We start from the raw sequence: 57,671 nt of genomic DNA on the forward strand, positions 1-57,671 counted from the left end.
TTCTCCGAGAATTTGGTAAAAACTATGTAATTAATTTTGTTTAGCTACTTATATTAACAGGACTTACGCACAAAGGTTATTTGTTAAGAATGGGTGTAAGGGTGTGAGGGTAAGGGGTGTAAGGGTTTTGAACACCTACACCCCTATACCCCTTCACCCTCCCCCAAACCCTTGATTTTTCGTATCACTGCGTAAGTCCTAATTGTAAGTCCTAATTAAATATGATTCCTTTAGATCAATCTAGTTTTATTCGTGATTTTACTTTTTTCAAAATAAAATATAGAGATAATTTCCCTAGGCAAGTGAAGTATTGTAAAGCATTAAAGACAAAAATAATGAAATTATAAAAAAAAGATAATGAAATTATAAAAAAATAAAAAATCTCACGTAAAGTAGTTGATTTTCGATATAATTATTATTTAAGTATAATATTCGCTGAGTATTGAGAGCATTGCCGAAGAAAAGTTAGACATCAAAAAGGCTCTGACACATATACAGCAAGAGTTGATCTTATTCATCAATAAATTGATGTATATAGTTTTTAGGCATTTTTGAGAATTTAGTTAGTGTGTTTTCTTTTCCATAGCTAAGATTTGAGGCTATGTCTGGAGTAACAATGTTTAATGCCTCGTTAATCAGATAATCCTTGATTCAGGATTTGGACATCATAAATTTTCTCAAGTGATAATTTAGTGAAATTCCGGAATAAATCCTTCTTTTTTTGCCTTCAACACTAATATAAAATTACACCTTAACTCTTGGCTAGAGTATCAATTCAGTAATCAAAAACCCAAGCTATTAGTCATCTCATCCACATGATTAAATTGTCTCTGGCAGCTAATTAGGTAATAGCTATCTAGCTGCTTGATGGAAAGTCAAGGTGAATTTTTTCTTACTTTCAGTTTTACTTTGAGATGGGTAATTATTTATAGCGTTTCTCGATTGAGTGAGGTACAAGAAACCCATTCCTAGCCCCCTCTTCCGAAGTTCTGTTTGGCGGAAACAAACAGACTGCTCTTTCCCACGAAGAGGGGACTATGATAGACCTCATGTAATTAGGAAACGCTATAGATGAATTGGTGTTTTAACTTCCAGAAAAATTAGTAATTTCTTGTGTAGAAATTACTCAATCTTCTGCATTAGATTAATTAGCTGGAGTTGAAAGATGAATACTCAAGAATTATTAAATATTGCAGACAAAGTGGTTTATAAAGAATTTGGCAAGCACTTAACTGATTTACAAAGTGACTTGTTAAAAGCGGCTTGTGAGAATCAGACATACGAAGAGTTCGCTAATGTTTATGGCTACTGCCTTGATTATATAAAGAAGGATGTGGGGTGTGTTTTATGGCATTTACTATCTGAAGCATTAGGAGAGAAAGTTACAAAGAAGAACTTTCGACAAGCTTTAGAGCGATATCAAAAAGCTGAGAAAGTTGTGATTTATCACGAACCAGATAAAAAACAAGATTTGGGGATGTACCTAATGTTCTGGCTTTCTTGGGAAGCCGAGAAGAATTCGGCAACATTTGATAATCGATACCAGATTCTCGATGCTGAGTAATACAACTCTGTCTTGAAGTTAGGGAGTGGGGAGTAGGGCTAAAAACAGAATATTGATGATGAGGCGATCGCACCCAGCATCAATATATATTCACGACCAATTTGATTTGAAAGTTGTACTATAGAGATTCAGCATCAACTTGTGATTTTTTATGTCTGCTATGCCTCTTGTTTCCCCAGTTAACTCAAGCATCCCAGAAACAACAACTTTGCCGCCCTTACTCGGTGCTTCGGTGACGGAGTTAACTGCTTGGGTACAGCAGCAGGGACAACCTGCTTACAGAGGGAAGCAACTCCATGATTGGATCTATCACAAGGGAGTGCGATCTCTAGCTGATATTTCTGCGTTTCCGAAGCAATGGCGAGCAGATGTTGCAGATATCCCCATCGGACGTTCTCAGATTCACTACCGTTCTGTTGCAACAGATGACACTGTGAAGTATCTTTTGCAACTAGCTGATGGGCAAATCGTGGAAACCGTCGGGATTCCTACAGATAAGCGTTTAACTGTTTGCGTATCTACCCAGGTGGGTTGTCCAATGGCGTGTGATTTCTGCGCTACGGGGAAAGGTGGCTACAAACGTAATTTGGGCAGACACGAAATTGTTGATCAAGTATTAACAGTGCAAGAAGATTTTCAGCAACGGGTGAGTCATGTTGTCTTTATGGGCATGGGTGAACCGTTGTTAAACACTGAGAATGTTTTAGGCGCAATTAAATCTTTAAATCAAGATGTGGGGATTGGACAGCGATCGCTAACTTTATCTACTGTAGGAATCCGCGATCGCATCCGTGAGTTAGCCGAACACCATCTGCAAGTTACCCTAGCTGTGAGTCTCCACGCCCCCAACCAAGCACTGCGCGAACAACTTATTCCCAGTGCGCGTTCCTATCCCATCGAAGATTTAATGGCTGAATGTCGAGAATATGTGGAAATTACTGGCAGACGGGTAAGTTTTGAATACATCTTGCTGGCTGGGGTGAATGATTTACCAGAACACGCCTTACAACTAGCCAAGCGTCTACGGGGATTTCAATGTCATGTCAACTTGATTCCTTACAATCCCATTCAGGAAGTTGAGTATAAACGTCCTAAGAGCGATCGGATTCAAGCTTTTGTCACAGTTCTCCAACAGCAAAACATCGCTGTTAGCGTCCGCTATTCCCGTGGTTTAGAAGCTGATGCCGCCTGTGGACAATTGAGAATAAGTAATTCGTAATTAGTCAATATTAAGTAGGGTGTGTTACGGCTCTGCGAAGATTTGAGAGTTTGAGCGAGTACCAATGAGCCGTAACGCACCTCCTGACTGTGGTGGGTTAGGCGCGACTTTAACGGATAAGATATTCGTTAGCTAAAATTTGGGTAAAAGTGCTAGTCATGGTTGATCTGAAAGATGGTGTCAGCAGCTACTCATCTTGAGATACATACGAGGAAGTACCAGACTATTCTTGTACCTCATACTCTGTTATCCTCGTCTTAAGAGGTGTAAGTGCAGCATGAGTTGATATTAAAACAAATATTTTTTGCTGAACTGCCACGAATAAAGACTAAACTAAAAAGTCTTGCGCAGCAAAACTCCTAACTCATATCTAATGATTTAATCATGTCTAAGGTTCTCGTCTCCGATCCTATTGACCAGGCTGGTATTGACATTCTCTCGCAAGTTGCTACTGTTGATGTCAATACAGGCCTCAAACCAGCAGAACTAATAGAAATTATTGGTGAATACGACGCGTTAATGATTCGTTCGGGAACGCGGGTAACTCAAGAAATTATCGAAGCAGGTACTCAGCTGAAAATCATCGGTCGTGCCGGTGTTGGTGTAGATAATGTAGATGTGCCTGCTGCTACCCGCAGAGGCATTGTTGTAGTTAATTCCCCCGAAGGCAATACCATTGCTGCGGCGGAACACGCCCTAGCGATGATGTTGTCTTTATCTCGTCACATCCCTGATGCTAATGCTTCTGTAAAAAGCGGCGTGTGGGATCGTAAAACTTTTGTGGGATCAGAAGTATATAAGAAAACTATTGGTATCGTTGGCTTAGGTAAAATTGGCTCTCATGTGGCTGCTGTTGCCAAAGCTATGGGAATGAAACTACTAGCTTACGATCCTTTCATTTCTACAGAACGAGCAGAACAAATTGGCTGTCAGTTGGTGGATTTAGATTTGTTGATCCAGCAAGCAGACTACATCACCCTGCACATTCCCAAAACCCCAGAAACAACCCACCTCATTAATGCCGAAACCCTGGCAAAAATGAAACCCACAGCCCGGATTATCAACTGCGCTCGTGGTGGGATCATTGATGAAGCTGCCTTAGCCGCAGCCATTAAAGCTGGGACAATTTCGGGTGCAGCTTTGGATGTGTTCGAGTCTGAACCATTGGGTGAATCAGAATTGCGATCGCTTGGCAAAGAGATCATCCTTACTCCCCACTTAGGCGCATCCACAGCAGAAGCTCAAGTGAATGTAGCCATAGACGTAGCTGAACAAATCCGCGACGTACTTCTAGGACTACCCGCCCGTTCCGCCGTTAACATTCCCGGACTCGGCCCCGATGTCTTGGAAGAACTCAAACCCTATATGCAGCTTGCAGAAACCTTGGGGAAATTGGTAGGACAGTTAGCCGGGGGAAGAGTAGAGTTGCTCACCGTCCGCCTCCAAGGGGAACTTGCAACTAACAAGAGTCAGCCTCTAGTAATTGCAGCCCTCAAAGGCTTACTTTATCAAGCCCTCAGAGAACGGGTAAATTACGTCAACGCCAACATCGAAGCCAAAGAACGAGGAATTCGCGTCATCGAAACCCGCGACGCTTCCGCCCGTGATTACGCCGGCTCATTACGTTTAGAAGCCACAGGTACTTTAGGTACTCATTCTGTAACTGGTGCATTGTTAGGTGACAAGGAAATTCACCTGACGGATGTTGACGGTTTCCCCATTAACGTCCCACCTAGTAAATATATGGTGTTTACCTTACACCGTGATATGCCAGGAATTATTGGCAAACTAGGTTCTCTATTAGGAAGCTTTAATGTCAATATTGCCAGTATGCAGGTAGGTCGCAAAATCGTCCGTGGTGATGCAGTCATGGCTCTCAGCATTGATGATCCCTTACCAGACGGGATTTTAACTGAGATTACCAAAGTACCCGGTATCCGGGATGCGTATACAGTAACTTTATAAAGTGCTGAGTGCTGAGTAGGGAGTGCTGAGTAAGGAGTTTTGAGTACAGATGTGATTAATTTCGCCTGTAATCGGTGAAAAGAAAAGTTAGGAGTGAAAAGTTAGCAATCAACAAAATAACTCATTACTCATTACTCATTACTCATTACTCATTACTCAGCACTCAGCACTCAGCACTCATTACTCATTACTCAGCACTCAGCACCGGCTAAACGCCGCGCTACCGCTAACAGCACTCAGCACTCAGCACTGAAAAATGGCAAACACTTGGTGGGAACTACAGATTTTATGTGAACCAGCGTTAGAAGACTCTGTTTTTTGGCGATTGGAGGATTTTGGTTGTCGGGGTTCGGCTAGTGAAAGTAAGGGGACTGACTGCTTAGTCAAGGGTTACTTACCAATCTTTCAAGCAGAGTTACTAGATTTAGCTGCATTGGGGCTTTGGCTGCGCCAAGATGCCCTATGTGTAGGATTATCTAGTCCCACCTTGAATTGGCAGCTAATTGATGAAGAAGACTGGGCAACTAGTTGGAAACAATACTGGCATCCTCAAGAAATAGGCGATCGCTTTCTCATCAACCCCGCATGGCTACCATTACCAGAAAACTCAGACAGGTTAGTTATTCGTCTTGACCCAGGTGTAGCTTTTGGGACAGGTAATCACGCCACCACTCAATTGTGTTTGGAATCTCTAGAGATGCGTTTAAGTGAAGTCCCGCAGTCTTTTATGGGAACAGGTGGTAAACGAGAGCCTGTAATAGTTGCGGATATTGGTTGTGGTTCTGGTATCCTGTCAATCGGGGCAGTGCTATTAGGAGCAGAGAAAGCCTATGCGGTGGATACAGACCCCTTAGCAGTGCAATCAACTTTTAGCAATCGCGCACTCAATGAAGTTAGCCCGGAACGCATAGTACCAGCAGAAGGTAGCGTAGACATTTTAAAAAAACTAATTGAACGGCCAGTAGATGGTATCGTCTGCAATATTTTGGCTGATGTGATTATTCAACTAGTACCAGAAATTACCGAAATATGTAAATCTAGCACCTGGGCTATTTTCAGTGGGATTTTAATAGAACAATCAAACTCTGTAGCTGAGGCTTTAGAAAAACATGGTTGGGTCGTCGCTACTATGTGGAAACGCAAAGAGTGGTGTTGTTTAAATGTGCGCCGTTCTTAACTTTATTTAGTAACGTGATCAAAAAATCTTTAGTCGGTGTGAAATTCATCAAAAATAATATTTAGAGACGTGAATTTTCACGCCTCTAAACTTAACATTAGTTAAAGTAAACCTTGCAGACGTTGGACTAACTGCGGGGTTTGCAATACACCCTCAATGCGATCAACTGGTTGACCTTGCTTAAACAATACTAGTGTTGGTAGAGCATAAATTTCATACTGACTGGCCAGTTCTGTGTATTTTTCAGTGTCAATTTTGACAATACGCAAACGGTCTTTTAGTTGAGTATTTACTTGCTCTAAAATCGGCCCCATCATTTGACAGGGGCCACACCATTCAGCATAAAAATCTACTAAAACAGGTACATCAGAATCAGACAGCATCTCGTCAAAGCTGTTGAATTGTTTTTTAGTAGTCATGTGACACACACCAATTTTTTATTGATTGAATTCAATCTTAATGTCTGCTTTCTAGAAACGGTGTAACATTATTTTGTTTTTATTGTTGCGAAATAGATTGGAGATCGAGAACTGGTGACTAGGAAAGAGATTTTGGCTATCAAATGCTTTTTTGAATTTTGAATTCCTGATCAGTTCTAGGTACAAATCACCATAAAATAATTAGCGCGGTAATTAAAAATTTTGAGGAATAGTTCATGGCTGTTTTAAGTGAAAATTTAAAAGGGCAAGTAGCAGTTGTTACGGGGGCTTCAAGAGGAATTGGCCGAGCGATCGCACTAGAATTAGCCACCTATGGAGCAACTGTAGTCGTTAACTATGCTAGTTCCAGTGATGCTGCTGACAAGGTGGTATCAGAAATTACTGGTGCTGGAGGTGAAGCGATCGTGCTGCAAGCTGATGTTTCCCAAGCAGATCAGGTAGATGCCCTCATCAATGCTGTCATGGACAAGTTCAAGCGCATTGATATCTTAGTCAATAATGCTGGAATTACCCGCGATACCTTACTTTTGCGGATGAAGCCAGAAGATTGGCAAGCAGTAATTGACCTAAATTTGACTGGTGTATTTTTATGTACCCGTGCCGTTAGTAAAATCATGCTCAAGCAGCGTTCTGGGAGAATTATTAGTATTACCTCCGTGGCTGGACAAATGGGTAATCCAGGTCAGGCTAACTACAGCGCGGCTAAAGCAGGTGTGATTGGCTTTACTAAAACCGTTGCGAAAGAACTCTCTTCTCGTGGGATTACCGTTAACGCCGTTGCGCCCGGTTTCATTGCTACCGACATGACAAACGACCTCAAAGCCGATGAAATTCTTAAATACATCCCCCTAGGTCGCTACGGTCAACCAGAAGAAATTGCCGGGATGGTACGCTTCCTCGCAGCTGATCCCGCAGCCGCTTACATTACAGGACAGGTGTTTAACGTTGACGGTGGGATGGTGATGGCTTAGAGAGTGGTGAGTGAGTGGTGAGTGCTGTTAGCGGTAGCGGGGCGTTTAGCCCGTGCTGAGTGAGTATTGTTAGCGGGTCTCATAAATTCTACCCAGTCCCCAGTCCCCAGCCCTTCAATGAGTAGATTTGCAATGAGTGGATTTTAGATTATTCAATCCAAAATCTAAAATCCGTCTTGAAAAGTTTCCTACGGCGGGAAACCCGCCTACAGAACTTTCCGCAAAATCTAAAATTCCCAGTCCCTACTCAACACTCTCAAGGCTGCTGGCGTAGCCTTTGCCAAACTGTAAAGCCAAGCAGGAGGATGATACTGCTGCTAGTGGTCATCATTACAGCCAAGCTCATACCTTGGATTCTCATTGCTAGCAAGTTGCACAATAAAGTGATTAACCACAGAGTAAATGCAGCTCGACGTTGGGAGAATCCCCAAGCGAGTAAACGGTGATGTAGGTGGTCTTTACCGGGGGTACTGAGGGGATTTTTGCCTGCTAATAACCGGCGGATAAATACTTGCGTTGTATCTAGCACTGGCAACAACAAGAATAAAATTGAGGGGCCAAGAGCATATATGGTATTACGTTGTAGGTTACCTAAAATACTTGTTGCCGCCAACACATAACCAAAAAAGTATGCCCCAGCATCACCCATGATGATCCTTGAAGGATGGAAGTTATGGCGCAAAAAGCCTAAAGCTGCACCACCCAAAGCCGCTAAAACTAAGGTGGATGCTGCACGATTGGGAAATTGGGCGCAAACTCCTAGTAAACTCATGGCAGTAATAAAACTGATTCCTCCAGCCAAACCATCCATACCATCCATCAAGTTGACAGCGTTGGTAATACCGACAATCCACAGCACTGTCAACAACATTGAAAAAATGGAGTCAATTGGCGTACCTAGAGGAACATCAACGCTAATACCATTGGCAAAAAGTAACAATGCCGTGATAATTTGCGCCCACAAGCGCACAGAGGGGGGTAATCCGAACTGATCGTCAATAAAGCCGACCAAGACTAGAATTGAACCTCCCAGTAAAATAGTCAATACCTGAGCTAATACATTTTGTAGTTCAATGGGTCGTAAAAGTATAGCTAATACCAATGCGGCAATTACTCCCGCATAAATAGCTAAACCTCCTGCATTTGGCAATGGTTCTCGGTTGAGTCTTCGCGCATTTGGTTGGTCAGCCCAACCCACCCGCAAAGCAAATTTACGTACTGTGGGAATTAAACGCCAAGTTACCAACCAGGCCAATATAAACGTAAACACTACTGCCAACCAGCCGGTGCCGCTAGGGTTAGCAATGCCAATAGACCTAAGGGAGTTCTCGAAGTTCAGATTCATCTCCCGATTTAACCATCACTGCCAGTATCCTACATGAGCATCAAGTGTATATTAATCAATTTTTTTGATTTTCAGATGTGATTTCAGACGGTTGGGTACTTAGCACTCTGAACCAGTGAGTGCTAAATTGTCTAATGGAAACGCTAGAGAAAGGGAACATGGCAAAAATTATTTCGTTTAATGAAGATTCACGTCGGGCTTTAGAACGCGGTGTGAATGCCCTGGCCGATGCTGTAAAAATCACTTTGGGGCCAAAAGGTCGCAACGTGCTTTTAGAAAAAAAATTTGGTATACCCCAAATCGTTAATGATGGTATCACTGTCGCGAAGGAAATTGAATTAGAAGATCCTTTAGAAAATACTGGAGCTAGACTAATTCAGGAGGTAGCATCTAAAACTAAAGATGTAGCTGGAGACGGGACAACAACTGCTACAGTTTTGGTACAAGCCTTGATTAAAGAGGGGTTGAAGAACGTCGCCGCCGGTAGCAACCCAGTTAGCTTGAAGCGGGGGATCGACAAAACTACTGAAGCCCTAGTAGCAGAAATTGCCAGAGTAGCCAAGCCAGTAGAAGGTAGTGCGATCGCTCAAGTGGCAACTGTCTCGGCTGGTAACGACGAAGAAGTCGGCAAAATGATCGCCGAAGCAATGGCAATCGTCACCAAAGATGGTGTAATCACCGTTGAAGAATCTAAATCTCTCATCACTGAACTAGAAGTAGTGGAAGGGATGCAGATTGATAGAGGTTACATTTCCCCCTACTTCGTCACCAATAACGAACGGATGATAGTAGAGTACGAAAATGTGCGTATTCTGATCACCGACAAGAAAATCAGCAGCATCCAAGAATTAGTCCCTGTGTTGGAAAAAGTTGCCCGCTTGGGTCAACCCTTGCTGATCATTGCTGAAGATATAGAGGGAGATGCTTTAGCAACTTTGGTAGTTAACAAAGCACGGGGTGTATTGGCTGTAGCTGCAATTAAAGCACCTGGATTTGGTGAACGCCGCAAAGCCATGTTGCAAGACATTGCTATTCTCACCGATGGACAGATGATTTCCGAAGAAATCGGTCTCAACTTAGATACCGCTACCTTGGAAATGCTGGGAACTGCCCGCAAAATCACCATCGATAAAGAAAACACCACCATTGTTGCTGGTAGTTCTGCCAAGCCAGAAATACAAAAACGGATTACTCAAATTCGCAAGCAGTTAGAAGAAACTGATTCCGAATATGATCAAGAAAAACTCCAAGAACGCATCGCCAAGCTAGCTGGCGGCGTGGCAGTGATTAAAGTGGGTGCAGCTACGGAAACCGAACTCAGAGACCGCAAGCTGCGTATTGAGGACGCACTCAACGCTACTAAAGCGGCTGTAGAAGAAGGTATCGTTCCTGGTGGTGGTACAACCTTGATTCACTTGTCTACCAAGGTTGACGAAATTAAGAACAGCCTTGTGGGAGAAGAAAAAATTGGGGCTGATATTATCAAACGCGCCTTAGAAGCACCCTTATGTCAAATTGCTGACAATGCTGGTGCTGAAGGTGCTGTAATCGTCTCTAAGGTCAGAGACAGCGCATTCAACATGGGTTACAACGCTGCGACTGGGCAATTTGAAGACTTGATTGCGGCTGGTATTATTGACCCTGCGAAAGTAGTACGTTCAGCTTTGCAAAATGCTGCTTCTATTGCTGGTATGGTTTTAACCACTGAAGCGATTATTGTGGAAAAACCAGAGAAGAAAGCTGCTATGCCTCCTGATGCCGGCATGGGCGGCATGGGCGGTATGGGCGGCATGGGCGGCATGGGTGGCATGGGCGGCATGGGCGGCATGGGTATGTTCTAGGGAACAGGGAACAGGTGACAGGGTGTTTATTACTCTGTCACCTGTCACCTGTCACCTGTCCCAAAACATTAGGGGCAACTTCACCACGATCGCCTGCTGAAAGCAGATGAACCTAGGGAAGCTGCCCCTAAATTTTACTTAAACTTACTTTACAAAAGTTTACCTTTACCAACTCTCCAAAATTCAGCCGTTCTTAATTTTGAATTTTGAATTTTGAATTTTGAATTGGTTTTACTCAGCAGTTGCGAGTTCAGTGTTGCCGCGTGTGCGTCGGCGTGTCAAGGTGTTGAACAACATCACACCAATTGCTTTGATTAAGTTACCTTCCAATTCTTGGAACATCTTCATGTTCATACCAAAGGCGGCATTTGCTTCATTAACAATGCGATCTCCTGCTGCATCATCAAGAGGTAGTTCATCCAAAGTTTGACGATATTTAGTTTTAAATGCCTTCTCGTCGCTAATATCTGCAAACTCATAGAAAGCTGTGCCTTGTCCATCACCAAGGTTCATCGCTGTCACAGCAATGTTTTTGAGAATTTGTCCGCCAGACAAGTCACCCAAGTAACGAGTGTAAGAATGGGCAATTAATAATTCTGGTTCGGTAGCTGAAATTTCCCGAATACGTTTTACATAAGCTTCCCCGGCTGAAGATAACTGGATTTGTTCCCGCCAGTTAGCACCATAGTAATAATTCAGGTCTTGCTCTAAAGTATGCTTACGGTTTAGTTGGGGAAAGTTAATTTTAGAAACAATTGGATGCTGGCTGTGCTTTTCCATCTCCTCTTCCATCGCCGAGTAGATGTAGTAAAAGTTAGCCACTAACTTCCGGTAAGAGCTTTTTTCTACCACTCCTTTTAAAAAGCATTTGACAAAACCCACATTTTCTGCCATTGTGTGTGCTTTTTTTGTACCAACACGCAGTTTGGTTGCTAAATTGCTGCTCATATTAAATTTCTCAACTTTAAAGGGTCAACTGCCGGAGTTGTGAATTACAAACGGCTAAAAAATGCCATTAAAAAGTTAGATTAAAACTATTTGATGAGAATTTATATTAAAATTTTTTAAGCAAGAAAATATTCTAGTGAGTAGTGAGTGGTAAGTTGAATTTTTTACTGGTTAGTTATTTCAGCAAGCTCTAGTTATTTTTCTAGTTTAAATTCATGAATAAGCAAGTTCATCTTAGAGACTAAAGTCTTTATGCCAAGAAAATAAATCAAAATCAAAAACCCAGACTTCATGAGCCTGGGTTTTTAAAATTATATATTTTTTAAGTTTTAACTGATGTTAGACATCACCGCAATAGTTTGTGCCAATCAATCGGTTATTTTTGTAGACTAAAACTTTGCCATAACCTTGATCTTGAACAGCAGCATAAAGAAAGTTGGCATTTCTAAATCTGTAAACTACTTCTCCATTTCCATTACGTCTAACTGTTCCACCATTGAGTAAAAGATTAGGACGGTTGAGGGTAGTAGGAATATTGTATGCTGCATAACGTAAACCGCCATTATTGAGGCGAGAAACTTCAACATATACATTTTTAGCACTACAGCTAAATACTCTTGTATTAGCTAGAGCAGAGCTAGGCATTCCTAGAATAGCAGTTAATATTGAAGCTGTTCCTGTAGCTGTAGCTAAGATAGCTGAAATAGCTTTTGCGTTCATATGAGTAATTCCTAAAAGCTTGTATGCTTTAGATACAAAATCAGGGTTTCACTTTTCGGATTGTCAGAAAATAAAAACTAGAGTCATCTGATTTGATTCAGAACCCTGCTTTATTTAAAAAAGTGGGTTTATTGACTTTCCCCAAATAATTGAGGATGGTTATTTAGTTTTTACGCGCTGTTCCGTAACTAAAGTTAAGCTTACCCATTCGCCCTGATTGTTATAGCACCTAACCATGCGTTGGCGTAAATTCGCTTGAATTAACCAACCCACTTCTAAAATTAACCCCTGGTGTACCTGCATTTTAAGGGGAGAAGTTGCAGAAGCACCATTAGGTAATAGCAAAACTTGGATCTGTTTTTGTGGATTTTCGTCAAAGAGGATGATAGAACCCTTAATAGTGGCTGTAGAGGTAATTGTGGGATGCTCGCCAAAACTCAAACTCTGAATTAATCGCCCATTATCGTCAAGTTGTAGTTTGAGATTTGTCGAGACAGTCTTAAGGGGACTCCAATCAGGATATATTGTCGTAGCTTCACCTTGCCACTCTCCCAACAAGTCATCTATTTGTAAAGGTGGATTTTCTACTGGTTCACTACCAGCTAAATGTTCACGAATGAGAATTAGTCTATCTAGTTGACTATCTTTATCGAATAACTGAACTAGACGTAAGCGACGATTTTCATGGATTAATCCTAGTTCTGCACCAAACTCACCAAAGGGTGCAAGCTGAAGTGTACCTTGGGAAAATGCTCCATTAGGGAAAAATAGCGTACTTTGGGATAAAGAACTGTAGTCTAAAACTAAATCTGCTTGTCCTTGACGACGAACAACCTGATGAATAGTTTGGTTATTGTTGAGACCTTCTAAGGAAACTACACTTTTGATATCTTCTAAAAGTTCCCCTTGGGGTGATAAGCGAGTGAATGATCCTTGCCATTCACCGAGGTTTTTTAACAAATATTCCCATTGAGAATTCATATTTGGTGCTAAGTGCGATATTTTCTGGAAATTTCCAACACAACCTTGTAGAGACGTAGCATTGCTACGTCTCTAATTTTTCGGCGATGTCTAATTATGCTTAATAACGAATCCGTGGATCAACATAAGCGTTGAGAATATCAATCAAAATGCTTGCACTCACAACGATCGCACCAAAAAATACTAGTACACCCTGCACTGTGGGATAATCGCGATCAGAAATGGCTTGATATAGCCTATTTGCCAACCCCGGCCAAGAAAATGTCACCTCAGTTAAAATTGCTCCCCCCAGCAAGGAAGCAAAGGTTAAACCCAAAACAGTAATTACGGGAATCAGAGCATTTTTCAAAGCATGGGAGACTAAAATTTTGTTTTCAGAAATACCTCTAGCCCTAGCAGCTTCTACATAGTCAGCACGGAGAGTTTGTTTTAAGTTGACGCGGACAATTCTCTCAAAAATGCCACTCAGCAAAATGCCTAACGTGAGACTGGGAAGAGCTAAATGGTGTAAAGCCGCGAAAAATTGGCTAAAATTACCAGCTAGTAAGCTATCAATGGTATATAACCCAGTAATTGGCGATGGTGCTGGAAGATTGGGCGGAAAGCGGTTGGAATTAGGAAACCAGCCCAATTGCACTGAGAAAATCAACTGTAACAGCATACCTGCCCAAAACATAGGTAGGGCATAGGTGATAATCCCAAATAACCGCCCCCCAATATCAAAACCTGTTCCGGGACGAGACGCGGACAGTGTACCAACCAGGATACCCACAATCAGAGCCACCGTCATACTAGATATTGCTAACTCTACAGTTGCCGGAAAATGTTGTCCGATAATATTCCAAACCTGCTGTCCCCTGCTTGTCAAAGACGTGCCTAAATCAAACTGGAGCAAATGACCTAAGTAATTAAGATACTGTAGCCACAAAGGTAAATCTAAACCTAATTGTCTTCTTAATTCTTCTTTAGCAGCTTCCGGCGCACGTCCACCCAGAATCGCATCTGCTGGATCTCCTGGTGTAGCTCGTAGTAATAAAAATACAATGGTAATGATAGTTAATAGCTGCAATGGTGCTAAGAGCAAGCGAGAAACAATGTAATATTGTAGAGCTTTTGATCGAGACATATTTATAAATTCAAAATTCAAAATTCAAAATTTAAGAAATCAATTTTAGAAAATAGGTAATTCATAATTACGAATTATGAATTACCTAATAACTATTTCTTGATGGTTCTATAAATCAAATTCTGGGTAGGGTCAAGTTGGACATTAGTTACACCTTTTTGAGCAAATACATAATCTTTGTTTTGCCATAAGGGAATGTAAGGCACATCATTAACTACTTGGTCTTGGATTTGGGCGAAAATTTTCTGCCGTGCTTCTGGATTTTGTTCTTTACGTTGCTCATCAATCAATTTATTCAGAGTTTCGCTATAGTAAAACGAACCCTGAGTTTGACTACCACCATCTTCACAGCCTTTAGCCTCTGAACCTTGTTGACAAGCTAAAAATGGCTGCACATAGTTATCTGGATCTAGAAAGTCTGGATACCAATCAAGCAAAGCTGCGGGATATAAACCTTTAGAAATGTCTTTAAAAAAAGTTGCCCCTTCTACTGTGTTGACTTCTAGTTGTACTATGCCATCCATTTTGGTATCAGCCAGAGATTTTAGTGTTTGTGCGGCCAAACTGCGAGTTGGGGAACTAGAAGGATACCAAACTGGAATTTTGACAGGATTTTCTTTTGAATAACCAGCCGCAGTTAACAACTGTTTGGCTTTTTCAAAGTTACCATCGCCATATTTATCTTTAAACAATGGCTGAGAAACGTTGAATGTAGTGGGAATCATACTGTAAAGCGGATCAGCTTGACTATATAAAACCCGTTCATTTAATAATGGACGGTCAATTATAGCAGCGATCGCCTGTCTAACTTCTGGTTTATCTAGTGGTTTCTGATTGCGATTCAATACCAGATAACTCACTACACTACCCTGAGCCGTAATCGCTTGCCAATCCCCTTTTTTAGCACCAGCCTCTAAGCTGCGAATTTGATCTGGTTGTAATGACAAGTAAGCGACATCTACAGCACCTGTACGAAAGGCATTAAACAAGTTAACAGGACTGGTCTGGATTTGAAGGTTAATCCCTTGGTTTGCTGGTTTTTCTCCCCAATACTTGTCAAATACATCAAGTCGCAGTGAATCTGTCCCATACTGGGCTATTTTATAAGGGCCAGTCCCGACAAAAATATCTGGTTTAAATTTCCCTGCACCAATTTCATAAGCACTCGGCGAAACAGCACATACCCCAGAAAATGCCAGCAATGAAGGAAAGGCTGCAAAAGGCTTTTTCAGCTTCACTGTTAATTCATAGTCTCCTGTGGCGGTTACAGAGTCTACTGTATCTGCTAGTAAGAAAGAAGGTTTACCCTTATTTTCAATAAATCGCTTGATACTAAACTCCATCGCTTTGGCGTTAAAGGGTGTGCCATCGTGAAACACCACACCTTGGCGTAGAGGGATAGTATAAGTTAGACCATCAGCACTGACTTTTGGTAAACCTGTGGCCAATTGCGGCTTAATTTCCGTACTCCCTGGTTCGTAAGTATAGAGGCGATCGCTCATATTAAACACTAAACCCAAGGATGCTAACTCATAGGCATCGGCTGGATCTAAGGTTCTTGGCTTGGATGTTGTACCTATAGTAATCCGACCATCACCAGCAGTTGTATTGTTTACCTGTTGTCGGGGTGTACAGGCGATCGCTAATAGTAAACATAAACAAAATAAAGATAGAAATTTTGTTACCCGTCCCCATCTTCGCCCTAATATTGAAAACTCAGTCATAGCATCTTTGATTTGTAAAATTAGCCAGTAATCATACTATATGTGTGGCAATAGTCACCAACTTTTTACCTGGAACAGCACAAGAATTAAAGTGCAGCTAAGTACCAGTTGTCTAATATAGCAATCCTCAACCATTCACGATAGCGGAGAAACAGGGGTTATGAATGAGGTCTGTTTTTATCTGCGGTTAATTTTTTCTTCTTTGACCTCATGAATGTGGGAATCATTATATGTAAAAAATTAAATATTAATTAAAATTGTCATTAATTCACATTTATAAGTCAATTAGGTTTGTTAAGGTGCTGTAGTAACTGCAAGAGTCAATATTTCTGCTTTACTATTGTAGTTACATTGATACAGCCATCACAGTTAAATTTTAATCAAATCTACCCCAAGAATAAATCTGATAAATATCTCAAATTTTTCTTGTGCAATTCTTTTTATCAAGGGATAAATAATGATGGCTTGACTAGCAGATTTCATGTTTATACATCATCAAACAAGATGATTGGCAGTGGATAAAAAGTAAATTATCAAGTCTAAATAGTGAGATTAAAATCGTGAAATATTTCTTTCTTTCTGAGGGATGGACTGTTGGCAGAGTTTGGGCATCTGATGGATTATGGCAAATAACAGCATGGCGAAGACCACCAGATATTCAACGATTGAATATTTGTTTGGTAGAAAATAACGAATTAATGTGGCTTTATCGCATTGAAGAGGTTGTAATAACCGTAGAAGTAAAACCAAACGCATCGGAATTTGTTAGTCAAAGCATCGGGCAAGTAGTGCTAAAGCGGTTAATGACGGCTGAACAAGTAATTGACCGCCTAGGTACTGCTGAAGCCAAGTGTCAATTGCAGAATATTCAGTCAGTAGTTTAGGTGAGGGATTAGGGAGACACCAGTCCCCAGTCCCCAATCCCCAGTCCCTACCCGGATTTCTCACGCATAGTGTAGGCTTCAGGGGGAAGAGGAGTGTGGGGGGTAAGACTTCTTCCCCATCCTCCCACACCTCCCACACCCCTTGGATTTCTCACAAGTGAGAAATCCAGGAAGTGTCCCCAATCCCCAAATGTAAATATTTGTAACCATCTGTCAGATATGTTTTGACCCTGATTCCTGGCAAGATGAATCTCGCAGACCAAACGAGCGCATCTATTTACACGCTTGCAAACAGTTCCATCAATAGTTACACTTTTTAAAACATTCTCATTTTTACTTAGCGATCGCTACCCTGCGGAATAATTGATCCGAAGTGTGTCAGCGTTGCTAAAAAAGTCACTCTCTAGCTTAAAATGCTTGAGATATGGCAGTGTTCAAGCTCTGGCAATAAAAAAATTCAGAGAAGTCCAAGGTTAGGCTGCTAACCTTAGAACCTTAAGTAAGAAAATTGTTTTGTAAACACAACTCATCGAGGAGGAGCGTAGTCGATGGGACTACCCTGGTACCGAGTACATACAGTCGTTCTGAATGATCCAGGACGGCTAATTTCTGTACACTTGATGCACACAGCTTTGGTGGCAGGCTGGGCTGGTTCAATGGCATTGTATGAACTAGCTACTTATGACCCCAGCGATCCTGTTCTCAACCCGATGTGGCGGCAAGGGATGTTCGTGCTACCCTTCATGTCACGTCTAGGCGTTACCGAATCTTGGGGCGGTTGGAGTGTCACTGGTGCTTCAGCAGTTGACCCTGGCTTCTGGTCATTTGAAGGCGTTGCCGCAGCGCATATTGTTCTTTCTGGTCTATTATTCCTAGCTGCTGTATGGCACTGGGTTTTCTGGGATTTGGAACTTTTCAGAGATCCCCGCACTGGTGAACCTGCCCTTGACTTGCCAAAAATGTTTGGCATTCACCTGTTCTTATCTGGTTTACTCTGTTTCGGTTTTGGTGCTTTCCACTTAACAGGTCTATTTGGGCCTGGTATGTGGATTTCTGATGCTTATGGGATCACTGGTAGCGTCCAGCCCGTAGCACCAGAATGGGGGCCAGCCGGGTTCAACCCCTTTAACCCCGGTGGTGTAGTGGCTCACCACATCGCAGCCGGCGTAGTTGGTATTATTGCTGGGTTATTCCACCTCACTGTTAGACCACCTGAAAGGCTCTACAAAGCCCTGCGGATGGGTAACATTGAAACCGTACTTTCCAGCAGTATCGCAGCAGTATTCTTCGCGGCTTTTGTCGTTGCTGGTACTATGTGGTACGGTAACGCCACTACCCCAATCGAATTATTTGGCCCAACCCGTTATCAATGGGATCAAGGTTACTTTCATGAAGAAATTGACCGCCGTGTACAAAGCAGTCTAGCTGAAGGTGCAAGCCTCTCAGAAGCTTGGTCACAAATCCCTGAGAAACTGGCTTTCTACGATTATGTAGGTAATAGCCCAGCTAAAGGTGGTCTATTCCGTACAGGGCCAATGGTCAAAGGTGATGGTATTGCCCAATCTTGGCAAGGTCACGCAGTATTCACAGATGCGGAAGGACGCGAATTAAATGTCCGTCGTCTGCCCAACTTCTTTGAAACCTTCCCTGTCATCTTGACCGATGCTGATGGTATCGTCCGCGCTGACATTCCATTCCGTCGGGCAGAATCTAAATATAGCTTTGAGCAAACAGGTGTAACTGTTAGCTTCTACGGTGGCGATCTCAATGGCAAAACCTTTACAGATCCAGCCGATGTGAAGAAATATGCTCGTAAGGCTCAAGGCGGCGAAATTTTTGAATTTGACCGCGAAACCTTAAACTCTGACGGTGTATTCCGTACATCTCCCAGAGGTTGGTTTACCTTTGGACACGCTGTATTTGCTTTGTTATTCTTCTTCGGTCATCTCTGGCATGGTTCTCGGACAATCTACCGAGACGTATTTGCTGGTGTAGAAGCGGATCTAGAAGAGCAAGTCGAATGGGGTCTATTCCAGAAAGTGGGTGACAAGTCAACCCGCCGTAAAGAAGCCCTCTAAATTCAGTGCTGAGTTATGAGTAATGAGTTCCGAGTTAAGTCTTGGACTCAGCACTCAAAACTCTAAATTCAGTGCTGAGTTATGAGTAACGATTTCCGAGCGAAGTCTTGAACTCAGCACTCAGCACTCAGCACTCAGCACTCAAAACTCAGCACTTTAAGGAGCTTTTGACATGGAAAGCGTTGCGTACATTTTAATTTTGACCTTGGCAATTGGTGTTCTTTTCTTTGCGATCGCATTCCGCGAACCCCCCCGCATTGAGAAAAAAGAAGATAAGTAGGTAGTTAATACCAAATCTGTAAATTTATATAAAACTTTTATCCGTTGTTCCTGGTAGGAACAACGGATATTTTTTTGGTTTTACTTTTTGACCAATGTAGCGAAAAGATTAAAAAAGGTAGTATTGTTGTAAATGCAGGAAAAATTATCTAGTTAATACTGGATTATCAAGTATTTTAAATACGTAGCTAAAGATTTTCCTGTAGCTAAAGGGGCATCACCCTTAAAAGCAAAAATTTGTTAATAAAAATTTCACAGATAGATATGATATAATTTTCTATCTGGGAGTTGATATGTGTTAACACTAGCTTTTCTACGCTAGGATTGGGAGATATAGTTGTACATTGCCGTTAAGGCAGTTGCATGGATTATCGCTATTATGGCATAACCTTTTACGGAGACTAGAACCAGGAACAAATCAGCATGGTCAATCAGAACTTAACCGCTACAGAAATTGGATTTACTCACGAAGATTTTGCAGCCCTCCTTGATAAGTACGATTATCATTTTAGCCCCGGAGATGTCGTACCAGGTACAGTTTTTAGTATAGAACCGCGTGGCGCTCTGATTGACATTGGTGCTAAAACAGCAGCATATATACCTATACAAGAAATGTCTATAAACCGGGTCGATGCCCCGGAAGAAGTATTACAATCCAACGAAACCAGGGAATTTTTCATCCTCACCGATGAAAATGAAGATGGACAGCTAACTCTTTCCATCCGTCGGATTGAGTATATGCGTGCTTGGGAGCGTGTGAGACAGCTACAAGCAGAAGATGCTACTGTGCGTTCCGGCGTGTTTGCGACCAATCGTGGGGGAGCATTGGTGAGAATTGAGGGTTTACGTGGCTTTATCCCCGGATCTCACATCAGTACCCGCAAACCTAAAGAAGACTTGGTAGGCGAAGAACTACCATTAAAATTCCTCGAAGTAGACGAAGAACGTAACCGCCTAGTCCTATCTCATCGTCGGGCGTTAGTTGAACGGAAGATGAACCGCCTAGAAGTGGGCGAAGTAGTAATTGGTACAGTGCGTGGCATCAAGCCTTACGGTGCATTTATTGATATTGGCGGTGTCAGTGGTTTGTTGCACATCTCAGAAATTTCTCACGAGCATATTGATACACCCCACAGCGTATTCAATGTTAATGATGAAGTGAAAGTGATGATCATTGACTTGGATGCAGAACGAGGCAGAATATCTCTATCTACCAAACAGTTAGAACCAGAACCCGGTGACATGATTAAAAACCGTGATTTGGTTTATGACAAAGCAGAAGAAATGGCAGCTAAGTATAGAGAACAGATGCTTGCTAAACAACAAGGTATTGCTACACCAGCAGAAGTTGTAGAAAGTGCGGGTGAAATTGAGGAAGAAATTCCACCAGCAACAGAAGATGTAGCTGAAACTGAAGCAGTAGCTGAAACTGAAGCAGTAGCTGAAACTGAAGCAGTAGCTGAAACTGAAGCAGTAGCTGAAACTGAAGTAGTAACTGAAACCGAAGCAGTAGCTGAAACCGAAGCAGTAGAAGAAATACCAGCCGCTATTGAAGAGTAATAAAATACTTTAATTAACAAAGATCATCGCATTTATGGAAGAGGGGAAATCCCTCTTTTTTTATTGATAGTTAAGTAGGGATGCAATACTACTTCTTTCAATATACAAGGTTGGGTTGAGATGTTAACTGTGTAGTAACAATTTTTGGGGTAGAGAAATATTTTGCTAACTATTCAATGTAAAAAAATCAAGTTTGACAATGTTCAAGCCATTCTTTTTGACAAAAATGGTACATTAGAAGACTCAGAAATCTATTTGCGATCGCTCGGACAAAAAGCAGCCCGGTTAATAGATGCTCAAATCCCTGGGATTGGCGAACCATTGTTAATGGCTTTTGGGATTAACAGCAATACCCTAGATCATGCTGGCTTAATCGCAGTAGCCAGTCGGCGAGAAACAGAAATCGCCGCCGCCGCCTATATCGCGGAAACTGGGAGAGGTTGGTTTGAATCTTTGCAAATAGCTCGTCAATCCTTAGATGAAGCGGAAAAATATGTTAATCAAACTCCTGCACCTATATTTCCAGGAACTCTAGAGGTTTTGCGCTCCCTCTCAACAACAGGAATTAAGCTTGGTATCCTTTCCGCAGCTACAACAGCAGAAGTCAGAGACTTTGTAGCACGATATCAATTAAGTGATTATATCCAAGCACAAATAGGTGTAGATGATGGACTAAGTAAACCAGATCCAGCACTGTTTATACAAGCTTGCCAAGTATTAGAAGTACAACCAGACAATACATTAATGGTGGGTGATGCTGTTGGTGATATGCAAATGGCTCGTAATGCTAAAGCCGCAGGTTGTATTGGGATTACTTGGGTTGGTAAACCAGATAACGTTAAAGGTGCAGATGTGGTGATTAACAGACTTGATGAAATTCAAATTATCGAATAATTAACAACCATAATAGGAAGTAGGTATCTCGTGAATAGTGTCTGCTCATGGAGAAAATCTGATGCTACAAGTTAAACATCAATTTCAAAGTTTTGAAGAATACTTATCCTATGATGATGGTACAGATAAACTCTATGAGCTATTTAATGGCGAATTAATCGAAATGCCTCCAGAATCAGGAATTAACGTTCAGATTGCTACATTCCTATTAATTCAATTTGCCTCACTGTTAGGCTACAAAAGGGTACGGGGGCATGGCTTGGAATTGGAAGTCAGAGGCGAACCCAGAAACCGTTACCCTGACTTAACTATTATTCGAGAAGAACATATTCAGCAGTTAGCACAGCGTAATACCATTCGTCTGACGATGCTACCTCCTCTACTAGTAATAGAAGTAGTCAGTCCAGGGGAATTACAAAGACATAGAGATTTCATCGCCAAGCGGATGCAGTATCAAGATTGCGGTATTCCTGAATATTGGATTGTTGACCCAGAGGCGCAGACTGTTTTAGTTTTAGAATTAACTGGTAATACTTACACAGAGTTTGGTAACTTTTCTGGTGATGATTTAGTTGTCTCTCCTCAATTTAGTCAGCTAAATCTGCAAGTTTCCCAAATCTTTAATGCAGGGGAAAAATCTTAAATTTAAGAAACATATTAGTGTTTATGTGTCAAGTCGAAGATAATCAAATATCAAATTTTCTCCGTAGGCAAAAACTCATGCAAAACACAGAAACGACGTTACAACTTCGCCTCTGGACAGTGGAAGAATACCACCGGATGGCTGAGGCTGGGATTTTTGGTGTAGAGGAAAGAGTAGAACTTTTAGAAGGAAAGATTATTTGGATGATTGCTAAAGGAACAGCCCATCGGTCGGCAGTGGGAAGAACAGATAGATTGCTGCAAAATAGATTAAGTAACCTAGCTTTGATATGTGTTCAAGATCCTGTCAAGTTAAATGAACGATCTGAACCAGAACCAGATATTGCTGTTGTGAAAGTAGACCCACTGGACTACGCAGATCACCATCCTACACCTTCTGAAGTGTATCTAATTATTGAGGTAGCAGATAGCAGTCGCCAGCTAGATTGTGAAATTAAAGCCAAAGCTTACTCGCAAGCAGGCATTCAAGATTATTGGGTGTTAGATGTAGTTAGCCGTCAATTGTACGTTTTCCGCAAACCGAGTCCAGAGGGCTACCAAAGTAAATTAATTTTGGCAGAAGATGGGGCGATCGCACCCTTAAAATTTCCTGATGTAGAAATTCTGGTTTTAGAGATGTTACCACCAGTAATAGGGAATTAATAGCGATCGCCTGATCTCACACTAACAAAAAGGCGATCGCTTTTCCCGCAAAATTTCTCTTCTTTTTTGAATTATCAGCTTGGGTTACAAGAGGTTTGATACTGGAATATTAGGAGTTTCTATCAGCCTCTGTTGCTATTCCAAGGACCCCAAATTGCGAGGGTAATACCAGGACTTTGAACGTTGACAAACATCGTATTACCATCGGGAGAGAAGCAAGCTCCACAGAATTCGCTGCCATTTAAGGCATTACGTGCAAAATTATAGAGTCCACCTGTGGTATCTACACCTCTGAGATACTGATCACCACCACCGTCTTCGCAGAGGATAAGGTCGCCAAAAGGTGCTACACATATATTGTCAGGAGCATCCAGAACATCTCTAGATGGAGACTCTACAAACAGATCAATCATCTCAGTTCTAGGATTATAGCGCCAGACTTGACCACCACTGTTTGCACCACCGTTGGTACAACAGAAGTACAATTCACCGTTACCATACCAGATGCCTTCTCCACGAGAAAACTGAGCTGCACCCAAAGCAAAACCTTGTACTCGAACATTATCTGTAGCTGGATTAGGGTCAGGAATTTCTACCCACTCTACAGCAAATTTTTGTCCTATTGGGTAAAGTCCGCTATTTGCACCTCTATTATTAGTGATGCTTTGAGGTCTACCTTTGATGACTAGAGCTTCGAGCTTACCACCCTCTGCTAACTTGCCAGGTACGTTGGGAATAAAGCGGTAAAATAGGCTACTTCCACTATCTTCTGTTTGATAAACGATACCAGTTGCAGGGTCTACAGCTATAGCTTCATGATTAAACCGTCCCATAGCAATTAAGGGTACTGGGTCTACAGGACCAGTAGCACTGGCAGGAACCTCAAAGTTGTAACCGTGGAACTGTGTAGAGCCATCAGAGCTACCAGGTACGCTGACATTCTCTTCACAAGTAATCCATGAACCCCAAGGTGTTGGACCACCTGCACAGTTACGAATTGTTCCACCGAGAGTGGCGAACTGCTTGATTAACTGACGATTAGGACCCACAACTAAGTTGGTAGTACCACCTCTGCTGACAGGATCGTAGCGGTTTGGCACTCTTACTTGTGTACCAGAAGTGTTGCTCAATTCGTGGTTACAAACCAATATTGTTGTATTTCTGGGTCCTGGGAAGGCTGCCATACCATCATGAGCGCCAGGTACTGGATTACCGTCAGCCATGAGATCGCCTGTACGAGATATAATGCGGTACTGAAATCCGGCTGGTAGCTCTAACAAGCCATTGGGGTCTGCTAAAAGTGGCCCATATCCTGTAGTTGTAGGTGTTGTTTGACCTAAAGCTGCTCTAGCAAGCAGACCTTCCAAGGGTGATATAGCTAGAGTTCCGGCAGCACTTGCACCAGCTAATGTAAAGAATTTGCGTCTTGATAAATTCATAAAGATATTTTTGGTTACATGAAAATGCCAGTTAAAAATTAATTGATGTTGGTTAAGATTAGGTAATGATTGATTTAATTAACGGGTTATAAGTAGAAAATTAGGCATTAAAAAAATATTGATCGTCTGAGCAAATTATGTGTTAATCATGAAACAAAAAATGGTTAAAAAGAGGTAAAGGAAAAATTAAATAACGATAAAATATTCTTTGAATTTATTAGGAACTTTTTGTGTTTTTTGGAAAAATTAAATATAAATAATGTGAGTAGATTGAATCTAATGGTAGAATTTCCGCAAAGGTGTTTTAGGGATTAAGTATTCCCAACAAGAACAATTGTTATCACATATTCCCAGGTAAAAAAGCATCTGGTTATTATGAGCAGAGTCTATTATTTATGGATTTTGCTAGGTTTCAAGTGTCTAGTTAGGTATATTAATCCGCTTTTTTCAGTTCACCTTTTGCAGAAATATCAGCGTTTTTTGTTAATTTTGACAAAAAAAGTTGGTAATTGAAACAACATCAGAATTTACTACTACTATCAAGAAAATGAAAAGCATTTGTAACCAAATCACAGCTAAAGTCGCAGTTGTTGCAGTCACCTCAATGGCTACTTTAATTAACGTTTCCAGTGCCAATGCAGCTACTTTTGAGATTGATTGGCAAGGAGATCAAGGTTATACAGCAACAGGAAATTTCAGCTATGACGATATTTTCGAGGGAACTATTGTCACTAGAGATCAACTGAGTAGATTTGCTATTTCCTTCTTCAACCCCGACGGAAATTTGTTGCAATCATTCAAGTACAGTTTTCCTAATCCTGCTGATACTACTTTCAATTTCAACTTTGATACAGTTACAAAAACTGTGCTGCAAACTGGCAATTATGACGCAGCTAACGGCTTTGATTTGGGAATTGACTTTAACACCGCAGTTGCAGGTTTAGATTTCTATACTTATCTCAATCCAGCCGAAGGACTACCGACAGCTAGGATTTTCTTGAAAGATGACCTATCCCCAGAAGTGTGCAGTACATTTCCTAACTGTAGATTGGATAATGGTGGTCAGTTGACAGCAACCTCAGTTCCTGAACCTGGCGCGATTTTAGGTTTGTTGGTAGTTGGTTCTTTGGGCGGATTCTTAAAGAAAAAAACAGCATCTAACTAGACAGTAAACTTGAAAAGTCGCAGTTAGTCTGATTAGAACTTTAATAAAGCCTGCTTTTGCAGGCTTTATGTATTTTGATGTTGTGGCTTTCGTTGGGGAAAAATTGACCTCTCTGTTCGCTCAATACTTTGTTTAAATTGCGGTACTGAGCAAGAAATAGATGAAAACGCATCCAAAAATATAGAAATGGTGAATCTACTCGGCGGTGTCGGTCTCCGTCCCGTCGAAGTAGCGAACCCGTTGGCGCAGCGTCCCGCAGGGAACGCAGAGAAGGGTGGGGATGGGGCATCACCACGACCTTAAACGGGCAGGGAGTGACTGTAAGACTATTTCGGTAGCGGGTTACTGTGAACTGTCAAGAATCACCGACATTCTATGTCGGTGAGTATGTCAACGATAATTAGTGAATTGCAAAGCTACAGGATAGTCTTCTTGCTTTAAGCGTTGCATGACGGCTTGCAAATCGTCTTTAGCTTTGGCAGAAACTCGCACAGCATCACCTTGAATTGACGCTTGGACTTTTTTGAATTCGTCACGAATCAATTTAGATATTTGCTTGGCAATATCCTGGTTGATGCCTTTTCTGAGGGTGATTTCTTGACGGACGCGATTACCACTTGCGGAGTCTACTTTGCCAAAATCAAAGATTTTTTGGGAAAGATTCCGCTTGGCAGCCTTTTCACGCAAAATATTGTGAACAGAATCTAGGGTAAACTCGCTATCTGTGCCGATAGTAATTTTTTCTTCACCCAACTCAACAGTAGTTTGGGTATCCTTGAGGTCATAACGACTTTTGAGGTCTCGGATGACTTGATCAACAGCATTCACCAATTCTTGCCGATCAAATTCACTCACAATGTCAAAGGAATAAGTAGAAGCCATAAGAAATGTTGGACTTGAAATGTTGGATTTTGGACTAGGGAAAATGGGGAGCAGAGGAAGCAGAGGAGACAAGAAATAATTGTTTGACTTTTGACTTTTTCTGCCCAATCCCCCAATTAACCCTTAGCTTGCATGATACTCAGAACAATAAGAGTAGCGCAGCTAAGAGAGCCAATGCCAAACATGAGCGATCGCAATAGCGGTATATTCAATATATAAAATATCGAGAATAGCAGACGAGCCACAACAAAAGCGATCGCAGCCCATGCTGCTATAGAAGAATTCACACCAGTTACATAAGCCATTAGTGCCGCCGCAACAAACACCATGAACGTTTCAAATGAGTTCTGGTGCGCCCAAGTAGCTCTTTGTGCATAGGCTGGCAATTTATCAAACATAGCGCGAGGGGCAGAACGATCATACCCAACGCGCATACGAGCATAACCTACAACTAAAAATGGCAGGTAAATTAACACCGCAGCTGCGGCGATCGCATACAAAAAAATAATCATCTGTCTCTACTCCATAGTCATTAGTCTATAGTTCATAGTCAGTCATGGGTTCGACTGTGGACTGTTGACTGCTGACTAATCAAAGTAGAAAAGTGTCACCACCTTTCTTTGTTCTTCAGCATCTCCACAAGTTTGTAGCAGAGTGCGACTGTCATGAAATGCAAAGCAGATCAGCTGCTGACAACGGGAGACAATCTCTTTGTTACAGATGTAACTAGCTTCAGCCAGAGACAAGTTATCATTACTAGGATTTTCTACTAAGTGCATAACCTGCTCTAGTTGCTGGCGAGATTCATGGGGCTGGCGTTCTAAGCTTTGAGGCAAAATTACCGTCAGCAAGTTCGGATCAGCCCGCATTGCTCCCTTAATAGCAGCTGAATTTGTACCCGTAGCACCGGATGTGAGGACTCGATTGCCTGATAAAACTAAGGCATAAGTCATCATTTCAATCAGATTTTGATGCGTAATTGGCACATGACGCGACCCCAACAAGGCGATTCGTTTAGAACCTGTTTGCTGGATTGTCGCCAGTTCTTGCGCCAACGTATCGAGGTTAATAAGGTCTGTTGATTGGCTCAAAGACGGAGGTAATCAGATTAAACAACCCCGTTATTCTACCAAACAGCGTGTAAGTCCGAAGCGAACTTGAGTTACATACTACTAAGTTTTCTTAATTTATCTAGCAATTAGGGGGTGGGGAGTGGAGACAAGGGGGACACGGGAGACAAGGGGGACACGGGGGACAAAGAACTAATACCCACTCAGCACCTGGCTCAACGCCGTGCTACTGCTAACACAATTCAGCACTCCCCACTCAGCACTCCCCACTCAGCACTCAGCACTCACTACTCAGCACTCAAATCAGACTGTTGCAGGCGTTAAACCTAACTTAGATAACAGACGATTAATGTCAAAATGCTCAGACATCAATTGGCGGATGCAGTGAACCTTAATTGGTTCGTGAACGCGGACTTGACCGAAAGTGCGGTCAACAATTTCTACAGTGGTGAGGGTATCTAAGTCAACTGACAAAATCGGTATTTCTAACTCTTCAGCACGACTGAGAATAAACTGCGGTGGTGGTAGCTGTCCGGTGAGGATGAGACATTGGGTAGAAGTTTCCAACGCGGCTTGTTGAATTTCTACGCGATCGCCTCCTGTCACCACTGCCATATTCCGCCGCTTGCGAAAATATTTGACAGCCGCATTCACGTTCATTGCGCCAATCGCGAGACTTTCCACCATTAAATCTAAGCGATCGCTGCGACAGAGAACTTCGGCGTTGAGCTGTTTGACTAATTCACCTACGCTCACACTGCGGAGTAAATCGTTTTTGGGTAGCATCGCCATCACAGGAATGCCCTGCTGTTCTAAAAATGGGCGCATCACATGATTGACTGTCTCTAGCTGCGCTGGTGGAATGTCGTTGATGACAACTCCGATCAAGCGATCGCCTACACGCTGCTTGGCAGATAATATCGACTCTATAGAAAGTAGTGAGTTGTAGCGAGTTACTAGCATGACACTAGCATTTAACACCTCAGCCACCTGTAGCAAAGATAAATCAAACAGACAGCCTTCCGCCAAATCACCGGGGCCTTCAAGCAGCACTAAATCTCCTCTAGGAATTTGTAAATACTGCTCTACCAAAGACTGACGATAATCGGTTGTGTCTTCACCATTTAAGCGTCTTTGCACACTGGCTTCATTCAAAGCCAGCATTGTCGGCACAATGCGGTTTGCCGATAGGTTGAGACTAAGAGTAATAAACTGGACATCTTCGTCAACTACAGTGGCATCAGAGGTACTCAAACAATTGCCTAGGGGCTTACCATAAGCAATATCCAATCCTTTTTGCTGTAACTGATGAGACAAACCCAGGACTGTTGCCGACTTACCACTGTAAGTTTCGGTTGAGCCAATCAGCAAATATTTAGCAGATTTTGGCACACATGCACTCCTAATTTCAAAAGGAAGTAAAACCCAGCCAGGTGTTTATTAATTTTAATTGGTTCTGGCGGAATCATCTTAGCGATCGCAAAATATAATTTTCCTAAAAATTCTTTCTGCAAGTTAATTTTCTTGCTTTTATAGTTATATATTCTTACTACTAGGCTAGTATATTTTTATTATTTATTAAGATGTAATTTTAAATTAACGCTAAATTAGATAGTCTGAATTTACTCCATTTTAACTAACAAAAACAAGGGTGTCAGGATATTTTAATTATAACTTACCCTGACAACCCTCAAGCTTTAATCGACTAAATTATTCATCAACACGTAGTAGTTTACGGTAAAAAGATTGTGAGAAATCAGTTACTTTATAGCGTTTATAGTTTTCCATAAGTTCAATTAAAAAACTAATAAATTCAAAACTAGCCATCATTATTTCATAACTGAACTCAGCATTGCCATCAAATTGCATTCGGCAACGGGTTAAATCAGAAGGTAGGGTCGCCACATTCCAAGAGGCGACAAAGGGAACATTTTCACCAGCTTCTATTTTACGATGTCCTTCTAAATTGCCTTTTTGATATAGACCGATAGCATAGGGTAAGAAATTACGCTTCGCTGTACCTTGAACATAAGGTAAATAAACGTTTGCTTGTTGGGCATTAACAGGCTGGAGTTGCTCAATAGACATTGTTGAATCTTCCTCAACATTAGTTGACAACTAGTACCGCAAGGCGGAATTCAAAATTCAAAATTCGTCTGGGAAAGTTGGGCGGGACGGAAACTGACACCGCCTACTTTCCGCAAAGTTCAAAATGAATACAGCGTAAGTGTTTTGTTGATTTTGAATAGTTGGTTTCTCTTACAAAGTTTGGCGGGACGGAAACCGACACCGCCACGCCACTTGCTACAACCGGGTGAACCCCGGCAACGCAGTGGCTAAACTTTGCGCTATTTACGCCAAGCTGTACTAGGAATATAGTTGGTTCTCAATGCAGTATTCCCAAAAAACTTGTGTTGTACACAGTTAGTTTTTGAGTGCTGTTAGCGGTAATAGGGCGTTGAGTCGCGTGCTGAGTCATTGCCAGAAGGGGGAAGGGTGATAAGGGGCGGCGGGACTTCTCCCCTGCTTCTTAGCTCAAGCTATCTTCCCTACTTGTTGATCCTTGAAACTACTGTAGTGCTGAGAAAATAATAGTGGACACAAAAGTTACTGCTAAGAAATATTAAAATGTCAGTTACAATAAGGCTGCATTAGCTTTTAGGGAAGCTGGGCGCAATAATACTGCAAATTGCTGCCGTCAGGGAGTAAATGCGTTTATTGCAATTTCTGCCAACAATAAGCTGCTGCTACTTTGCTCTGACTTACCCCTAGTCAAAGTTCCGATTGCGGAACAAGTCTATTGTGTTTTGAGTTATTAGTATTATTTTATACTTTTCTCTCTATGTAATGGCTAGAAATAGACAAAGTTTGCTTAGACAGTTTAGCGTTACCTGATTCCCAGCTTCTTTTCAGGTGTAGACAAATACTGGTTTTTGAATCAAGTAACTTATGCCAGCGAATTCCTGGCCCGATAACGATTCCTACAAAGAACTTGATCCACTCAACTCCCTGTTGTCTGACCTATCAGAAACGGAGGAGTCAGTGGTAGAAACGCGGGATTTGTCTTTACCATCCCGGTTTCAAGGGCGTAGAGGTAAAGCAGCTCTAGTTTTAACCATAGTCTGGAGCAGTACGATCGCCTTACATTTAGCTTCCTGGGGTTCTATCTTTGTCTTAGGGTTGACTACCATTGTTGGTATTCATGCTTTGGTCATAGTGTTTGCCAAACCCCGCCGTTACCAAAAAGAAATACAGGGTGAATTACCCTTCATTTCTATATTGGTAGCTGCGAAAAATGAGGAGGCTGTAATTGGTAAATTAGTCAAAAATCTTTGTAATCTGGAATACCCCAACGGGCAATACGAAGTTTGGATAATTGACGATCACAGCACCGATAAAACACCCCATGTGTTAGCGGAATTAGCCGAGGAGTACAATAACCTAAAAATACTCAGGCGTTCTGCCCAAGCAGTTGGCGGTAAATCGGGGGCTTTAAATCAAGTTTTGCCCTTGACAAAAGGCGAACTTATTGCTGTTTTTGATGCAGATGCTGAAGTTGCATCAGATTTATTAATTCAAGTAGTACCTTTGTTCCAACGCGAAAAGGTGGGGGCGGTGCAAGTGCGAAAAGCCATAGCCAACGCCAAAGAAAATTTTTGGACGAAGGGACAAATGGCAGAAATGGCTCTAGATACCTGGTTTCAGCAGCAGCGTGCCGTCGGTGGAATTGGTGAACTGCGAGGTAATGGGCAATTCGTGCGTCGTGCAGCCTTAGAAAGTTTTGGCGGGTGGAATGAAGAAACCATCACCGATGACTTGGATATGACTTTGCGCCTGCATTTAGATAGCTGGGATATTGAGTGTGTATTCTACCCAGCCGTGCAGGAAGAAGGCGTGACAAATGCGATTGCACTTTGGCATCAGCGCAACCGTTGGGCAGAGGGCGGCTATCAGCGTTTTTTAGATTATTGGGATTTAATCCTCAAAAATCGCATGGGTACACGCAAAACATGGGATTTACTCATGTTCATGTTCACCATGTATATCTTGCCAACGGCAGCTATCCCTGATTTATTCATGTCAGTTGCTCGTCATCGCCTACCAATTTTAGGCCCAGTTACTGGCTTGTCGGTCACAATGTCAGTGGTAGGTATGTATGCTGGCTTGAAGCGGATACGCCAAGAGCAAAAATTCACCGTTTACACACCTTTTGTATTGCTGCTGCAAACAGTGCGCGGCACTTTATATATGTTGCACTGGCTAGTAGTAATCAGCAGTACCACAGCACGGATGTCGGTTAGACCAAAGCGTTTGAAATGGGTGAAAACGGTGCATACGGGTAGCAGCCATTAATTCTGTATCAAGAGTGCTGAGGACTCAGCACTCTGTACAGGCTACTCTAATAGCACTTAGTTTTGGGATTTCGCCTCCAAATTTTCCAAACGGCTTTTTAATTCTTGGTTTTGTTGTTTGAGTTGGTCGAATTCTTCACGCAATTTCCGCAACGCTGTTTCTGTGCCAATATTTTTCTGCACTTTGGTCATTTCTTCCTCAGCATAGCGACGCACACGGCCATCTGGTGTTTGTTCAGCGAGCGATCGCAAAACTCCTATGGCTTTGGGTGTTTCCATTTGTCCCAAGGCGGCTACAACTGCCATTTGGGTTAAAAAGAAGGTTTCTTTGGCAAGTTCAGCTAATTTCCCGATCAGTCTTTCTAAATTGACTGGACTTTGACCAACGGAAATTTTACCCAAAGCACGAATTGCTGCTAACCGCAAGGGTTGTGCTACACCGATTTTGGTATAATCTAGCAGCAAATCTAGGGCGGCTTCAGAAGTTTTGAGTTCAGCTAAACCGTTAACAGCACCACTACGGACAACTTCATTCCAACCGGCTCTTTCTTCTAGAACAGATTGCAATAGCTTAATTACCTTTTCTTCTTTGGGTTTGTCTTCTAAATTGACGGCTGCGATAGATCCCAAAGTTCGGCAAGCGGTGGCTTCTACGTAGTAGCTCTTGTCGCCATTTTTCACGACTTCTTTAACAGCTTTGTAACTAGCACGGGTTTTAATCTGCGCTAAAGCTTCTAACACAGCTCGGCGCACGTAAGGACTTTTGTCTTCTAAACCCGTAACTAAATAATCAAAGGCTTGGTCTAATTTAATTTCTGCTAACTGTTTGGCGACTTCTACCCGCACACCCCAAAACGGTTCATCTTTCAAGGCTGCACCGAGGGCTTTAGTCGCTTCTAATCCACCTTTTTTCGCTAAAGCTGTCGCCGCATGAATCCGTGAAATTGGGTCAGGGTCAGATGTTAACTGGGCTTTCAACTCTGGTACAGGATATTCCAAAGACACAGTTTTAAGGAAATGATTCCCCACATCAAAGCTGATAAAATCTGGTTTAGCTGCCAGTGGGAAGTAAAAACTTTGCTCCCGTTGATTGACTCGCACCGTCACAGTTTGGACTTGTGTAGATTCCTCTTGGATATAGCCAAAACCAACAGGGATTTTCAGGTCAAATAATTCTTTACTATTGTTTTTATCTGCTGGTACTTGGGTTTGAGTCACAGTCAATTTGGCTAACTTAGCTTCTCCATCCCAAGCGTAAGTCACTTTAAAATCAGGATGACCGCCACGATAAACATATTGATCAAAGAGAAAAGCTAGATTGCGTCCCGTAGCTTTTTCAATCGCTCGCAGCAAGTCTACAGTTTCAACAGTTTGGTGAGCATGATCCTGGACAAAGGTTTGTATTGCCTGCCAAAATAATTCGTCGCCTAACTCAGCGCGGATCATGTGATAAACACAAGACCCCTTTTCGTAGGTGTGGCGATCATAAAGTTCGATCGCTTCCCGGTAAACGTGAGTTACTATCGGTCTCCGGTAGCGACCGCTATCTTCACTCAAATAACTACGCGCTTCTGATAAGCGATAGTATGCTGCTTCTTCTTGGCTGTATTCGTGTTCTGTCCACATGACTTCCGAATAGCAAGCCATTCCTTCCTTAATCCAAGCATGAGACCAATGTTTAATAACCAGTAAATCCCCAAACCATTGGTGTGCTAGTTCGTGAACTACCAGACTTTCGGTGTTGCGGTTATCTAAAGCAGCCCGTTCATCCAATAGACAACGGTCTGTTAACAGGGTAGTAGAAGTATTTTCCATTCCCCCAAAGATAAAGTCACTCACACAAACTTGGGCGTATTTGGGGAAAGCGTAGGCATAACCATACTTTTGGCTCAAAAATTCGATCATCCGGGGAGTTTTGCCCATGCTGCGGTGAGCATCTTCCTTGCGTCCCTTTTCTACGTAGTACGTGACTGGTTTACCTTGCCATTCATCTTGAATTTCGGCAAAGTCACCTACGGCTAGAGTCATCAAATAAGTGGGATGAACTTGTCGCTGTAACCAATGGTAAGTTTTATCTTCACCATCTTCTGTGGTGTTAATTAATTCCCCGTTAGAAATTGCCACTAATGATTTAGGTACACGGACACGAATTTCCGAGGTGGACAGTTGTCCGGGGTAGTCGAAACAGGGAAACCAAAAGCGGGAGTCTTCATCTTCTCCCTGCGTCCAGACTTGTAGGGGCTTTTTGGGGTAGTGGGTGTCTGGGTGGATAAAGTAGATACCGCGTTGGGGCTTTTCTACAGAATAGGCGATCGCAATTAATAATTTTTTGCCAACTTGGGTTGGTTCTGACAACTCAATAGTTAGTTGTTCGCCGTCATAGTCAAACGTTTGCTCTCCCTCATCCACTTTGACAGATTGGATTTGCAAGTTCACCGCATCCAAAGTCAAACGCTCTATACCATTACGGATGGGTAATAAACGAATGCTACAACTACCTTGGTAACTTTGGTTAGGTATATCCAAATTCAAATCGAGAAAAATATGTTCTACCTGTCCAGGGCGGTCTGGGTTATAGTGTGGTCTAGCTCCTGGCAATTCAAAAGATTTGTATCCATTATTTTCGGTATCAAAAGAATAAGAGTGTGGCATATATGTAAATCACCTTAGTTAAATTTTCTTCCCTGTCCCCTGTCACCTGTCACCTGTCACCTGTCACCTATCACCTAATCCCAGTACAAATACTCTCAAGTATTCATATAGATTAGGATAGCTCGTCATTTTTCACCAAGCTATTTTTTGTGATTTACAATAGGCTATTTGCGGATTCACACTTTCTGCATTTGAAGTATTTTTTGAGGGATTACCTACTGATCGTGCGTAAATTGCCTATTTTTTACTAGCACACACCGCAAAATCACTAACATATATAGAATAATTCCGAAAACTCTCTAATGACGTTTTTACTAGCCTCAGTAACAATTTGAGGAAAAGAGGACAACAACAATGCCTGAAACTAAATCAAGATTTTTAATCCCTGTGGTGGGTGCGGCCGTTGTAGTGGTTGGTAGCGTCGCCGCCTTTATGTATTTGCGGGGGCCGGGTGGGGATAGTACAGGGGCTTTAAGCAGTGCTAAACTCGTGCCTTCATCGGCATTAATGGCTACCTATATTACTACAGACCCCCAAGCTTGGGCGAAGTTGCAGCAATTCGGCACTCCCGAAGCTCAAAAGTTAGTCACCAAGGGTTTAGAAGACTTTAACAAAGATGTATTGAGTGACAATAGTATTTCTTATGAAAAAGATATTCAGCCTTGGGTGGGTGGGTTAATGGTGGCTGTATTACCGCCAAATGCTCCTAAATCGAACCAATCAAATCAACCCCCAGCCACTCAGTTACGGCAAGAACCGCAAATGTTAATGGTCGTGGGTATCAAGGATAAACTTGGGGCTTTAAATTTTGCCAACAAATTAAAAGGACAAAAGGGAGTCAAAAGTACAGAATCAGACTATAAAGGTGAAAAAATTACACAAACTACTAGTGAAGGCAATAGCAACGCAACATATAGTGCTGTTTTAAATAATAGCTATCTGGTATTTTCTCCAGAAAAACCAGTGGTGGAAAAAGCCATTGACACCTTTAAAGGTCAACCTTCCTTTGCCACTAAAGACGGTGCAAGTGCTGTTCTGGCCAAAGGTGTGGATGTAAAAAATTCTTTAGCGCAAATTTATATTCCAGATTATGCGGGCATGATTCAACAAATTGTGGCTGCTAATCCCCAAACTACAACATTAACCCCGCAAACATTAAAACAGTTGCAACAAGTTAAATCAATGGTGGCTGCCGTTGGTGTGGATGATGCCGGGGTAAGATTAAAAGCGATCGCTAATTTAGATCCACAACTTAACAAGTTTCAATATCAAAATTCCCCCGCCAAGATAGTAGGGCAATTCCCCAGTGATACCTTTGCTTTGGTTAGCGGACAAGGTATTAGTCAGAGTTGGAAAACCATCGTCGAACAATCTAACGAGTACCCAGAATTTAAGCAAGCCTTAGAACAAGCACGCTCACAGCTAAAAACAGCCAATTTCGACCTAGATAAGGACATTTTTGGCTGGATGGATGGAGAATTTGCCTTTGGTACGATTCCATCTAACCAAGGTATATTAGCAAGAGTAGGTTTTGGTGGCGCGATGGTATTTAATACAAGCGATCGCCAAACTGCACAAGCCACTCTCACTAAGCTGGATAACCTCGCCAAATCTCAAACTATTAATGTCGCCACTAGAAATGTTGGCGGTAAAGACATTACAGAATGGCAAATCCCCCAACAAGGTGCTTTATTTGCCCACGGTTGGTTAGATCAAAACACGGTATTTTTAGCTGTGGGTGGCCCTGTTGCAGAAGCACTGACAAATAACAAAAATCAACCTCTGGACAACAGCGAGAGTTTTAAAGCCATTACTAGTTCTTTACAAAAACCCAATGGCGGTTACTTCTATCTAGATATGGACAAAACTATGACCATAGTCAATCGTTTTGCTGCCCAATCTCAACAACCCATACCCCCAGATGCTAATGCCATCCTGAGTTCTATTCGTGGGGTGGGTGTGACTGCTACTAGCCCTGATAAATCTACTAGTCAAGTAGAGATGTTGTTAGCTCTCAAACCTACAGCCAAGTAAGTTATGTGTTAAATCTGAGGATTCCGAGATTCTAAAGTTTGGGTTAGTTTATCCAAGGCATCAGTCAGTTTTTCTTGGGCTACAAGTTGAGGATCTGGTAGTGGGGGTTCATTCTCCACTGCTTTTTGCCTTTTGAATCTCTGTAGAGATCGAATTGCTAAAAATAAAATGAAAGCAATCACCAGAAAGTCAACAACAGAACCCAAGAACTGACCGATCTTAATTCCTGAACCAATGGTAATAGTTCTCCAATCTTTGCCACTCAAAGCAATCAAAGGGTTAATGAGTGGCATCACTAAATCTTCAACAAAGGAGGTGATAATTTTACCAAATGCACCACCAATAATTACAGCGATCGCTAAATCAATAACGTTGCCTTTGAGCGCAAATTCTTGAAAATCTTTGATAAAACCGCTTGTTTTTCTTCTAAATCTTGTCATCCCTAAAATCCAAAAAAAATAAATTATTTTGAATATTCTTTAATATTTTTGATCTGAATAAATATAAGTTTTGCTAAGTACGGAAATTTTAGCAGTTTGATACAGAAAATTTTTAACAATCAGTCTCTAAGCATAAAGCCCGATAGCATCAGAAGCAGTATCTTATTTGATGGATAAGCACGTAGTCAAGACTTTAGTCCTGACTACAAAACCTCAAAACTAACTTGACAAAATACTAGACTGATATCCTGCCAGTATGTCATAAGTAAAAAAGGCTGTTCAATGCAAACTTAATTTATGACTGCTGCTACAAACACTGCTCCTGGCATGGCTTCCCGCTTGGTGAATGGCTTATTGGCAATTAAGCCTTTAGCTAGCCTAGCCAAACACCAAGCTCGTCAAATGATGATTAAACGGGCTGAAAAAATGGGTGTACCTTGGACAAGTGAAGTCAAAACCCTCCAGGCGCGTGATTGGACAACAGATTTAGCCCAAGTCCAAAATCCTCAAATCACTTACCCAGATTATTATCTGACTTCTTTCCACGGCTATGATCAGGGAGACCTTTGTTGGTTAGCAGCATTTGAATTGGAAGTGGCGGCGCGTGCTGTCCATGCTAAGATTTGGCCGGAAGCTGAGGCGCAAGGTGATGCGAAGCTCCGCCAAAGTTACCACGATATTGTCAAAGCTCAAATTCCTTATGCACCACAAACTATCCTTGACTTGGGATGTAGTGTGGGGTTAAGTACATTTACTCTACAAGCACTTTATCCCCAAGCCCAAGTTACAGGCTTAGATTTGTCTCCCTATTTCTTAGCAGTTGCCAACTATCGCGCTCAACAGCGTGAAGCTAATATTAATTGGGTTCACGCCACAGCCGAATCTACTGGTTTACCAGATGCTAGCTTTGATTTAGTCTCGATTTTCCTGATGTGTCATGAACTACCCCAGTCAGCAACCCGCAAGATTTTTGCTGAGGTGCGGCGTGTATTGCGTCCGGGTGGTCACATTGCGATTATGGATATGAATCCTCAATCGGCAGCTTACAAGAAAATGCCACCCTACATTTTGACGTTGCTCAAAAGTACAGAACCATATTTGGATCAATATTTTGCTTTGGATATTGAGCAAGCTTTAGTAGAGGCTGGTTTTCAAACACCAAGCATCACCCAAAATAGCCCTCGTCATCGTACCGTTATTGCTCAGGTGAGTGGTTGATTTTGCTTTGCTGCTGTGGGCAGTTATACCACCACTGCTATTTTTGGGATATTACTATTATCGTGTCAGCATTGCTCCACCTTTTCAACTGTTATTGTGGTTATTTTTGGTGGGGGTAATATCGGGTTTCGTTGCTCTCGGTTTACAATTAGTTTTTGAAACTGTAGCTAAAGGGGTTTTCAACTGGCAGCAAATCCAGCGTGGGATTTTTGGTGCTACTCTCAGACAACTTGTAGCGATCGCACCGATTGAAGAAGGTTGCAAGTTGATTGCAGTTATTATCCCCATTTCCTATTTACAGCGTCGGTATCAATTACGCTCTACCAGTGTTTTCTTGTTTACTATCGCGGTTGCTTTAGGATTCACCGCCGAAGAAAATTGGATTTATTTATATCACGGCACAGCTAGCATTTTCGATCGCGTTATTGGTACACCAGTCCATGCGATGTTCTCTGCGCCTTGGGGATATGCCCTAGGAAGGTATTTATCTGCTACTTGTCAAGTAAATCGCTACAAAAATTTATTTTTTCTAGCATGGATTAATTCTCTAATCTTTCATGCTTTAGTTAATATTTGTTCTATTGCTTGGCGTTATTCTCCACCCTTACAGTTACTTGCTTATTGTTTATTTCCTTTGCTGCTGTGGATGTTTTGGCGCATGGAACAGCTATTACGCAGAGTCCAAAATCAACAACCAATTATTTTAATATCTGGTCGTACACCCCAACATCGTTACTGGCAAAGAGGTTTATTATTATTTGCTATTATGCTGGGTGGTAATGCAATTTTTGGGGTATTTCTGTTAGTAAGAATTCTCAGCCCTTTACGTCCAGCCAAGCTTTTTTATCCTGATATTTTGTGGTTTGCAGTCAGTAGATTTTTACTGAATTTGGTTTTTGGCATTTTGGCGGTGTTAATTTATTGGTATTTAAGATATTCAGCAAGACATTAGACTGCTTAAAATCAACAAGTATGTTCCTGCTACACGATACAAGCAATGTAGCAGGAGAAGAGCTAAAGCTTTTATGCTAAAGCTGCGGTGGGCTGTGGCCAACGTCCAACAGCTTTACCAATGACTGTTAATTCTTGCATAAGATGGTCAAAAGCTTCTGGTGTTAAGGATTGTGGCCCATCAGATAAAGCTTTTTTGGGGTTGGGGTGAACTTCAATCATGAGAGAATCACAACCAGCTGCGATCGCTGCCATCGCCATAGATGGGACAAACTCAGCCCAACCTGTACCATGACTGGGATCAATCATAATTGGCAGGTGAGTTAATTTCCGCAATACCGGCACGACAGATATATCTAAGGTGTTGCGAGTATATTGGCGATCGAAGGTACGAATACCCCGCTCACATAAAATTACATTGGGGTTGCCAGCAGCTAGCACATACTCAGCCGCCATTAACCAATCTTCAATGGTAGCAGCCATTCCCCGTTTTAATAGCACTGGTTTGGGTTGCGCTCCTACTTTTTTGAGCAGGGAGAAGTTCTGCATATTCCTTGCTCCCACCTGAATTACATCAGCAACTTCAGCGATGATATCTAGTTCTGCTGCATCCATGACTTCTGTAATAATCCCCAGTCCACTAACTTCCCGCGCTTTGGCTAATAATTCTAAAGCACTCTCGCCATGTCCTTGGAAGGCGTAAGGTGAAGTCCGGGGTTTGTATGCACCACCGCGTAAAAACTTCGCGCCGGCTGCCTTGACGCGTTGTGCTGTTTCAATAATCATGTCCTCATTTTCGACTGAGCAGGGGCCAGCAACCACGACTAGGGGTTGGTGTTCACCAAACACAACTGAGCCATCGGGGGTATCTACTACAACGTCTGATGCTTCACCGTGTCTGTATTGGCGGCTAGCTCTTTTATACGGCAGTTCTACCCGTAATACTTGCTCAATCCAAGGGCTGACTTCTTGAATTTGTAGTGGATCTAAGTCGGCAGTCTCACCTACTAAACCAATTACTACCTTGTGTTTACCGATAATTTTTTCTGGTATCAAACCCCAATTACTTAATTCTTCATTAATGCGGTTAATCTCCACTTCTGGAGAACCAACTTTCATGACTACAATCATAATAAATTCCCTGTTTAATTACGTTAAAGCTCAAGCAAGTAGGTGCTTCATCTTGGTTTATATGTATTCAGTGTAGTATTGACCGAAAAAAAGAAGGATACAAGCCCCTAAATTTATTTATAGGGACTTTAATTTTTAATTCCCCCACAGGGGGTTGACCTAGCCTCAACAATGTGATGTAAATCTTAATTGAACAACAGCAGCAAGCGCGGTAGGTTAAATATTCATCAAGCATAAAATTTTGTCCATGCGTCTGACCTCACTTGATGTTTTTCGTGGCATTACCATTGCAGGGATGATTCTCGTGAATATGGCGGGAGTTGCAGATAATATTTATCCTCCCTTAACCCATGCTGATTGGCATGGTTGCACACCGACTGATTTAGTTTTTCCATTCTTTCTGTTCATTGTTGGTGTGGCAATGACTTTTTCTTTATCCAAATACACCCAAGATAACAAACCCACCTCGGCGGTTTACTGGCGGATATTTCGCCGTGCAGCGATGCTGTTTATTTTGGGTTTGGTACTCAATGGCTTTTGGAATCAAGGCATTTGGACTTTTGACTTCAGCAGCATTCGCATGATGGGAGTATTGCAGCGTATTAGCCTGACTTATTTGTTGGCTTCCTTGGTAGTCCTCAAATTACCACGCCCAGGACAATGGATACTAGCTGGTGTATTACTTCTGGGCTACTGGCTAGCGATGATGTACATTCCCGTACCTGATTATGGTGCTGGTGTGCTGACACGAGAAGGCAACTTTGGTGCTTATATTGACCGCTTGATTATCCCCAAAGCTCATCTGTATAAGGGCGATGGCTTCAACTTCATGGGCGATCCTGAAGGACTTTTTAGTACAATTCCGGCTATTGTGAGTGTTTTGGCTGGTTATTTCACTGGTGATTGGATACGCAAACAACCAGTACAAACACGCACGAGTGTAGGATTAGCTTTATTTGGTATTGGTTGCTTAATCATTGGTTGGGCATGGGGTTGGGTCTTCCCCATCAATAAAAAACTGTGGACAAGTTCCTATGTTGTGTTTACTAGCGGTTGGGCGTTATTGTTACTGGCTGGTTGTTATGAACTAATTGAAGTGAGGTTAATTCGACGCTGGAGTAAACCTTGGGAAATAATGGGCTTAAATGCGATCGCGCTTTTCGTCGCATCAGTTTTGCTAATTAAAATCTTAGTCAGAACCAAAATAGGCACAGGCGAAACCGCTATCAGCACCTATAACTGGATCTATCAAAACCTCTTTGCATCTTGGGCAGGCAATTTTAATGGTTCACTATTATTCGCCCTAGTCACCGTTCTTTTATGGTGGGCTGTCGCTGTGATAATGTATCGCCAAAACTGGTTTATCAAAGTTTGATGCTATTAATTCACCACATTTTTAATTGTAGATATGAGCGACTTAAAAACCCCAATTGACCAACCAGGGCTAATTCTCACCCCAGGATCGGCAGGCTGGTGGGATTCCGAAAGAGTTTCTTCACCCCAGGTCTTGTACTGCCCCGATGGAACTTGGAGGATGTGGTATTACGGTAGGGATGCCTCCTTTGATCGACAAATTAATTTACCCACTGGTCGCTGTGGTTTAGCGATGTCTGCTGATGGAATTAATTGGCAACGCGTCCCAGGATCATTAACAATGGGGGCTGTCTTTGAACCTCACCCAGATCCTAGCCGCTTTGACTCAGCCCATGTGGGTGTGAGCAATGTATATTTCCATGATGGTCTTTATTGGATGTGGTATTTTGGTGGCGATCGCACAGTTGTTGAAATGGGAGAGTTTAAAGCTAAAGGGTTAAATATGCGCCCTGGCTGCGCTATCTCCCGTGATGGCATAAAATGGGTACGCTTGGAAAGCACTTATCGAGGGGCTTTTCTCGATTTAGGCAAGGTAGGAGAGTTTGATGCCCTGTTTTGCGCCTGGCCTCAAGTCTTACCTGATGATGATGGAATGTGGAAAATGTACTATCACACCTTAAACCCAAAAAGAGGATTCTTAGTTGGTTTAGCCATATCTACAGATGGTTTCCATTGGGAAAAAGTCGGTGAGATTTTAGCCGCAGGTGAACCTGGAAGTTTTGATGAGAGAGGTATTGGCACTCGCCATGTCTTAAAAATAAACAGACAATACGTAATGTTCTATGAAGGTGTTAACAACAGTGGTTATCATTCTATTGGTCTAGCTATCTCTGACGATGGGATTCATTGGCAAAAGGAGAAAGGGGAGCAAGCGGGAGGTTCTATTTTTTCACCTGCTCAAAAGGGTTCTGGTCGTTGGGATGCGCGGGCAGTAGGCACTCCTTGTGTAGTAGCATTGGATGATGGTAGTTTCCGTCTATACTATATTGGTGCAAACGAAGGTGGACACGATGAACTGTCTTCACAGCACCAAATTGGTTTAGCTGTGAGTGCTGGAACTAATTTTCGTCAGTGGCAACGCTGGGGTGAAATTTAAAGACTTAAGCGTTGTTAATATTAAGACTATGTGAAGCGTTAAATAAGATACTTGCCATTTCCCCAAACAAGTGATACATTCTAGTTGTGTGTGAGGAGCAAGTTGAAATTAAAAAACGCTTGGGGTGGAAACACGGTAACACTCCCAGGCGTTTTTTATTGGAATCTAAAAATGGTATTATTTGTGCAACTTGAAAAAGTGTCACACAATAGATTTACTTAATTCCAAGTAGACAGTATGCTCTAGTTGTGTGTGAGGAGCAAGTTGAAACTAAAAAGCGTCTGGGGTGGAAACACGGTAACACTCCCGGACGCTTTTTGATTTCTGCAATTAATTTGAGTTTTAAGTTTTAACAAAAGTCCACTCTAAAACTTTGATTGGAGCTGTTTGCAGGGATTGAGTTAGTTGAGCATTACTCTCAAACTTTACTTGATGCAGATCGCACGCTTCGACATTCACTGTAAACTTTTCATCCTCAAAAGGCCAAGGTTGGACAGTAAGCAAATTATCACTACGTTGCATAATGTCATAGCGTTGACCATCAGGCCCCAGACTAATTTCTAAAAATCTTTCATCAGCTGGTCATTCCTGCTGACATAGAATAAGAGATAGGCGATCGCACCACTGCATAAAAGCATAAGCCGCATTGACTTCCTCTTCCTGCAAGCCTAATTCCTCACGCCAACGCTGTTGATTGTGGTATTGTTCATCTAGAAATTGATCTAGTTCGGAAGACCGACCTCGTTTTGCTTCATTTAAACGGCTGATGTGTTTGGAAGTTAATAGAGTTACCCATCGTCCTCGGTAACGGGCATTATTGACCAAATCAACCATTTTCTCAACAGAGGCTTCTTGGCTCATGGTAAAGTCCATTGGCGCACCCCCTGGAGTCAGATTATCTTCTTGCCATTCTTTTTCTAAATCATCATGATGAGAAATGGCAGCAAGGGTTTCATATATCCGTGCTGGGAAATTTTTGCGCCGCCATTGTCCTGCTAGTTGCGCTGCTAATAAAGCATGAGCGCGGTGATAAATAATTTCCCATCCATTTGGCGTTGCATTAACAATCACGAATTAATCTCCTCAATTAAAAGGAAATTATGGGAATGGGGAATTGGATATTAGCTTTTCTCCTCTGCTTCCCTGCTTCCCAACTTTTAATTAAGAGTGTCTTTCCAATGGGTTAGCAACATATTGGAATGTTGGTTCTGAATTCCAAGGGCCACGTTCATCATGTCCATTACCATTGGTAGACAGATTGTAATAAAGAGCCACAGTTTCATCAGGTTGAATATTGCCAAATAGTGGATCTGTCAACTTACCAAGTGAATCTAGAGCCTTCATGAACATCTGGGTATGAGAAATTTCTCTTGTGAGCAGATGTACTAAAGTTTCTTTTGTGCCTTGATCAGGACATAGCTTAATTAACTCTTCGTAAGTTTGACGTGCGCCAGCTTCAGCTGCGACGTTAGCTCTCAAATCTCTTACTACGTCTCCACCTTCATTAAGGTAACTTGCAGTCCAAGCATTACCTTGACTATCTAGAAAGTGAGGTCCCATTCCCCTGACAGCAAAAAGAGTGCTTTTATAAGCCTCTGTTTGATCTACATTTTTGGTATGAGCTTCGATGAGTTTACCAACCATCTCTAAATGCCCAAATTCCTCAATGGCAATGTCTTGCAGCATATCGCGAATTCCAGCATTCTCAACGTGAAATGATTGCACCCAGTATTGCAAAGCTGCTGATAATTCTCCAGTTGCTCCTCCAAATTGCTCTAGAAGTAACTGAGCAAAACGAGGATTAGCATCATGGATTTTTACTGCATGAATAGGCTCTTTTTTGTGGAAAAACATGAACTGCCTCTGCAATTATTTTCATCTGAGATAAGATTCATCAAGCATTGCGATATTGAATGCTTGATTTGCTAAAATATCTGTTTGGAATTTTACCTTGATACTTATTTAAGCACTACGACTTCTGCTAAGTAGTCCCCATATGTAGATAGCAATCATTGCACCGAGAATGGCTATTAAAAGACCAGGAATACTTAAACCAGTAGCCGTAAGTTGTAAAGTTCCCGTGGCAAATAGACTATACAAACTACCACCAATGAAAGCACCTATAATCCCTAAAATCATTGTGGAAAGGATTCCGCCACCTTGAGATCCAGGATAAATTGCTTTAGCGATCGCACCAGCTAATAGTCCTAATATTACCCAAGCAAGAATATTCATATATTTAATGTCCTCAAAAATCTCATCTGTACCCAGATTAGCAAACTGAATTAGTGAGCGTTTCCACCAGATGAAGTAACTTTTGAAGTCAAAAGATAGATATAACAGAAGTCATAATTCAAAATCAAAGCCAATTTGATATTTATACCAATTTAGAAAATTTCTGCTTTTTTTCGTGGCGACTGATGAACCTCTATTAAGGAAATGAATTATGAATTATCTTAATTACTACCAGTAGACTATAGTCGGTAATTGGTCAGAGGTAATTAAGTGAAGGTAATTACCAGCTACCAATTACCAATATTTTCCATGAACGCTTCCAATTGAGCAAGCTGATAGTTGCAGATTTGGTGTTAAATGGCACGCGAAAAGTGTTTTTCTGGCGTTTGATTATGAATATCAAAAATTACAGCAATATTCCTCACTAATAGCCTACCAATATCCGTAATTTGGATGTGGTCAGTTGATAAATTTACCAGTCCATCAGCTGCTAATGGCTCTAATAACTCTAGTTCATGGGCAAAATACTGATCAAAATTGATCTCATGTTTCTCTGCAATTTCTTGCTTATATAGTTGGAAGTTAGACATGATGCACATAATCACATCACGTCTCAAGATATCATCTTCAGTGAGTTTAATCCCTTTACTGATTGGTAAACTATCGCTAGCAACTGCATGATAATATTCTTTCAATTGCTTATGATTCTGCACATAAGCATCATGCAACATACTGATAGATGTCGCACCAAAGCCAAACAGTTCTGTCCCGGCGTGGGTGGTGTAGCCTTGAAAGTTGCGCTGGAGGGTGCGGTTACGTTGTGCTGTTGCTAGTTCATCGTTAGGTTTGGCGAAATGATCCATCCCGATAAATAAATATTGGCTTTTTGTCAATTCCTCAATGGTCATTTGCAGAATTTCTAACTTTTCTTGGGGTTGCGGTAATGCTTCCACAGGAATATTCTTTTGTGCTGGCTTCAACCACGGTACATAAGCAAAGTTAAACACAACAATGCGATCGGGGTCTAATGCAACTGTCTTCTGCACCGTTTCTCGAAAGGTTTGTAAAGTTTGATAAGGTAAACCATAAATCAGGTCTACATTCACACTTTCAAATTTAGCCGCTTTAATCCAACTCATGACATCAAATAACAACTCTTCAGGTTGGACACGGTTGACAGCTACCTGTACTTGGTTATTAAAATCTTGGATACCAAAACTAATGCGATTAAACCCAATTTTCCTAAGAAAAAAAATGTATTTTTTGTCAACATAACGGGGGTTAATCTCAATAGAGACTTCGGCTTGTGGATCAAGATTGAAGTTACGAGTAATATTTTCCCATAAAAATTCTACTTGATCGCAATCTAGATAATTGGGTGTACCACCACCCCAATGAACTTGTAGCACTTTTCTATCTTGGTCAATCAAAGATGCTGTATGCTTGATTTCTCGTGCTAAATTTTCTAGGTATGGTTTAGCAATATTCGTGTTATTAGAAATTACCGTATTACAGCCACAAAAGTAACAAGCACTCTGACAAAAAGGAATATGGAAATACAAAGATAGAGGTGATTTTCTTTGATTTGAGGCGGCGATCGCAGAGTGAAAGTCTTTCTGTCCAAATCCTTCAGTTAACTGTGTAGCGGGTGGGTAACTGGTATATCTAGGTGCAGGAGTGTCATACTTTTGAATCAAGGCTAAATCAAATTTGACTCCAGATGAAAGAAAAACCATCAAATCCTCCAAGGTAATGCGACCATCCAAAAAGTCAAAAGGTAAAAGTCAAAAAGCAAAAGATAGCAAAACTAAATTTTATGATTTTCACCAAATTTAAATGTTGATTTTGCTACAATTATCTGTAATATTAAGATGCTGTAGCAATCAAGCATCTGAAATGAGTAAAAATCTTACTGCATGAATGTTTTACTTTTTACTTTTGCCTTTTTGTACGGTTGGTCTTATGGGTATATAGCTCGGCAATTTGTTTTTTGATGTGCTACAAATCGCCAATACAAGGTCTATGCTCTAGCTGCTTTCTAGTTTAAATATTTATGGCTAGAGCATGATGTGTTGATTAAAGCAAATGTAGAAATTGGGCATTGGGAATCGGGCATTATATTTGTCTCCCTCTACCTCCCCTGCTTCCCCTGTTCCCAGTCCCCTTCCTTCCCTTACATTGCTGGTGCTTCGGTACTACCGGGGTTATTGGTGTGAGTCAAGCTATTAAATACTACTTGACCAATAGCTTTAATTAAGCTTCCCTCTAAATCTTTAGCCATTTGCATATTGAATTGGAAAGCACTATTTGCTTCTAAAACAATGCGATCAGCTACGCTGGGCGAAACGCCATCGCCTGTGGCATCATCAATGGATAATGAATCCAATGCCTGACGATACGTGTTTTTAAATGCTTGCTTGTCGGGAATTTGCTCAAAATTATAGAACGATGTGCCTTCGTAGCCAGACAGTTTGAGCGTTGACTGAGCAATTTTTTGCAGCATCTGACCCCCGGAAAGGTCGCCCATGTAGCGGGTATAGGTATGACCAATCAATAACACAGGGTCACGAGCAGAAAGTTCTCGGATGTGGTTAATATATGCCTGGGTGCTGCTTGAAGGTGTAATTAGACTTCGCCACTCACTACCATAGTAAAACACCATGTCTTTTTCTAAGGAGTCTCGGCGATTCAGTTCGGGGAAGTAAACCGCCGCAATTACGGGATTGTTGAGATTGCTTGTAATTGCAGCTTCTAGTTCACTGTAGACAAAATACAAGTTACTTAAAAATTTAGCAAAACTCTGTCTATCTACAACCCCCTTCAAAAAACATTTCATGAAACCCACATTTTCTGCTGAGGTGTGAGCTTTTTGAGTCCCGGAACGCAGTTTGACGGCTAAATTGCTACTCATGATTGCTTCCTTTATACTTACGTTTTCAGACAAATTGAGTGCTGAGTAATGAGTGATGAGTAATGAGTGATAAGTGATGAGTGATGAGTAATAAGTGATGAGTGATGAGTGATGAGTAATGAGTGATGAGTGATGAATAACAGTCCAGTATTGGGAGTTTCCCAGTGGAAAAATATCTCGTCACGCAGGCATGATTGTCTTTCAACTCAGCACTCTTCTCAGACTCATATGGCTGCCAATTCACAGTCAATACTGGAGCGAGGATTGTTATTCTGGGTTTAGAGAGGATCTGCATCGCTCTATCTAGCAAGTACCACTGCTGATGCAAATCCAGGCTATTTTCATATCTCCCAAAATCATTTAACTATTAATAGCTGTATAACTATACAAGCATTAATATTTTTTTATATTTGTCTTAAGTTCGCTATATTACTTGCTGAGTAAAAAATGGTTTATGGTCTAAGGAATGCCACGGGAACAAGTAAAAAGTTAGATATTTTCTCTTGACTTTTTTATGCCAAATTCCCAGTCTCTAGTTCAATAATTTAACTGATGTATATAAATACCATTTTATGATTATATAACTATAAAACCATTAATATATAAAGGAGTCTCATGGTTAATACCCTTACAACCCCAGAGTCTCAAACGCTAAAGCCTGGAGTGAAAGCACCTGTTCAAGAAACTTTATTAACACCCCGGTTTTACACCACCGACTTTGATGCGGTGGCAAATATAGATATTTCCGCCCATGAGGCTGAGATTCGGGCAATTGTCGATGAACTGCGTGCTGACTACAATCGTCATCACTTTGTCCGTGATGAAGAGTTTAAGCAAAACTGGGATCATATTACTGGGGAAAAACGCCGCGCCTTTATTGACTTTTTGGAACGTTCTTGTACTTCCGAGTTTTCTGGGTTTTTGTTGTTTAAAGAGTTATCACGCCACATTAAAGACCGGAATCCCCTGTTGGCAGAGGCCTTTAATTATATGGCACGGGATGAGGCACGGCACGCGGGATTTTTGAATAAGTCGATGGCAGATTTGAATCTATCGTTAGACTTAAACTATTTAACCAAGAATCGCACATATACCTTTTTCCCGGCTGAGTGGGTGATTTACACAGTCTACCTATCGGAAAAAATTGGTTACTGGCGTTATATCTTGGTGCATCAGCATATACAGGAGCATCCAGAGTACCAGTTTTATCCACTATTCCGTAAGTTTGAGAGTTGGTGTCAAGACGAGAATCGTCACGGGGATTTCTTTAAAGCGGTGTTGAGATGTCTGGAGACAAGCCGCTCCGCGTCTACCCAGCCCAAATTATGGAAAACTTGGAAAGCAAAGTTATGGGTGCGTTTCTTCTTATTAACTGTCTTTGCTACCCATACGATGACAGTATTTGAACGGGCTACTTTTTATGAGTCTATTGGTATTCATCCCCGCAAATACAACAACCGAGTGATTCAAGAAACGAATAATACCTCTGCGCGGGCATTTCCTATTATTTTGAATACTAATCACCCGGAATTTTTCTGGCGGTTAGAACAGTGTTCGGAAAATAATTTGAAACTGTCGGCAATTAATAGCAGTGAATGGCCTAACTTTGTAAAATTCTTCCAAAGAATTCCCCCCGCTATTGCTATCTTTTGGAATATGTTGAAGTTGTACTTAATTAAGCCAATTGATACTGAAGCTACACGCGGTACAGTTCTGTAATTAATTTGAGATTTTGCTCATTAATTTTCGTTACAAAATACATTTGCAAATCTCTGCGTAAATTGCAAATTTTGATTTTGAGTAAGGGTTTTACTGAAAATTCATAGCTAAATCAGATTGCTAAGTTGAGTGGTCATTTCCAGAATAAATCCACATAGGTTCGGTTTTACCTGCACGCTGAAAACCTACTTTTTTGTAGAAATTAATGGCTTGGTTTTCCGCCAATAAAATATGCTGATGAAACCCATCATAGCGAGATATCAGCATCTTGATAATCTGACTGCCGATACCTTGATTTTGGTAATCTGGCAAGACCAATAAATGAGGATAATACACTACTAAAAAGCCATCTGAAATAGCATTACCCAAAGCTACTAAATTGTCTCCATACCATGCAGAAATGAGCGAATGGGAATTCATCAAAGCTTGGTAAAGTAAATCTGGTTTCTCTGCTGATGACCATTGATTAGCTTTATACAGGGTAAGAATACTATTTTGGGTAATATCGTATGTATCTTTGTATTGGATGAATTCTGGTAATTTATTCATCATTTTCTAGAGTGAATTTCTTTTCCATTTGCAGAAATTGGGGAACACCGACGAGTTCTTGAAAATCTTTAAAGTTAACTAAGTCAGTAAAATTGGCTGTAGTTCCCTGTTGTTTTAAATGAGTTAAACAATTGGTGAGAGTTTGGGTAACTGCTAATAAGCCAGTTAATGGGAAAAAGACAATTTTAAAGCCTAAATTTTGTAAATCATCTGCCGAAAGAGATGGAGTTTTACCACCTTCCACAATATTAGCTACTAATGGAATATCGGGAAAAGCAGATGCGATCGCTTTTAATTCTTCTACAGATTGCGGTGCTTCTACAAAGAGTATATCTGCTCCGGCGGCAATATAGGCGCGACCACGAGCGATCGCTTCTTCTAAACCCAAAGGCGCACGGGCATCGGTACGGGCGATAATTACTAAACCACTATCACCCCGCGCCTCGACTGCGGCTTTAATTTTCCCCACGTGTTCTTCTGTGGGGATGACTCGTTTTCCTTCAAAGTGACCGCACTTTTTCGGCCATTCTTGGTCTTCTAGTAAGACACCCGCCACACCCAACTGCACAGCATCCTTGATAGTCCGCATGACGTTGAGAACATTACCATAGCCAGTATCTAAATCTGCAATCAGAGGCACACTCAGCGACTGAGCAATTTTGCCTACACTGTAGAGCATTTCTGTAGCGGTGAGAAAACCGTAGTCCGGTAAACCCAGGGTAGAAGCTGCTATACCAAAGCCACTGGTAGCAACTACATCAAAACCTATCTTTTCCGCCAGTTTGGCACTGAGACAGTCATAAACACCGGGAATCACAATAATTTCAGGTTTTGCAAGCAACTGCCGCAGTTTTTGGCTAGAAGAGATCATAAATAATTTGTAATGGGCTGCGCCCCGCTCCGCTAATGTAATTCGTAATTTGTGCTAGTTGTTACTATACAAGCATTGAAGCTGACATAGGTATAGGGGCAGAGGAGAAAAGCTAATGACTATCTATGTATCTAAATTCCAACCTAGTGCTGTAGCTACCTGACCGGCTAATTCTAAGGGATTGAAAGGTTTAGCGATCGCTGTTATCATTCCCAATTGAGAGTAGCGGCGACGGTCAGAAGCTTGGATTTTGGCGGTTAATAAAATTACGGGGATTGCCTTGGTGGCTGGATTAGCTTGCAATTTCTCAAAGGTAGCGATTCCATCCATATCAGGCATCATCACATCTAAAAGAATAGCATCTGGCTGGTAAGTTTCAGCTTGATTGATACCTTCTTGACCAGAACTAGCTGTCACCACCTCCCAGCCTGCTACTGTCTCTAAGCAGACTTTGGCGACTTCTTGAATATACTGCTCGTTATCAACCACTAGAATGCGCTTGGTTTTCACGATGGCTTGTCCTCTTTTTGGTTGTGAGTAATTCGTTGCAGTAGTTCTATAACTCGTTGTTCAAATTCTTGGGTGGTGACACGTTCTTTAGTTAAAAACTCTGTATCTCCTAGCTTAAGTCTTTATACAATAAAAAGCCGTCCTTATAGGACGGGGCTTTAGACCCATCTTTTCGGTAAAATTGGCAAGGTAAAGTAAAAACTGCTACCTTCCCCTACAACACTTTCTACCCAAATCCGTCCTCCATGCTGTTGGACGATACTCTGGGAAATAGCCAAGCCTAAACCTGTACCCTCATGGTTGCGTGAATCTGAAGAATCGACCTGTTGAAACCTCTCAAAGATACTATGGATTTTGTCAGCCGGAATACCGCGTCCGTTGTCTTTGACTGTCAGCAAGACTTCATCACCGTACTGTTGAGCTACTAGCCAGACTGTTTTTTCCGGTGGCGAGAATTTAATGGCATTACTCAGTAGATTAGTTATCGTTTGCACAACCCGATCGGGATCTACCCATAATTCTACTGATGGGCTATCAATTGATAGTTTAACTCCGGCTTTATTCGCCAAGGGCTGCATAATACTGACAGATGACTCAATCAAGTCTGTCAGGTTGCAGGTTTCGCGTTCCATCTTCACACTACCTGACTCAATTCTTTCAATGTCGAGGATGTCATTAATCAGGCGGACTAGGCGTTCTGTGCTGTCGGTAGCAATTTGTAGCAAGCGTTTACCTTGTTTTGAGTCTGCTAGTAACAATCCACTGGTGAGCATTCCTAATGAGCCGTGAATTGAGGTCAGGGGTGTACGCAGTTCATGGCTGACTACAGAAACAAACTCATCTTTCATACGCTCGATTTGTTTGCGTTCTGTAACATCACGTAATATTACCGTATAAAATACTTCACTGTTCATGTATAGCTTCGAGATAGAAGCCTCTGCCGGAAATTCCGTCCCATCCTTGCGACAACCATATATTTCCCGCCGCTCTCCCATGCGTCGCGCCAAGCTGGGAGATTGTCCAAAGCCAGAAACGTGCTGACGGTGTGCCTCAGCAAAACGCTGGGGTAAGAGGACATTCAGGTGCTGTCCGATAATTTCTTCGGCAGAGTAGCCAAAAATTTTCTCTGCACCCTGGTTAAAGATGGTGATTTTTTGGCTAGCGTCAATGGAAATAATGGCATCGTCAGCAATGTCTAAAATGCGTGCCAATCTGATTTGGGAAATCCGCAGTGCTTCTTGTATCTGTTGGCGTTCATCGAGTTGTGATTGTAGCTGGCGATTGACATTAACTAGCTCAACAGTACGTTCTGCTACTCTTAATTCTAGTTCGTTATTAGCGGCTTTTAGGTCAGCGTCAATTTGCTTACGATTACTGATATCTCTGACTGTACCCAGCATTCGTACAGCTTCGCCTACTTCGTTGTAGTACAGTTGACCTGTTCCCTCAATCCAGTGGATGCTACCATCTGGCCAGACTACGCGGAATTCATGATTGTAATCGGTTTTTTGGTGCTGGGCATCCTGAAATGCTTGCTCTAAAGCAGGCCAATCCTCTGGAAAAACACAGTTTTTAAAGGTTTCATAAGAGCCATTGAAGGTACTGGGTTTCATCCCAAATAATCGGGCATGACCATCAGACCAAGTAATTTGGTTGGTGGTGAGATTCCAGTCCCAAATCCCTAAGTTAACTGCTTCTAGGGCGAGGGCCAGACTTTCTTCACTGTTTTTGAGTGCGGCTTCGGCTCGTTGGCGATCGCGCTGATTGCGTAATGCTAAAATTCCATAAGCTAAGTCTGCTGTCAGTTCTTGTAACAGTTTCACCTCATTCACATTGAAAGCATCCGGTTCAGCCGCATAAATATTCAATGCGCCAAAGGCTTGACCATTAGCTATTAAAGGCAAAGCAATTGAAGAAGCATAACCCTGATTCATCGCTTGACAACGCCAGATTTCGTACTGGGAATCAGCCAAAATATTTTGAATAATTGTAGTTTTGCCTGTACGGATGGCTGTTCCAGTGGGACTTTGACCGCGAATTGTGTCTGCCCAAGTCAGATGGAGAGATTGCAGATATCCATCTTCGTAGCCTGCTTGAGCAACTGGATAAATATCTTTCTGAAGATTATTCTCGGCGTAGGCTACCCAGGCGAGGCGATAACCACCGACTTTGATTAAAATATCGCAAACTTGATGCAGGAAATCTTCTTCATTGTTAGCACGAATCAATGCTTGATTGCAGCCACTCAAGGTTTGCAATGTGCGATTGACGCGCTGAACTTCTGCTTGGACTTGTTTGTAATTGGTAATATCCCGTGTAATTGCCAACTGTACCCAGCTACCATCTGCGGCGTTACGTAAAGGGACAGAGTGAGTTTCCATCCAGCGACGATGACCCCGACAAGTGATTATCTCAAATTCCAGACTCCCTTTTTGGCCTTGACAAACACTCTCATTGAGGTGACGAAATGCCTGTTTGTATTCGGGGACAATCAGATCATACACAGATTTACCCACCACGGCGGCGGCGTTATCTGCCTCTAATGCTGCCAAACACGCCGGGTTAATTTCTAATAAAGTGCCATCAGCCGCCACAATTTTGACGCACTCTGGTTCAGCATCAAAGATGGCGCGTCCGTCGGTGAAGAAGGGATTGGGGGCAGGGGGCAGGGGGGGGTAGGAGGCAGGGGGTAGGGGTAGAAACTCTACCTTGTCTCCTACTTCCTTTTGACTTACCCGCCTTAATAGTTTCACCCTTTCTAGGCGGTTGATAATGCGCGTGACTAATTCCGGCCCAACGATGGGTTTGCTGACAAAATCGTCAGCACCTACGCTATAGACTTGATTGACGATTTCAGCATCGCTGTGGACTGTGAGAAATAGTATTGGTAACTCACTCCACTGGGCATCATTACGAACTACTTGACAGAGTTCTATGCCGTTGGTATGTGGCATTTCCACATCTAGAATTAACAAGTCTGGAGTTTCGGCTTTTAATGTTTCCCAAAAACGCCGGGGATCATCTAGGGTAATAACTTTTAGCCCCCAAGGATGGAGGAGAGTTTGCAATAAGGCGAGAATTTTGGGGTCATCGTCTACAGCTAATACTTTGGCTGCGCCATTGGGAACTTGTTGTATGATTTTAGCGATCGCTTCTAAAACTTCGCCTGTAGGTTGGGGTTTTTGTAAAAAGGTATGTTCACCTTGACGCGCTAGTTGCAAGCGGTGCTGAAAATCTGTCTGTTTTGTAAAAACTACCACTGGTACAGGTGGTTTGCGTTGGGCAAGTTCAGCTAAAAAATGTAAGCTATCTTCTTGATGGATAGTAACGTTAGGGTCTAGCAGAACTATACTAGGATGTTCTTGGTACAGTACATTTCTGGCTTGCTCTAGATTAGTGGTAGTAGTTAATTGGAATTCTCTACCAACCGATGCTTGTGTTAACTGTTCAACTAAAACAGCATCACTATCAACTACCAACACTAAGGGAAGTGAATTAGTTGTAGATTTTGAAGAATCTCCGGCTGGTTTTTGCGATGCGACTTCTTGGCGCAATAACTTCACCCACTTTTGTAATTTGCTAATTTCTGTTGGTGTCGAAGTTGTATCTAATTTCAACACCTGCTCAACTTTGCGTGCTAACTTTGAGCCTTCCGGTAAACCAAACGTACCGAGAGAACCTGCTAATGTATGAGCTTCTTGTCTTGCTTGTAACCGCAATTCTGAATTTAAAGCCTCTTGACTCAGTGCTGTTGCCGCTTGCTCTAGGACTCTAACTTGTTCATCCACTCGGCCATAAAATTTCTGCCAAATTCCCGCTATTCCTGTCAGCGTTGAATCTGACTGAGACTTCCCAACAGATGCAGATTTTCCTTTCTCCCCTGCGCCCCTGCGCCCCTGCGCCCCTGTTCCCCTCTTCCCCTCTTCCTGTGATTTGAGTCGATAACCAATTCCGTAAACTGTTTCAATTAAATCCCCTGATGCTCCCGCATTTCTCAGCTTCATTCGCAATCCTTTCATATGGGTGCGGACTGCTTCTTCGCTAGGAGTATCTTCATAAGACCAGAGATGCTCTAGAATCATGCTACAGCTAAACACCCGGCGACGGTTTCGCAAAAATAATTCCAATAGAGCATATTCTTTGGGCGTTAGTGATAGCAAACTTTGTCCATAGGTAACTTCGCAACTGCTAGGATCGAGCCGCAAATTACCACATTCTAGTATTGGTTGTGATATTGTCCCACTGCGTCTTAATAGCGCACGTATCCGGGCTACTAATTCTTCTGCTTCAAATTGTTTGACTACATAATCATCAGCACCCGCATCTAAACCAATAGCTTTTTCATGACTGCTATCGCAACCTGTCAACAACAGAATTGGCATTTGTCTGCCACTAGAGCGAATTTGCCGACAAAGACTTATCCCATCTAGCTTGGGTAGCATCACATCTAAAAGAATTAAATCATAGTCATACGTTTCTATTAAATCCCAACCAGCATTACCATCACCAGCAACTTCCACCACATAGTTTTGATTTGTGAGGACGGCACTCAGTGCATAGGCATTTAATTCGTCATCCTCTACAATTAAAATTTTCATATTAAATCTTAATTTAATAAATAATAAAACTGAAATATTTTTCTATCTTTGTGTGAGAAATTAAAGTATTAATATTGGCGAGTTAAAAATATTTTAAATTATCTATCTCCTGACAATTAATATTATTTCATAAATATCAACATTTATCAATCTTTAGAAATAGATGAAATGAGTCTTGAAATATAGCATTGGACAGATGTTGTTATCAAAAAATAGCACTTAGATTATATTGCTTTACAAGAATATTATGCCATTATGCGATCGCTACATAGCAGTCCTATTTAATTTGTGAGCATCGAGAGCCAAAAAACTGGGGTTCTTGGCTCTCACTAATGATGATTAAAAGCCACAGAAATCAGACCGATAAAAGAACCAAGGGATATTGTTCCCCACAAAACTCCGATAAGAGTTACGGCTTTCTTCACAAGTTCCTCAACTTGTTGTCATATAAACAATAATGAGAGGCAAAGAAGTGAGTAATGAGTAATGAGTAATGAGTAATGAGTAATGAGTGTTACAGCGTTTAGCCAGTGTTGAGTCCTGAGTGGGCAGTAGTAAGAGTGAGTAGTGAGTAGTGAGTAGTGAGTGGGTGGGCATTATTGGGCATTGTATTTTTCTCCCCCTGCTTCCCCTGCTTCCCTTGCTTCCCCTGCTTTCTTTTCACCTGTCCCCTGTCACCTGTAACTAAAACTAACTACTAGAAGAACTTACTTTGAAAACTAAAAACCTCACAAATAAATACTTACAGAGGTCTATATGCTGAAAAACATTTTAGTCGCATTGGATCGCTCAGAAATGGGACAACAGGTTTTTGAGCAAGCATTAGCTTTAGCAAAAGCCACCCAAGGTAACTTGCTGTTAGTACACATCTTGTCACCAGAGGAAGATGGAAGTCCTAACATCCCGATGGTGTCTAGTTATGACTATTATCCAGGACTAAGCGGTCAAAGCTTTGAGGTATATCAAAAAGAATGGGATCGCTTTAAAGATGAAGGTGTGAGAATATTGCAATCCTACAGTGCTAAAGCCAACACCGCAGGAGTCCCCACACAATTTCAACAAATCTTGGGTAGTCCTGGACGCACAATTTGTAAATTAGCGGCTACCTGGAATGCTGATTTAATCGTTATGGGACACAGGGGTCTAGGCGGGTTGAAAGAATTTTTTCTGGGTAGTGTAAGTAACTATGTCCTGCACCATGCTCCTTGTTCAGTTCACATAGTCCATTTTCCAGTGAAGGAACAAGCAAACTCTCAAGACGACTTGCAAAAACCCCAAGAGGTATCAGTGTAGAGGGTATAGGGGAGAATGAAAACTACATCACCACCACATCAGACTCATCCTAGTGGAGATAAAAGATTGAAGATGCTAGACGCAACTCTCAAGCGTCATCAGTATCAACAAGATGCACTGATTGAAATTCTCCATAAGGCTCAAGAACTCTTTGGCTACT

The 57,671-nt window shown here is 41.8% G+C and carries 47 protein-coding genes and 1 pseudogene (1 of these 48 running past the window's edge); 23 read left to right on the top strand and 25 right to left on the bottom strand.

All coding sequences use genetic code 11. From position 1 onward, the window contains the following. Positions 1-1,165: 1,165 nt before the first annotated feature. The 4 genes from ACM0OR_RS16100 (at position 1,166) to prmA (ending at position 5,925) form a co-directional block, all read left to right on the top strand. Positions 1,166-1,564: a hypothetical protein gene (locus ACM0OR_RS16100; RefSeq protein WP_414577361.1), complete on the top strand. Its 399-nt coding sequence runs from the start codon at positions 1,166-1,168 to the stop codon at positions 1,562-1,564. Between the two features lie 151 nt (positions 1,565-1,715). Further along, the gene (rlmN, locus tag ACM0OR_RS16105; RefSeq protein WP_414577362.1) at positions 1,716-2,783 is read left to right on the top strand and encodes a 23S rRNA (adenine(2503)-C(2))-methyltransferase RlmN; all 1,068 of its coding nucleotides are present in this window, start codon (positions 1,716-1,718) and stop codon (positions 2,781-2,783) included. Between the two features lie 384 nt (positions 2,784-3,167). Continuing rightward, complete coding sequence (gene serA / locus ACM0OR_RS16110; RefSeq protein ID WP_414577364.1) at positions 3,168-4,748, top strand: phosphoglycerate dehydrogenase; 1,581 nt, start codon at positions 3,168-3,170, stop codon at positions 4,746-4,748. A gap of 256 nt (positions 4,749-5,004) precedes the next feature. After that, positions 5,005-5,925 carry a 50S ribosomal protein L11 methyltransferase gene (prmA, locus tag ACM0OR_RS16115; RefSeq protein WP_323265162.1) on the top strand — a complete coding sequence of 307 codons (921 nt, stop codon included), beginning with the start codon at positions 5,005-5,007 and terminating at the stop codon, positions 5,923-5,925. A gap of 101 nt (positions 5,926-6,026) precedes the next feature. Here prmA and trxA read toward each other — a convergent pair whose 3' ends face one another. Further along, positions 6,027-6,344: a thioredoxin gene (gene trxA / locus ACM0OR_RS16120; protein ID WP_414577365.1), complete on the bottom strand. Its 318-nt coding sequence runs from the start codon at positions 6,342-6,344 to the stop codon at positions 6,027-6,029. Positions 6,345-6,580: 236 nt separating this feature from the next. On the opposite strand from trxA, the gene fabG reads away from it, so the two are divergent. Beyond that, positions 6,581-7,336 (top strand): 3-oxoacyl-[acyl-carrier-protein] reductase, encoded by a 756-nt coding sequence (gene fabG / locus ACM0OR_RS16125; protein WP_414577366.1) that lies wholly within the window; start codon positions 6,581-6,583, stop codon positions 7,334-7,336. A gap of 256 nt (positions 7,337-7,592) precedes the next feature. Here the strand turns inward: fabG and ACM0OR_RS16130 are convergent, their stop codons facing one another. After that, a complete protein-coding gene (locus tag ACM0OR_RS16130) occupies positions 7,593-8,675 on the bottom strand; it encodes an MraY family glycosyltransferase (RefSeq protein ID WP_414577406.1) in 1,083 nt (360 codons plus the stop codon). A gap of 164 nt (positions 8,676-8,839) precedes the next feature. Between ACM0OR_RS16130 and groL the strand changes: the two genes are divergently transcribed. Further along, positions 8,840-10,522 (top strand): chaperonin GroEL, encoded by a 1,683-nt coding sequence (gene groL / locus ACM0OR_RS16135; protein WP_414577367.1) that lies wholly within the window; start codon positions 8,840-8,842, stop codon positions 10,520-10,522. A gap of 231 nt (positions 10,523-10,753) precedes the next feature. On the opposite strand, the gene ACM0OR_RS16140 is transcribed toward groL, so the two are convergent. The 5 genes from ACM0OR_RS16140 to ACM0OR_RS16160 all read right to left on the bottom strand — a co-directional run bounded on the left by ACM0OR_RS16140 (position 10,754) and on the right by ACM0OR_RS16160 (position 16,021). Continuing rightward, complete coding sequence (locus tag ACM0OR_RS16140) at positions 10,754-11,470, bottom strand: heme oxygenase (biliverdin-producing) (protein WP_414577369.1); 717 nt, start codon at positions 11,468-11,470, stop codon at positions 10,754-10,756. 339 nt (positions 11,471-11,809) lie between these two features. Then, positions 11,810-12,190, bottom strand: a complete 381-nt coding sequence (locus tag ACM0OR_RS16145) for a hypothetical protein (protein ID WP_414577370.1) — start codon at positions 12,188-12,190, stop codon at positions 11,810-11,812. Positions 12,191-12,349: 159 nt separating this feature from the next. After that, positions 12,350-13,171: a DUF3598 family protein gene (locus ACM0OR_RS16150; RefSeq protein ID WP_414577371.1), complete on the bottom strand. Its 822-nt coding sequence runs from the start codon at positions 13,169-13,171 to the stop codon at positions 12,350-12,352. A gap of 100 nt (positions 13,172-13,271) precedes the next feature. Next, the gene (locus tag ACM0OR_RS16155; RefSeq protein ID WP_190701171.1) at positions 13,272-14,297 is read right to left on the bottom strand and encodes an ABC transporter permease; all 1,026 of its coding nucleotides are present in this window, start codon (positions 14,295-14,297) and stop codon (positions 13,272-13,274) included. A 92-nt stretch (positions 14,298-14,389) separates the two neighbouring features. After that, on the bottom strand, positions 14,390-16,021 hold the full coding sequence (locus tag ACM0OR_RS16160) for an ABC transporter substrate-binding protein (protein ID WP_414577373.1): 1,632 nt from the start codon (positions 16,019-16,021) through the stop codon (positions 14,390-14,392). A 560-nt stretch (positions 16,022-16,581) separates the two neighbouring features. On the opposite strand from ACM0OR_RS16160, the gene ACM0OR_RS16165 reads away from it, so the two are divergent. The 7 genes from ACM0OR_RS16165 (at position 16,582) to ACM0OR_RS16195 (ending at position 23,021) form a co-directional block, all read left to right on the top strand. Next, complete coding sequence (locus ACM0OR_RS16165) at positions 16,582-16,905, top strand: hypothetical protein (protein WP_414577374.1); 324 nt, start codon at positions 16,582-16,584, stop codon at positions 16,903-16,905. 548 nt (positions 16,906-17,453) lie between these two features. Beyond that, the gene (gene psbB / locus ACM0OR_RS16170) at positions 17,454-18,983 is read left to right on the top strand and encodes a photosystem II chlorophyll-binding protein CP47 (protein ID WP_190701162.1); all 1,530 of its coding nucleotides are present in this window, start codon (positions 17,454-17,456) and stop codon (positions 18,981-18,983) included. A gap of 172 nt (positions 18,984-19,155) precedes the next feature. After that, positions 19,156-19,263 carry a photosystem II reaction center protein T gene (locus ACM0OR_RS16175; protein WP_066380730.1) on the top strand — a complete coding sequence of 36 codons (108 nt, stop codon included), beginning with the start codon at positions 19,156-19,158 and terminating at the stop codon, positions 19,261-19,263. Between the two features lie 422 nt (positions 19,264-19,685). Then, the gene (locus ACM0OR_RS16180) at positions 19,686-20,822 is read left to right on the top strand and encodes a S1 RNA-binding domain-containing protein (protein WP_414577377.1); all 1,137 of its coding nucleotides are present in this window, start codon (positions 19,686-19,688) and stop codon (positions 20,820-20,822) included. Positions 20,823-20,984: 162 nt separating this feature from the next. After that, the gene (locus tag ACM0OR_RS16185; RefSeq protein WP_414577378.1) at positions 20,985-21,716 is read left to right on the top strand and encodes an HAD family hydrolase; all 732 of its coding nucleotides are present in this window, start codon (positions 20,985-20,987) and stop codon (positions 21,714-21,716) included. A gap of 61 nt (positions 21,717-21,777) precedes the next feature. After that, a complete protein-coding gene (locus ACM0OR_RS16190) occupies positions 21,778-22,359 on the top strand; it encodes a Uma2 family endonuclease (RefSeq protein ID WP_323265153.1) in 582 nt (193 codons plus the stop codon). A 77-nt stretch (positions 22,360-22,436) separates the two neighbouring features. After that, on the top strand, positions 22,437-23,021 hold the full coding sequence (locus tag ACM0OR_RS16195; protein ID WP_323265152.1) for a Uma2 family endonuclease: 585 nt from the start codon (positions 22,437-22,439) through the stop codon (positions 23,019-23,021). A gap of 122 nt (positions 23,022-23,143) precedes the next feature. Here the strand turns inward: ACM0OR_RS16195 and ACM0OR_RS16200 are convergent, their stop codons facing one another. Beyond that, on the bottom strand, positions 23,144-24,460 hold the full coding sequence (locus ACM0OR_RS16200; RefSeq protein ID WP_414577379.1) for an alkaline phosphatase PhoX: 1,317 nt from the start codon (positions 24,458-24,460) through the stop codon (positions 23,144-23,146). 547 nt (positions 24,461-25,007) lie between these two features. Between ACM0OR_RS16200 and ACM0OR_RS16205 the strand changes: the two genes are divergently transcribed. Further along, on the top strand, positions 25,008-25,625 hold the full coding sequence (locus ACM0OR_RS16205; protein ID WP_323265150.1) for a PEP-CTERM sorting domain-containing protein: 618 nt from the start codon (positions 25,008-25,010) through the stop codon (positions 25,623-25,625). A gap of 390 nt (positions 25,626-26,015) precedes the next feature. On the opposite strand, the gene ACM0OR_RS16210 is transcribed toward ACM0OR_RS16205, so the two are convergent. The 5 genes from ACM0OR_RS16210 to ebsA form a co-directional block, all read right to left on the bottom strand. Then, entirely contained in the window at positions 26,016-26,507 is a 492-nt protein-coding gene (locus ACM0OR_RS16210; RefSeq protein ID WP_190701145.1) for a YajQ family cyclic di-GMP-binding protein, read from the bottom strand. A gap of 116 nt (positions 26,508-26,623) precedes the next feature. Further along, the gene (locus tag ACM0OR_RS16215) at positions 26,624-27,019 is read right to left on the bottom strand and encodes an MAPEG family protein (protein WP_190701143.1); all 396 of its coding nucleotides are present in this window, start codon (positions 27,017-27,019) and stop codon (positions 26,624-26,626) included. Between the two features lie 75 nt (positions 27,020-27,094). Continuing rightward, the gene (locus tag ACM0OR_RS16220; protein ID WP_323265149.1) at positions 27,095-27,598 is read right to left on the bottom strand and encodes a DNA recombination-mediator protein A; all 504 of its coding nucleotides are present in this window, start codon (positions 27,596-27,598) and stop codon (positions 27,095-27,097) included. 282 nt (positions 27,599-27,880) lie between these two features. Beyond that, positions 27,881-28,969 (bottom strand): phosphotransacetylase family protein, encoded by a 1,089-nt coding sequence (locus ACM0OR_RS16225; RefSeq protein WP_323265148.1) that lies wholly within the window; start codon positions 28,967-28,969, stop codon positions 27,881-27,883. Between the two features lie 318 nt (positions 28,970-29,287). Further along, a complete protein-coding gene (ebsA, locus tag ACM0OR_RS16230) occupies positions 29,288-29,665 on the bottom strand; it encodes a type IV pilus biogenesis protein EbsA (protein ID WP_190701136.1) in 378 nt (125 codons plus the stop codon). Positions 29,666-30,526: 861 nt separating this feature from the next. Here ebsA and ACM0OR_RS16235 point away from each other — a divergent pair. After that, positions 30,527-31,930, top strand: coding sequence for a glycosyltransferase family 2 protein (locus ACM0OR_RS16235; RefSeq protein WP_323265147.1), 1,404 nt, complete (start codon positions 30,527-30,529; stop codon positions 31,928-31,930). Positions 31,931-31,986: 56 nt separating this feature from the next. Here the strand turns inward: ACM0OR_RS16235 and ACM0OR_RS16240 are convergent, their stop codons facing one another. After that, positions 31,987-34,581 carry a DUF3458 domain-containing protein gene (locus tag ACM0OR_RS16240; protein ID WP_414577382.1) on the bottom strand — a complete coding sequence of 865 codons (2,595 nt, stop codon included), beginning with the start codon at positions 34,579-34,581 and terminating at the stop codon, positions 31,987-31,989. 354 nt (positions 34,582-34,935) lie between these two features. Here ACM0OR_RS16240 and ACM0OR_RS16245 point away from each other — a divergent pair, with 354 nt between their 5' ends. Next, positions 34,936-36,615, top strand: a complete 1,680-nt coding sequence (locus tag ACM0OR_RS16245) for a DUF3352 domain-containing protein (RefSeq protein ID WP_414577383.1) — start codon at positions 34,936-34,938, stop codon at positions 36,613-36,615. A gap of 8 nt (positions 36,616-36,623) precedes the next feature. Here the strand turns inward: ACM0OR_RS16245 and mscL are convergent, their stop codons facing one another. Beyond that, positions 36,624-37,055 carry a large conductance mechanosensitive channel protein MscL gene (mscL, locus tag ACM0OR_RS16250; protein WP_414577385.1) on the bottom strand — a complete coding sequence of 144 codons (432 nt, stop codon included), beginning with the start codon at positions 37,053-37,055 and terminating at the stop codon, positions 36,624-36,626. A 297-nt stretch (positions 37,056-37,352) separates the two neighbouring features. On the opposite strand from mscL, the gene ACM0OR_RS16255 reads away from it, so the two are divergent. After that, a complete protein-coding gene (locus ACM0OR_RS16255) occupies positions 37,353-38,273 on the top strand; it encodes a class I SAM-dependent methyltransferase (protein ID WP_414577387.1) in 921 nt (306 codons plus the stop codon). Next, the gene (locus ACM0OR_RS16260) at positions 38,266-39,225 is read left to right on the top strand and encodes a PrsW family intramembrane metalloprotease (protein WP_414577389.1); all 960 of its coding nucleotides are present in this window, start codon (positions 38,266-38,268) and stop codon (positions 39,223-39,225) included. Before ACM0OR_RS16255 ends, ACM0OR_RS16260 begins: the two co-directional genes overlap by 8 nt. Before the next feature lie 71 nt (positions 39,226-39,296). Here ACM0OR_RS16260 and aroF read toward each other — a convergent pair whose 3' ends face one another. Beyond that, positions 39,297-40,355 carry a 3-deoxy-7-phosphoheptulonate synthase gene (gene aroF / locus ACM0OR_RS16265; RefSeq protein WP_414577390.1) on the bottom strand — a complete coding sequence of 353 codons (1,059 nt, stop codon included), beginning with the start codon at positions 40,353-40,355 and terminating at the stop codon, positions 39,297-39,299. A gap of 247 nt (positions 40,356-40,602) precedes the next feature. Between aroF and ACM0OR_RS16270 the strand changes: the two genes are divergently transcribed. Then, complete coding sequence (locus ACM0OR_RS16270) at positions 40,603-41,730, top strand: acyltransferase family protein (protein ID WP_323265140.1); 1,128 nt, start codon at positions 40,603-40,605, stop codon at positions 41,728-41,730. A 33-nt stretch (positions 41,731-41,763) separates the two neighbouring features. Continuing rightward, on the top strand, positions 41,764-42,825 hold the full coding sequence (locus ACM0OR_RS16275; protein ID WP_414577392.1) for a glycosyl hydrolase: 1,062 nt from the start codon (positions 41,764-41,766) through the stop codon (positions 42,823-42,825). Positions 42,826-43,167: 342 nt separating this feature from the next. On the opposite strand, the pseudogene ACM0OR_RS16280 reads toward ACM0OR_RS16275, so the two are convergent. The 5 genes and pseudogenes from ACM0OR_RS16280 to ACM0OR_RS16300 all read right to left on the bottom strand — a co-directional run bounded on the left by ACM0OR_RS16280 (position 43,168) and on the right by ACM0OR_RS16300 (position 47,971). Then, positions 43,168-43,896: pseudogene (locus tag ACM0OR_RS16280) on the bottom strand (DUF3891 family protein). A gap of 90 nt (positions 43,897-43,986) precedes the next feature. After that, positions 43,987-44,679: a manganese catalase family protein gene (locus tag ACM0OR_RS16285; protein ID WP_323265137.1), complete on the bottom strand. Its 693-nt coding sequence runs from the start codon at positions 44,677-44,679 to the stop codon at positions 43,987-43,989. A 108-nt stretch (positions 44,680-44,787) separates the two neighbouring features. After that, positions 44,788-45,060, bottom strand: coding sequence for a GlsB/YeaQ/YmgE family stress response membrane protein (locus tag ACM0OR_RS16290; RefSeq protein WP_323265136.1), 273 nt, complete (start codon positions 45,058-45,060; stop codon positions 44,788-44,790). Between the two features lie 353 nt (positions 45,061-45,413). Next, positions 45,414-46,796, bottom strand: coding sequence for an oxygen-independent coproporphyrinogen III oxidase (hemN, locus tag ACM0OR_RS16295; protein ID WP_414577394.1), 1,383 nt, complete (start codon positions 46,794-46,796; stop codon positions 45,414-45,416). A gap of 437 nt (positions 46,797-47,233) precedes the next feature. Continuing rightward, entirely contained in the window at positions 47,234-47,971 is a 738-nt protein-coding gene (locus ACM0OR_RS16300) for a heme oxygenase (biliverdin-producing) (protein ID WP_414577396.1), read from the bottom strand. A gap of 615 nt (positions 47,972-48,586) precedes the next feature. Between ACM0OR_RS16300 and acsF the strand changes: the two genes are divergently transcribed. Continuing rightward, positions 48,587-49,690, top strand: coding sequence for a magnesium-protoporphyrin IX monomethyl ester (oxidative) cyclase (gene acsF / locus ACM0OR_RS16305; protein WP_414577398.1), 1,104 nt, complete (start codon positions 48,587-48,589; stop codon positions 49,688-49,690). Positions 49,691-49,810: 120 nt separating this feature from the next. Here the strand turns inward: acsF and ACM0OR_RS16310 are convergent, their stop codons facing one another. The 4 genes from ACM0OR_RS16310 to ACM0OR_RS16325 form a co-directional block, all read right to left on the bottom strand. Then, complete coding sequence (locus ACM0OR_RS16310; protein ID WP_414577399.1) at positions 49,811-50,242, bottom strand: GNAT family N-acetyltransferase; 432 nt, start codon at positions 50,240-50,242, stop codon at positions 49,811-49,813. Beyond that, entirely contained in the window at positions 50,232-51,107 is an 876-nt protein-coding gene (locus ACM0OR_RS16315; RefSeq protein ID WP_414577408.1) for an isocitrate lyase/PEP mutase family protein, read from the bottom strand. Before ACM0OR_RS16315 ends, ACM0OR_RS16310 begins: the two co-directional genes overlap by 11 nt. Before the next feature lie 126 nt (positions 51,108-51,233). Further along, on the bottom strand, positions 51,234-51,620 hold the full coding sequence (locus ACM0OR_RS16320; RefSeq protein WP_323265132.1) for a response regulator: 387 nt from the start codon (positions 51,618-51,620) through the stop codon (positions 51,234-51,236). A gap of 158 nt (positions 51,621-51,778) precedes the next feature. Further along, the gene (locus ACM0OR_RS16325; RefSeq protein WP_414577401.1) at positions 51,779-56,218 is read right to left on the bottom strand and encodes a response regulator; all 4,440 of its coding nucleotides are present in this window, start codon (positions 56,216-56,218) and stop codon (positions 51,779-51,781) included. A 756-nt stretch (positions 56,219-56,974) separates the two neighbouring features. On the opposite strand from ACM0OR_RS16325, the gene ACM0OR_RS16330 reads away from it, so the two are divergent. Then, a complete protein-coding gene (locus ACM0OR_RS16330; RefSeq protein ID WP_414577403.1) occupies positions 56,975-57,511 on the top strand; it encodes a universal stress protein in 537 nt (178 codons plus the stop codon). 15 nt (positions 57,512-57,526) lie between these two features. Continuing rightward, on the top strand, positions 57,527-57,671 hold the start of the coding sequence (gene hoxE, locus ACM0OR_RS16335; protein ID WP_414577404.1) for a bidirectional hydrogenase complex protein HoxE. Its footprint extends 371 nt past the window's final position; only the first 145 of its 516 coding nucleotides appear in the window; the start codon lies at positions 57,527-57,529; its stop codon lies beyond the right edge, outside the window.

The organism is Anabaena sp. CCY 9402-a, assembly GCF_963920945.1.
GTDB lineage: Bacteria > Cyanobacteriota > Cyanobacteriia > Cyanobacteriales > Nostocaceae > Trichormus > Trichormus minutissimus.

Bases quoted from the DNA above. Each gene is read 5' to 3' on its own strand.
- ACM0OR_RS16100 (WP_414577361.1), top strand. From the start codon at position 1,166: ATGAATACTCAAGAATTATTAAATATTGCAGACAAAGTGGTTTATAAA.
- ACM0OR_RS16210 (WP_190701145.1), bottom strand. From the start codon at position 26,507: ATGGCTTCTACTTATTCCTTTGACATTGTGAGTGAATTTGATCGGCAA.
- ACM0OR_RS16140 (WP_414577369.1), bottom strand. From the start codon at position 11,470: ATGAGCAGCAATTTAGCAACCAAACTGCGTGTTGGTACAAAAAAAGCA.
- ACM0OR_RS16200 (WP_414577379.1), bottom strand. From the start codon at position 24,460: ATGAATTTATCAAGACGCAAATTCTTTACATTAGCTGGTGCAAGTGCT.
- ACM0OR_RS16285 (WP_323265137.1), bottom strand. From the start codon at position 44,679: ATGTTTTTCCACAAAAAAGAGCCTATTCATGCAGTAAAAATCCATGAT.
- ACM0OR_RS16240 (WP_414577382.1), bottom strand. From the start codon at position 34,581: ATGCCACACTCTTATTCTTTTGATACCGAAAATAATGGATACAAATCT.
- ACM0OR_RS16215 (WP_190701143.1), bottom strand. From the start codon at position 27,019: ATGATTATTTTTTTGTATGCGATCGCCGCAGCTGCGGTGTTAATTTAC.
- ACM0OR_RS16325 (WP_414577401.1), bottom strand. From the start codon at position 56,218: ATGAAAATTTTAATTGTAGAGGATGACGAATTAAATGCCTATGCACTG.
- ACM0OR_RS16275 (WP_414577392.1), top strand. From the start codon at position 41,764: ATGAGCGACTTAAAAACCCCAATTGACCAACCAGGGCTAATTCTCACC.
- rlmN (WP_414577362.1), top strand. From the start codon at position 1,716: ATGTCTGCTATGCCTCTTGTTTCCCCAGTTAACTCAAGCATCCCAGAA.
- ACM0OR_RS16175 (WP_066380730.1), top strand. From the start codon at position 19,156: ATGGAAAGCGTTGCGTACATTTTAATTTTGACCTTGGCAATTGGTGTT.
- ACM0OR_RS16195 (WP_323265152.1), top strand. From the start codon at position 22,437: ATGCAAAACACAGAAACGACGTTACAACTTCGCCTCTGGACAGTGGAA.
- prmA (WP_323265162.1), top strand. From the start codon at position 5,005: ATGGCAAACACTTGGTGGGAACTACAGATTTTATGTGAACCAGCGTTA.
- ACM0OR_RS16300 (WP_414577396.1), bottom strand. From the start codon at position 47,971: ATGAGTAGCAATTTAGCCGTCAAACTGCGTTCCGGGACTCAAAAAGCT.
- ACM0OR_RS16290 (WP_323265136.1), bottom strand. From the start codon at position 45,060: ATGAATATTCTTGCTTGGGTAATATTAGGACTATTAGCTGGTGCGATC.
- aroF (WP_414577390.1), bottom strand. From the start codon at position 40,355: ATGATTGTAGTCATGAAAGTTGGTTCTCCAGAAGTGGAGATTAACCGC.
- ACM0OR_RS16190 (WP_323265153.1), top strand. From the start codon at position 21,778: ATGCTACAAGTTAAACATCAATTTCAAAGTTTTGAAGAATACTTATCC.
- ACM0OR_RS16160 (WP_414577373.1), bottom strand. From the start codon at position 16,021: ATGACTGAGTTTTCAATATTAGGGCGAAGATGGGGACGGGTAACAAAA.
- trxA (WP_414577365.1), bottom strand. From the start codon at position 6,344: ATGACTACTAAAAAACAATTCAACAGCTTTGACGAGATGCTGTCTGAT.
- ACM0OR_RS16155 (WP_190701171.1), bottom strand. From the start codon at position 14,297: ATGTCTCGATCAAAAGCTCTACAATATTACATTGTTTCTCGCTTGCTC.
- mscL (WP_414577385.1), bottom strand. From the start codon at position 37,055: ATGACAAGATTTAGAAGAAAAACAAGCGGTTTTATCAAAGATTTTCAA.
- ACM0OR_RS16150 (WP_414577371.1), bottom strand. From the start codon at position 13,171: ATGAATTCTCAATGGGAATATTTGTTAAAAAACCTCGGTGAATGGCAA.
- ACM0OR_RS16255 (WP_414577387.1), top strand. From the start codon at position 37,353: ATGACTGCTGCTACAAACACTGCTCCTGGCATGGCTTCCCGCTTGGTG.
- ACM0OR_RS16330 (WP_414577403.1), top strand. From the start codon at position 56,975: ATGCTGAAAAACATTTTAGTCGCATTGGATCGCTCAGAAATGGGACAA.
- serA (WP_414577364.1), top strand. From the start codon at position 3,168: ATGTCTAAGGTTCTCGTCTCCGATCCTATTGACCAGGCTGGTATTGAC.
- ebsA (WP_190701136.1), bottom strand. From the start codon at position 29,665: ATGTCTATTGAGCAACTCCAGCCTGTTAATGCCCAACAAGCAAACGTT.
- ACM0OR_RS16245 (WP_414577383.1), top strand. From the start codon at position 34,936: ATGCCTGAAACTAAATCAAGATTTTTAATCCCTGTGGTGGGTGCGGCC.
- ACM0OR_RS16205 (WP_323265150.1), top strand. From the start codon at position 25,008: ATGAAAAGCATTTGTAACCAAATCACAGCTAAAGTCGCAGTTGTTGCA.
- fabG (WP_414577366.1), top strand. From the start codon at position 6,581: ATGGCTGTTTTAAGTGAAAATTTAAAAGGGCAAGTAGCAGTTGTTACG.
- ACM0OR_RS16145 (WP_414577370.1), bottom strand. From the start codon at position 12,190: ATGAACGCAAAAGCTATTTCAGCTATCTTAGCTACAGCTACAGGAACA.
- hemN (WP_414577394.1), bottom strand. From the start codon at position 46,796: ATGGTTTTTCTTTCATCTGGAGTCAAATTTGATTTAGCCTTGATTCAA.
- ACM0OR_RS16270 (WP_323265140.1), top strand. From the start codon at position 40,603: ATGCGTCTGACCTCACTTGATGTTTTTCGTGGCATTACCATTGCAGGG.
- ACM0OR_RS16310 (WP_414577399.1), bottom strand. From the start codon at position 50,242: ATGATGAATAAATTACCAGAATTCATCCAATACAAAGATACATACGAT.
- acsF (WP_414577398.1), top strand. From the start codon at position 48,587: ATGGTTAATACCCTTACAACCCCAGAGTCTCAAACGCTAAAGCCTGGA.
- ACM0OR_RS16235 (WP_323265147.1), top strand. From the start codon at position 30,527: ATGCCAGCGAATTCCTGGCCCGATAACGATTCCTACAAAGAACTTGAT.
- psbB (WP_190701162.1), top strand. From the start codon at position 17,454: ATGGGACTACCCTGGTACCGAGTACATACAGTCGTTCTGAATGATCCA.
- ACM0OR_RS16180 (WP_414577377.1), top strand. From the start codon at position 19,686: ATGGTCAATCAGAACTTAACCGCTACAGAAATTGGATTTACTCACGAA.
- groL (WP_414577367.1), top strand. From the start codon at position 8,840: ATGGCAAAAATTATTTCGTTTAATGAAGATTCACGTCGGGCTTTAGAA.